Annotated in this window: 54 protein-coding genes, 1 rRNA gene and 2 riboswitches (1 of these 57 running past the window's edge); of the genes, 48 read left to right on the forward strand and 7 right to left on the reverse strand. The window is 50.9% G+C overall.

Translation table 11 applies throughout. The annotated features are described in order from the left end of the window. The 29 genes from rrf to ACTL32_RS17115 all read left to right on the forward strand — a co-directional run. A 5S ribosomal RNA gene (gene rrf / locus ACTL32_RS16975) occupies positions 1–86 on the forward strand; the annotation flags it as partial. A 293-nt stretch (positions 87–379) separates the two neighbouring features. Next, positions 380–961 (forward strand): DUF2179 domain-containing protein, encoded by a 582-nt coding sequence (locus ACTL32_RS16980; RefSeq protein ID WP_441342579.1) that lies wholly within the window; start codon positions 380–382, stop codon positions 959–961. Continuing rightward, positions 958–1146 carry an NETI motif-containing protein gene (locus ACTL32_RS16985; RefSeq protein WP_441342580.1) on the forward strand — a complete coding sequence of 63 codons (189 nt, stop codon included), beginning with the start codon at positions 958–960 and terminating at the stop codon, positions 1144–1146. Before ACTL32_RS16980 ends, ACTL32_RS16985 begins: the two co-directional genes overlap by 4 nt. Before the next feature lie 85 nt (positions 1147–1231). After that, a riboswitch (purine riboswitch) is annotated at positions 1232–1331 on the forward strand. 137 nt (positions 1332–1468) lie between these two features. Next, on the forward strand, positions 1469–1957 hold the full coding sequence (purE, locus tag ACTL32_RS16990) for a 5-(carboxyamino)imidazole ribonucleotide mutase (RefSeq protein ID WP_441342581.1): 489 nt from the start codon (positions 1469–1471) through the stop codon (positions 1955–1957). Beyond that, positions 1954–3078: a 5-(carboxyamino)imidazole ribonucleotide synthase gene (gene purK / locus ACTL32_RS16995; protein WP_441342582.1), complete on the forward strand. Its 1125-nt coding sequence runs from the start codon at positions 1954–1956 to the stop codon at positions 3076–3078. Before purE ends, purK begins: the two co-directional genes overlap by 4 nt. 16 nt (positions 3079–3094) lie before the next feature. Then, on the forward strand, positions 3095–4390 hold the full coding sequence (gene purB, locus ACTL32_RS17000) for an adenylosuccinate lyase (RefSeq protein WP_441342583.1): 1296 nt from the start codon (positions 3095–3097) through the stop codon (positions 4388–4390). A 15-nt stretch (positions 4391–4405) separates the two neighbouring features. After that, on the forward strand, positions 4406–5122 hold the full coding sequence (gene purC / locus ACTL32_RS17005; protein ID WP_441342584.1) for a phosphoribosylaminoimidazolesuccinocarboxamide synthase: 717 nt from the start codon (positions 4406–4408) through the stop codon (positions 5120–5122). Next, positions 5119–5373, forward strand: coding sequence for a phosphoribosylformylglycinamidine synthase subunit PurS (gene purS / locus ACTL32_RS17010; RefSeq protein ID WP_441342585.1), 255 nt, complete (start codon positions 5119–5121; stop codon positions 5371–5373). The genes purC and purS overlap by 4 nt, the downstream gene beginning before the upstream one ends. Then, the gene (gene purQ / locus ACTL32_RS17015) at positions 5370–6053 is read left to right on the forward strand and encodes a phosphoribosylformylglycinamidine synthase subunit PurQ (RefSeq protein ID WP_441342586.1); all 684 of its coding nucleotides are present in this window, start codon (positions 5370–5372) and stop codon (positions 6051–6053) included. Before purS ends, purQ begins: the two co-directional genes overlap by 4 nt. Beyond that, the gene (gene purL / locus ACTL32_RS17020) at positions 6037–8265 is read left to right on the forward strand and encodes a phosphoribosylformylglycinamidine synthase subunit PurL (RefSeq protein WP_441342587.1); all 2229 of its coding nucleotides are present in this window, start codon (positions 6037–6039) and stop codon (positions 8263–8265) included. Before purQ ends, purL begins: the two co-directional genes overlap by 17 nt. Continuing rightward, positions 8241–9662 carry an amidophosphoribosyltransferase gene (purF, locus tag ACTL32_RS17025; protein WP_441342588.1) on the forward strand — a complete coding sequence of 474 codons (1422 nt, stop codon included), beginning with the start codon at positions 8241–8243 and terminating at the stop codon, positions 9660–9662. Before purL ends, purF begins: the two co-directional genes overlap by 25 nt. Before the next feature lie 12 nt (positions 9663–9674). After that, complete coding sequence (purM, locus tag ACTL32_RS17030; protein ID WP_441342589.1) at positions 9675–10736, forward strand: phosphoribosylformylglycinamidine cyclo-ligase; 1062 nt, start codon at positions 9675–9677, stop codon at positions 10734–10736. Further along, positions 10726–11298, forward strand: a complete 573-nt coding sequence (purN, locus tag ACTL32_RS17035) for a phosphoribosylglycinamide formyltransferase (protein ID WP_441342590.1) — start codon at positions 10726–10728, stop codon at positions 11296–11298. Before purM ends, purN begins: the two co-directional genes overlap by 11 nt. A gap of 32 nt (positions 11299–11330) precedes the next feature. Then, a complete protein-coding gene (gene purH, locus ACTL32_RS17040; RefSeq protein ID WP_441342591.1) occupies positions 11331–12866 on the forward strand; it encodes a bifunctional phosphoribosylaminoimidazolecarboxamide formyltransferase/IMP cyclohydrolase in 1536 nt (511 codons plus the stop codon). A 15-nt stretch (positions 12867–12881) separates the two neighbouring features. Beyond that, positions 12882–14138, forward strand: coding sequence for a phosphoribosylamine--glycine ligase (gene purD / locus ACTL32_RS17045; RefSeq protein ID WP_441342592.1), 1257 nt, complete (start codon positions 12882–12884; stop codon positions 14136–14138). Between the two features lie 203 nt (positions 14139–14341). Beyond that, the gene (locus ACTL32_RS17050; protein WP_441342593.1) at positions 14342–14932 is read left to right on the forward strand and encodes a GNAT family N-acetyltransferase; all 591 of its coding nucleotides are present in this window, start codon (positions 14342–14344) and stop codon (positions 14930–14932) included. A gap of 141 nt (positions 14933–15073) precedes the next feature. Next, on the forward strand, positions 15074–16807 hold the full coding sequence (locus ACTL32_RS17055; protein ID WP_441342594.1) for an adenine deaminase C-terminal domain-containing protein: 1734 nt from the start codon (positions 15074–15076) through the stop codon (positions 16805–16807). Positions 16808–16809: 2 nt separating this feature from the next. Then, positions 16810–17832, forward strand: a complete 1023-nt coding sequence (locus ACTL32_RS17060; RefSeq protein ID WP_441342595.1) for a DUF3048 domain-containing protein — start codon at positions 16810–16812, stop codon at positions 17830–17832. A gap of 34 nt (positions 17833–17866) precedes the next feature. Next, entirely contained in the window at positions 17867–18187 is a 321-nt protein-coding gene (locus ACTL32_RS17065) for a YerC/YecD family TrpR-related protein (protein ID WP_204893635.1), read from the forward strand. A gap of 75 nt (positions 18188–18262) precedes the next feature. After that, positions 18263–18964, forward strand: coding sequence for a heptaprenylglyceryl phosphate synthase (locus tag ACTL32_RS17070; protein WP_441342596.1), 702 nt, complete (start codon positions 18263–18265; stop codon positions 18962–18964). Between the two features lie 31 nt (positions 18965–18995). Further along, positions 18996–21209 (forward strand): DNA helicase PcrA, encoded by a 2214-nt coding sequence (gene pcrA / locus ACTL32_RS17075; RefSeq protein ID WP_441342597.1) that lies wholly within the window; start codon positions 18996–18998, stop codon positions 21207–21209. A 15-nt stretch (positions 21210–21224) separates the two neighbouring features. Beyond that, positions 21225–23231 (forward strand): NAD-dependent DNA ligase LigA, encoded by a 2007-nt coding sequence (ligA, locus tag ACTL32_RS17080; protein ID WP_441342598.1) that lies wholly within the window; start codon positions 21225–21227, stop codon positions 23229–23231. A gap of 11 nt (positions 23232–23242) precedes the next feature. After that, the gene (locus ACTL32_RS17085; RefSeq protein WP_441342599.1) at positions 23243–24373 is read left to right on the forward strand and encodes a CamS family sex pheromone protein; all 1131 of its coding nucleotides are present in this window, start codon (positions 23243–23245) and stop codon (positions 24371–24373) included. Between the two features lie 101 nt (positions 24374–24474). Beyond that, on the forward strand, positions 24475–24765 hold the full coding sequence (gene gatC, locus ACTL32_RS17090; protein ID WP_441342600.1) for an Asp-tRNA(Asn)/Glu-tRNA(Gln) amidotransferase subunit GatC: 291 nt from the start codon (positions 24475–24477) through the stop codon (positions 24763–24765). An 18-nt stretch (positions 24766–24783) separates the two neighbouring features. Then, positions 24784–26253, forward strand: a complete 1470-nt coding sequence (gatA, locus tag ACTL32_RS17095; protein WP_441342601.1) for an Asp-tRNA(Asn)/Glu-tRNA(Gln) amidotransferase subunit GatA — start codon at positions 24784–24786, stop codon at positions 26251–26253. Next, on the forward strand, positions 26250–27680 hold the full coding sequence (gatB, locus tag ACTL32_RS17100) for an Asp-tRNA(Asn)/Glu-tRNA(Gln) amidotransferase subunit GatB (RefSeq protein WP_441342603.1): 1431 nt from the start codon (positions 26250–26252) through the stop codon (positions 27678–27680). The genes gatA and gatB overlap by 4 nt, the downstream gene beginning before the upstream one ends. 446 nt (positions 27681–28126) lie before the next feature. Continuing rightward, positions 28127–28687, forward strand: a complete 561-nt coding sequence (locus tag ACTL32_RS17105) for a thioredoxin family protein (RefSeq protein ID WP_441342650.1) — start codon at positions 28127–28129, stop codon at positions 28685–28687. Between the two features lie 101 nt (positions 28688–28788). Further along, complete coding sequence (locus ACTL32_RS17110; RefSeq protein WP_204893643.1) at positions 28789–29700, forward strand: diacylglycerol kinase; 912 nt, start codon at positions 28789–28791, stop codon at positions 29698–29700. 88 nt (positions 29701–29788) lie between these two features. Then, complete coding sequence (locus ACTL32_RS17115; protein WP_441342604.1) at positions 29789–30436, forward strand: metallophosphoesterase family protein; 648 nt, start codon at positions 29789–29791, stop codon at positions 30434–30436. A gap of 327 nt (positions 30437–30763) precedes the next feature. On the opposite strand, the gene ACTL32_RS17120 is transcribed toward ACTL32_RS17115, so the two are convergent. After that, entirely contained in the window at positions 30764–31195 is a 432-nt protein-coding gene (locus ACTL32_RS17120) for an NUDIX hydrolase (RefSeq protein ID WP_204893645.1), read from the reverse strand. Between the two features lie 216 nt (positions 31196–31411). On the opposite strand from ACTL32_RS17120, the gene ACTL32_RS17125 reads away from it, so the two are divergent. The 8 genes from ACTL32_RS17125 (at position 31412) to ACTL32_RS17160 (ending at position 39490) form a co-directional block, all read left to right on the forward strand. Beyond that, on the forward strand, positions 31412–32758 hold the full coding sequence (locus ACTL32_RS17125; protein WP_441342605.1) for a cytochrome ubiquinol oxidase subunit I: 1347 nt from the start codon (positions 31412–31414) through the stop codon (positions 32756–32758). After that, positions 32755–33783 carry a cytochrome d ubiquinol oxidase subunit II gene (locus ACTL32_RS17130; protein WP_441342606.1) on the forward strand — a complete coding sequence of 343 codons (1029 nt, stop codon included), beginning with the start codon at positions 32755–32757 and terminating at the stop codon, positions 33781–33783. Before ACTL32_RS17125 ends, ACTL32_RS17130 begins: the two co-directional genes overlap by 4 nt. A 14-nt stretch (positions 33784–33797) precedes the next feature. After that, positions 33798–33908, forward strand: coding sequence for a cytochrome bd oxidase small subunit CydS (cydS, locus tag ACTL32_RS17135; RefSeq protein ID WP_377340689.1), 111 nt, complete (start codon positions 33798–33800; stop codon positions 33906–33908). A gap of 74 nt (positions 33909–33982) precedes the next feature. Continuing rightward, positions 33983–35347 carry a 23S rRNA (uracil(1939)-C(5))-methyltransferase RlmD gene (rlmD, locus tag ACTL32_RS17140; RefSeq protein WP_441342607.1) on the forward strand — a complete coding sequence of 455 codons (1365 nt, stop codon included), beginning with the start codon at positions 33983–33985 and terminating at the stop codon, positions 35345–35347. A gap of 471 nt (positions 35348–35818) precedes the next feature. After that, complete coding sequence (locus tag ACTL32_RS17145; protein WP_441342608.1) at positions 35819–36787, forward strand: tRNA dihydrouridine synthase; 969 nt, start codon at positions 35819–35821, stop codon at positions 36785–36787. A 160-nt stretch (positions 36788–36947) separates the two neighbouring features. Beyond that, positions 36948–37709, forward strand: coding sequence for a potassium channel family protein (locus ACTL32_RS17150; RefSeq protein WP_204893651.1), 762 nt, complete (start codon positions 36948–36950; stop codon positions 37707–37709). A gap of 112 nt (positions 37710–37821) precedes the next feature. Further along, the gene (locus ACTL32_RS17155) at positions 37822–37971 is read left to right on the forward strand and encodes a Fur-regulated basic protein FbpA (protein WP_204893652.1); all 150 of its coding nucleotides are present in this window, start codon (positions 37822–37824) and stop codon (positions 37969–37971) included. 67 nt (positions 37972–38038) lie between these two features. Continuing rightward, a complete protein-coding gene (locus tag ACTL32_RS17160) occupies positions 38039–39490 on the forward strand; it encodes an amidase family protein (protein ID WP_441342609.1) in 1452 nt (483 codons plus the stop codon). A 49-nt stretch (positions 39491–39539) separates the two neighbouring features. Here ACTL32_RS17160 and ACTL32_RS17165 read toward each other — a convergent pair whose 3' ends face one another. Then, the gene (locus tag ACTL32_RS17165; protein ID WP_441342610.1) at positions 39540–40400 is read right to left on the reverse strand and encodes a TetR/AcrR family transcriptional regulator; all 861 of its coding nucleotides are present in this window, start codon (positions 40398–40400) and stop codon (positions 39540–39542) included. 175 nt (positions 40401–40575) lie between these two features. On the opposite strand from ACTL32_RS17165, the gene ACTL32_RS17170 reads away from it, so the two are divergent. The 5 genes from ACTL32_RS17170 (at position 40576) to ACTL32_RS17190 (ending at position 46109) form a co-directional block, all read left to right on the forward strand. Further along, positions 40576–42051: an MDR family MFS transporter gene (locus ACTL32_RS17170; RefSeq protein WP_441342611.1), complete on the forward strand. Its 1476-nt coding sequence runs from the start codon at positions 40576–40578 to the stop codon at positions 42049–42051. A 244-nt stretch (positions 42052–42295) separates the two neighbouring features. Then, on the forward strand, positions 42296–43456 hold the full coding sequence (locus ACTL32_RS17175) for a DEAD/DEAH box helicase (RefSeq protein ID WP_441342612.1): 1161 nt from the start codon (positions 42296–42298) through the stop codon (positions 43454–43456). Then, positions 43453–44682, forward strand: coding sequence for an aminopeptidase (locus ACTL32_RS17180; protein ID WP_441342613.1), 1230 nt, complete (start codon positions 43453–43455; stop codon positions 44680–44682). Before ACTL32_RS17175 ends, ACTL32_RS17180 begins: the two co-directional genes overlap by 4 nt. 3 nt (positions 44683–44685) lie before the next feature. Next, positions 44686–45597 carry an SGNH/GDSL hydrolase family protein gene (locus ACTL32_RS17185; RefSeq protein ID WP_441342614.1) on the forward strand — a complete coding sequence of 304 codons (912 nt, stop codon included), beginning with the start codon at positions 44686–44688 and terminating at the stop codon, positions 45595–45597. A 200-nt stretch (positions 45598–45797) separates the two neighbouring features. Continuing rightward, positions 45798–46109: a hypothetical protein gene (locus ACTL32_RS17190; protein ID WP_441342615.1), complete on the forward strand. Its 312-nt coding sequence runs from the start codon at positions 45798–45800 to the stop codon at positions 46107–46109. A 3-nt stretch (positions 46110–46112) separates the two neighbouring features. Here ACTL32_RS17190 and ACTL32_RS17195 read toward each other — a convergent pair whose 3' ends face one another. Then, on the reverse strand, positions 46113–47189 hold the full coding sequence (locus ACTL32_RS17195) for a M20 family metallopeptidase (protein WP_441342616.1): 1077 nt from the start codon (positions 47187–47189) through the stop codon (positions 46113–46115). A 142-nt stretch (positions 47190–47331) separates the two neighbouring features. Next, a riboswitch (TPP riboswitch) is annotated at positions 47332–47431 on the forward strand. Positions 47432–47529: 98 nt separating this feature from the next. On the opposite strand from ACTL32_RS17195, the gene thiT reads away from it, so the two are divergent. Both thiT and map read left to right on the forward strand, forming a co-directional pair. Beyond that, positions 47530–48105 (forward strand): energy-coupled thiamine transporter ThiT, encoded by a 576-nt coding sequence (thiT, locus tag ACTL32_RS17200; RefSeq protein WP_441342617.1) that lies wholly within the window; start codon positions 47530–47532, stop codon positions 48103–48105. A gap of 80 nt (positions 48106–48185) precedes the next feature. Further along, positions 48186–48938, forward strand: a complete 753-nt coding sequence (gene map, locus ACTL32_RS17205) for a type I methionyl aminopeptidase (RefSeq protein WP_441342618.1) — start codon at positions 48186–48188, stop codon at positions 48936–48938. Positions 48939–49441: 503 nt separating this feature from the next. On the opposite strand, the gene ACTL32_RS17210 is transcribed toward map, so the two are convergent. Then, entirely contained in the window at positions 49442–50161 is a 720-nt protein-coding gene (locus ACTL32_RS17210) for a tryptophan-rich sensory protein (RefSeq protein ID WP_441342619.1), read from the reverse strand. Positions 50162–50381: 220 nt separating this feature from the next. On the opposite strand from ACTL32_RS17210, the gene ACTL32_RS17215 reads away from it, so the two are divergent. From ACTL32_RS17215 to ACTL32_RS17225, 3 genes are all read left to right on the forward strand, one after another. After that, positions 50382–52181, forward strand: a complete 1800-nt coding sequence (locus ACTL32_RS17215; protein WP_441342620.1) for a M3 family oligoendopeptidase — start codon at positions 50382–50384, stop codon at positions 52179–52181. Between the two features lies 1 nt (position 52182). After that, positions 52183–52731: a GNAT family N-acetyltransferase gene (locus ACTL32_RS17220; RefSeq protein WP_204893664.1), complete on the forward strand. Its 549-nt coding sequence runs from the start codon at positions 52183–52185 to the stop codon at positions 52729–52731. 84 nt (positions 52732–52815) lie between these two features. After that, positions 52816–53298, forward strand: a complete 483-nt coding sequence (locus ACTL32_RS17225; protein WP_441342621.1) for a DinB family protein — start codon at positions 52816–52818, stop codon at positions 53296–53298. An 8-nt stretch (positions 53299–53306) separates the two neighbouring features. On the opposite strand, the gene ACTL32_RS17230 is transcribed toward ACTL32_RS17225, so the two are convergent. The 3 genes from ACTL32_RS17230 to ACTL32_RS17240 all read right to left on the reverse strand — a co-directional run bounded on the left by ACTL32_RS17230 (position 53307) and on the right by ACTL32_RS17240 (position 56697). Next, entirely contained in the window at positions 53307–53873 is a 567-nt protein-coding gene (locus ACTL32_RS17230; RefSeq protein WP_441342622.1) for a beta-class carbonic anhydrase, read from the reverse strand. Positions 53874–53984: 111 nt separating this feature from the next. Beyond that, positions 53985–54992 (reverse strand): rod-share determining protein MreBH, encoded by a 1008-nt coding sequence (gene mreBH / locus ACTL32_RS17235; protein ID WP_204893667.1) that lies wholly within the window; start codon positions 54990–54992, stop codon positions 53985–53987. A gap of 472 nt (positions 54993–55464) precedes the next feature. Beyond that, positions 55465–56697: an aminopeptidase gene (locus ACTL32_RS17240; RefSeq protein WP_441342623.1), complete on the reverse strand. Its 1233-nt coding sequence runs from the start codon at positions 56695–56697 to the stop codon at positions 55465–55467. A gap of 143 nt (positions 56698–56840) precedes the next feature. Here ACTL32_RS17240 and ACTL32_RS17245 point away from each other — a divergent pair, with 143 nt between their 5' ends. Then, positions 56841–57671: the 5' portion of a carbohydrate kinase gene (locus ACTL32_RS17245; RefSeq protein WP_441342624.1), read on the forward strand. It continues 264 nt past the right edge of the window; the window shows 831 of its 1095 coding nt (coding positions 1–831); its start codon is at positions 56841–56843; its stop codon lies beyond the right edge, outside the window.

Below are 57671 nucleotides of genomic sequence, written 5' to 3' on the forward strand. Positions count from 1 at the left end.
GTTCCCATCCCGAACACGGAAGTTAAGCTCTTTTGCGCCGATGGTAGTTGGGGGTTTCCCCCTGTGAGAGTAGGACGCCGCTGGGCACATCGAAGGCCGTTACCTGAAAAGGTAGCGGCTTTTTTGTGCTTAATCATAAAAGTGGAAAATTGAGGGCATTAACCTCCTCAGAACGAAAGCTGTATTTATTGGCGAATGGCTGCCATAGGTTAAAGGAACTGTATGTCTGATGGACCGATGGTACGATTGTTTTATCGGTTTATATAGTTTTTCAGTGGAATACGGCAAGCATTCCTCAGTGCAAAAAGCCTGTATCATAAGGCCTTAATGCTAAGCGGCAACGCTCTTCTCCTTGCATTCGCCTCTAAATTCAACTAGTATGAAATTTGAAACTCACAGGCAAGAAAGGGTGCAAAAATTGGATATTAATCCGTGGTTGATGGTTTTAATAATATTTACGATCAACATCGTCTATGTATCGTTCCTCACTATCCGGATGATTATGACGTTGAAAGGCTATCGCTATGTTGCTGCAATCATAAGCATGGTGGAAACGGTTATTTATATAGTAGGTTTGGGACTGGTTTTGGACAACTTGGACCAGATTCAGAATCTGATCGCTTATGCTATTGGTTTTGGTTCAGGAGTCATTGTGGGATCCAAAATTGAAGAAAAAATGGCCTTAGGCTATATCACGGTAAACGTCATAACTAGTGACGAGGACCCGACACTTCCGAAGAAACTGCGGGAAAAAGGGTATGGGGTAACCGATTGGATAGCCAATGGGATGGAAGGCGGAAGGCAGTCGATGCAAATTCTGACGCCGCGCAAAATGGAACTTCAATTGTATACAACAATAAAGGAATTAGACCCGAAGGCTTTTATCATCGCTTACGAACCGAAAACGATTCATGGCGGATTCTGGGTGAAACAAGTCAAGAAAGGGAAATTATTTAAATGAGCAAGAATACAGTATGGTTTGAAGTAGGAGAAAATGAATCGATTACTGAATGCTTGGAACGAATGAAGGCAGAGGGATACGCCCCTGTCGGCCGGAAGGAAGAGCCGCTCTTTGAAGAGATAAACGGTGAACCAGTACCGGTCAGGCAAATCGTGAGGTTTAAAGGAAACAAATTAGAGAATTAAATCCATATTCTTGGAAAAGGCGAACGATTAGACCTGAAGGCTTTTCATCGTTCGACTTTATCATTGACTCGCCTTTCATATCTTGTTATGATTATTGAGGATACCCCATATATGCAGAGGAATTGGCCTCTGCGTTTCTACCAGGACACCGGAATGTCTGGACTATGCGGGAAAGCAACTTATGGAGACTTGGCGAAGGATGTGCTTCCATGCCATCATTTTTAAATTCGTTCATACAAACAAGCCCTTAAGTAAACTGCTTTTCACGTTAAGTGAGCAGTTTATTTGAGGGCTTTTATTCGTTTAAAGGAGAGATTGGTCTATGGATCCGCGAATCGGCGTAATAATGGGAAGTTCAAGCGATTGGGAAACGATGAAACATGCATGTGATGTGCTCGACGAGCTGGGGATTGCTTATGAGAAAAAAGTGGTTTCTGCTCACCGTACACCGGACTTGATGTTCAGTTATGCAGCGGAAGCACGGGCGCGCGGATTGCATGTCATCATTGCAGGCGCGGGCGGAGCAGCCCATTTGCCGGGGATGGTTGCTGCTAAAACAACCTTGCCGGTTATCGGCGTACCGGTTCAATCAAAAGCGTTGAACGGGCTGGACTCGCTATTATCAATCGTTCAAATGCCAGGAGGCGTTCCCGTTGCGACGGTAGCGATCGGGAAAGCAGGAGCAGTGAATGCAGGTTTGCTCGCTGCGCAGATTCTCGGGACCGTGGATGCCGATGCAGCGAATGCTCTTGAAGAAAGAAGAAGACGGACACATGATGAAGTACTGAAAAGCACAGGTGATTTGATATGACAAAGACCATTTTGCCAGGACAGACAATCGGCATCATCGGCGGCGGACAATTGGGCCGGATGATGGCGTTGGCTGCAAAAGAAGCAGGATTCAAAATTGCGGTGCTGGACCCCGGCATGGATTCACCGACCGGGCAAGTGGCCGATATTGAGATCATTGCACCTTACGATGATGCTCAGGCACTTGAAGAGCTGGCGGAAGTCAGCGACGTCATCACTTATGAATTTGAGAATATTGACGCTGCCGGGCTTGAAAAACTGATGGAACTTGCCTATGTGCCACAAGGCGCAGAGTTGATCCGGACTACGCAAAACCGCATTTTTGAAAAGCAGGCGATAGCGGATGCCGGGGTTCCGATTGCCGATTATATTGCAGCGAAAACGTTTGAAGAACTGAAAGAAAAGAGCAGCCAGCTGGAATATCCTTTTGTTGTGAAAACAGCAAAAGGCGGATATGACGGAAAAGGACAGCAGCTGGTTTCGACAGAAGCGGAACTGGAACTGGCTGAACCGCTTTTCGGAAATGGTGCTTGTGTGGCGGAAGCTTTCATTGAGTTCGATAAGGAAATCTCAGTGATTATCCAGCGCAACGTCCACGGTGAAGCGGCTATTCTGCCGATTGGGGAGAATATCCACAAAGATCACATTCTCCATGAAACAATCGTGCCGGCACGTGTTGCGGAATCTACGATTGAACAGGCCAAAGCAGCAGCAGGAAAGATTGCAGACCGTCTGGAGATGGTTGGAACATTGGCAGTTGAAATGTTCGTGTTGAAAGATGGCGGGATCCTGGTGAATGAACTGGCCCCACGCCCTCATAATTCCGGGCATTATTCAATAGAAGGAACCAACATCTCGCAATTCCATCAGCACATCCGGGCTATTTGCGGCTGGCCGCTTAGAAAGCCGAAGCTGTGGGCGGATACGGTGATGGTCAATGTACTGGGCGAGCATGTCGCGCCGCTGGCATCCAAGATTTCCCGCTATCCCGACTGGTCGATTCATTTATACGGAAAAGATGAAGCAAAGCATAAACGCAAAATGGGGCATGTCACCATTTTGACGGATGATATCGAGAAAACATTGAACGAAATAGACGAATCCGGCATTTGGCCGGAATAATTGGAGGAACTGGATTATGATCGCACGTTATACACGACCTGAAATGGGTGCCATTTGGACAGAAGAAAACCGCTACAACGCTTGGCTGGAAGTTGAGATTTTGGCATGTGAAGCTTGGGCGGAAATCGGCGATATCCCGAAAGAAGATGTCGCAAAGATCCGGCAAAACGCCTCGTTTTCAGTAGACCGGATTTTGGAGATTGAAGAAGAGACCCGCCATGATGTGGTCGCTTTTACCCGGGCGGTATCAGAGACGCTTGGCGAAGAACGCAAATGGGTGCATTACGGGCTGACTTCAACGGATGTCGTGGATACGGCGCTTTCCTACTTGATCAAGCAAGCGAACGAAATTATCCGAAAAGATTTGAACAACTTTATCGAAATTCTGGCGAACAAAGCCAAAGAACATAAAATGACGGTCATGATGGGCCGTACGCATGGCGTCCATGCTGAACCGACAACGTTCGGCTTGAAACTGGCGCTATGGCACGAAGAAATGAAGCGCAATTTGGAGCGCTTTGAAGCGGCTGCTAAGTCGATTGAGACCGGTAAAATGTCCGGAGCTGTAGGCACGTACGCCAACATTGATCCGTTTGTTGAAGAGTACGTCTGCAAACAGCTGGGACTTGCTGCTTCGCCAATTTCCACACAAACTTTGCAGCGCGACCGTCATGCACAGTACATGAGCACGCTGGCACTCATCGCTACATCAATCGAGAAATTCGCGACAGAAATCCGCGGCCTGCAAAAATCGGAAACGCGCGAAGTGGAAGAGTTTTTCGCCAAAGGGCAAAAGGGATCATCGGCAATGCCGCATAAACGCAATCCGATCGGTTCGGAGAACATGACCGGCCTTGCACGTTTGATCCGCGGCTACATGGTCACTTCTTACGAAAACGTCTCGCTTTGGCACGAACGCGATATTTCGCATTCATCAGCGGAACGCGTCATTTTGCCGGATGCGACGATTGCCTTGAACTATATGCTGAACCGCTTCTCGAATATCGTGAAGAACTTGACGGTGTTCCCGGAAAACATGAAGCGCAATATGGACTCAACGCTCGGCTTGATTTATTCGCAGCGTGTATTGCTTGCCTTGATCGACAAAGGGATGGCCCGCGAAGCGGCGTATGATACGGTCCAGCCTTGTGCGATGGAAGCGTGGGAAAACCAGACGCATTTCCGTAAAATCGTGGAAGCGAACGACACCATCACTTCCCAATTGTCCAAAGAAGAACTGGATGATTGCTTCGACTACAACCATCACTTGCAGCAGGTGGACATGATTTTCAACCGACTTGGATTAAACTAAACGGGGGCTTTGAACATGGAAAAAGGTCAGCTATTGTACGAAGGCAAAGCGAAACGCTTGTATGCAACAGACGAACAAGGCATTTTATGGGTGGAATACAAAGACTCAGCGACAGCTTTCAACGGCGAAAAGAAAGCGGACATTGCAGGAAAAGGCACGCTGAACAATAAAATTACATCATTGCTCTTTGAAAAATTGAAGGAAGCGGGAATCGAGTCCCATTTCGTCAAACAATTGTCTGACCAGGAACAGCTTGTCCGTGAAGTGTCGATCATCCCGATTGAAGTGGTGGTGCGCAACATCGTGGCAGGCAGCATGGCAAAGCGCCTAGGAATAGAAGAAGGCACGCAGCTCGAACGGCCGGTTGTGGAGTTCTATTATAAAGACGACGCACTGGGCGATCCGATTATTACGGAAGACCACATCCAATTGCTGGGTCTTGCGGCTCCGGAAGAAGTGCAGGAGCTGCGCGAAAAAGCCTTGAAAGTGAACGAAGTGCTGATCGGCTTTTTCAAGGAAGTGGGCGTCGATTTGGTCGATTTCAAGATCGAGTTCGGCCGCGATAAGGACGGCAGCATTCTGCTGGCTGATGAAATCTCGCCGGATACATGCCGGCTTTGGGATTCGGAAACGAAACAGAAACTCGATAAAGATGTATTCCGCCGGGACCTCGGCAATTTAACAGATGCGTACGGACTCATTTTAGCTAAATTAGGAGGACAACATTCATGAAAAAAGTAAAAATCTACGTTACCTTGCGTGAAAGTGTATTGGATCCACAGGGCTCAGCAGTGATGGGATCTCTCCATAAAATGGGCTACAGCCAAGTCGAAGATGTGCGCATCGGAAAGTACTTGGAATTGATGATTGCGGACGAGGAAAAGAATGTTGATGCATTGGTCAATGAAATGTGCCATAGGTTATTGACGAACACGGTGATCGAGGATTACCGTTTCGAAATCGAGGAGGCTGTCTCACAATGAAATTCGCAGTAATCGTATTCCCTGGCTCTAATTGCGATTTGGACATGTACCACGCCATCAAAGATGAACTAGGCGAAGAAGTGGACTATGTTTGGCATGATTCAACTGATTTGAGCAAGTACGACGGCATTTTGGTGCCGGGCGGTTTTTCTTACGGCGACTACTTGCGCTGCGGCGCAATCGCCCAGACTTCTGCCATTATGGCGGAAGTGAAAAAAGCGGCAGAAGCCGGCAAACCGGTTCTGGGCGTCTGCAACGGTTTTCAGATCCTGACCGAAGCAGGCCTTCTGCCGGGCGTTCTCCTGCGCAACAAGAACCTGAAATTCATGTGCCACACGGTCGGCCTGAAAGTTGAGAATGCCGACACGATCTTTACGAACCAGTACACAGCAGGCCAGGAAATCCGGATTCCGATCGCACATGGCGAAGGGAATTATTACTGTGACGATGAGACATACGAAAAAATGAAAGCGAACAACCAGATCGTCTTCACCTACGAAGGCGACTTTAACGGCAGCCGCAACAATATTGCGGGCATCATCAATGAACGCGGCAATGTGCTTGGCATGATGCCGCATCCGGAGCGTGCGGTTTCCGATCTGATCGGCGGCAGCGACGGCTTGTTGTTATTTAAATCAATCGTTAAACAGTGGAGGGAATCACATGTCACTCATGCTTGAGCCGAATATCGAACAGATCAAAGACCAGAAAATCTACCGCCAAATGGGCTTGTCCGACGCAGAATTCGAAATGGTGGAAAACATCTTGGGCAGAACACCGAATTACACGGAAACGGGTTTGTTTTCGGTTATGTGGTCTGAGCATTGTTCATATAAAAACTCAAAACCGGTGCTGGCAAAATTTCCGACCAAAGCCCCGCGTGTGCTGCAAGGGCCTGGCGAAGGCGCCGGCATCGTCGATATCGGCGACGGCCAAGCGGTCGTCTTCAAAATGGAATCGCATAACCACCCATCCGCCATCGAGCCTTACCAGGGCGCAGCCACAGGCGTCGGCGGCATCATCCGTGACGTCTTCTCGATGGGTGCCCGCCCGATTGCGATGCTGAATTCACTCCGCTTTGGCGAATTGCAGACCCCCCGCGTCAAATATCTTTTTGAGGAAGTAGTGGCCGGAATTGCGGGCTACGGCAATTGCATCGGCATTCCGACAGTAGGCGGCGAAGTGCAATTCGACGCTTGCTACGACGGCAATCCATTGGTCAACGCCATGTGCGTCGGCCTGATCGACCATAAAGACATCCAAAAAGGCGTCGCTTCCGGCGTCGGCAACCCGGTCATGTACGTCGGCGCAAAAACCGGCCGCGACGGCATTCACGGAGCGACGTTCGCTTCCGAGGAATTGACGGATGCATCTGAAGAGAAACGCCCGGCTGTCCAAGTGGGAGATCCGTTCATGGAAAAGCTCTTGCTAGAAGCTTGCCTGGAACTGGTCAAATCCGATGCACTTGTCGGGATCCAGGACATGGGTGCAGCCGGCCTTACATCATCGTCAGCAGAAATGGCTTCAAAAGCCGGCTCCGGCATCGAAATGGATTTGGATCACGTCCCGCAGCGCGAGCGCGATATGACAGCGTATGAAATGATGCTGTCGGAATCACAGGAACGCATGCTGATCGTCGTGAAAAAAGGCCGCGAACCGGAAATTGTCGAGCTGTTCGAGAAGTACGGCCTGGATGCGGTAACGGTCGGAACAGTAACAGATGATTCGACACTGCGTTTATTGCATAAAGGAGAAGTCGTGGCGGAAGTGCCGGTCGATGCGCTTGCAGAAGACGCGCCGGTTTACCATAAACCATCAAGCGTGCCTGCTTATTTCACGGAATACCAGCAGCTCGAAAACGTGGAGCCGAAAGTCACCGATTACAATGAAACCTTATTGAGTTTATTGCAACAGCCGACGATCGCTTCGAAAGAATGGGTCTACGATCAATACGACCACCAAGTGCGCACGAGCACCGTGGTGAGCCCGGGATCGGATGCGGCAGTCATCCGCGTGCGCGGCACGAACAAAGGCCTTGCAATGACGACTGACTGCAACTCGCGCTATATCTATCTGGATCCGGAAACCGGCGGCAAGATCGCGGTTGCGGAAGCGGCGCGCAACGTTGTTGTATCTGGTGCAAAACCGCTAGCAATCACGGATTGCTTGAACTTCGGAAATCCCGAGAAGCCGGAAATCTTCTGGCAGTTGGAAAAAGCGGCGGACGGCATGTCGGAAGCCTGCACGATTCTTGATGCGCCGGTAATCGGCGGAAACGTCTCTTTATACAATGAAACAAACGGCACAGCGGTTTACCCGACGCCGACCATCGGTTTGGTCGGGCTCGTGGAAGATCTCTCGCATGTCACGACGCAGGACGCGAAAAAAGCGGGCGATCTAGTTTATATGATCGGCGAAAGCTTCACAGAATTCGGCGGCAGCGAACTGCAGAAGATGGTTGAAGGACGCATCTTCGGCAAAGCGCCGAGCATCGATTTGGACGTGGAAGCGCAGCGCCAGGCGCAGATTCTCTCAGCAATCCAGCAGGGCCTTGTCGCTTCGGCGCACGATGTAGCCGAAGGCGGCGTGGCTGTAGCGCTTGCCGAGAAAGCGTTCGGCAAAGGGCTTGGGATCGATGTTACACTTTCTGGTTCTGCAACGACAGCTTTATTCAGCGAATCACAATCCCGTTTCATCCTTACTGTTTCTCCTGGCAATGCACAAGCGTTTGAGGGAATTGTCACGGACGCCAAGAAAATCGGAACGGTCACTGAAGGCAATCAATTAGTGATCAAAGGCGAAGACGGTACGGCATGGATCAACGGTTCAGTCGATACGCTTCGCGCAGCCTGGAAAGGAGCAATCCCATGCTTGCTGAAATCAGAAGCTTAAATGAAGAATGCGGCATTTTCGGAATTTGGGGAAATGCGAATGCGACCCAGCTGACCTATTACGGGCTGCATGCATTGCAGCACCGCGGCCAAGAAGGCGCCGGAATTGTTTCGACAGACGGCAACAACCTGCTTCCCTTGAAAGGGGAAGGCATGGTCAGCGAAGTGTTTACACCTGAAAAACTCGTGAAAATCGCTGGCCAGGCGGCAATCGGCCATGTCCGCTATGCGACGGCGGGCGGCAGCGGCATCGAAAACGTCCAGCCGCTGCTCTTCAACTCGACAACCGGCAGCCTGGCAATTTCGCATAACGGCAACCTGGTCAACGCAAACCATTTGAAGGGCCACCTGGAACGCCAAGGAAGCATTTTTCAGACAACGTCCGACACGGAAGTGCTGGCGCATCTGATCAAAAGAAGCGGCTATGAATCGTTTGAAGAAAAAGCGAAAAATGCCTTGTCGCTCTTGAAAGGCGCTTTCGCCTTTTTGATCCTGTCAGAAGAAGCGATGTATGTCGCGCTCGATCCGAACGGCCTTCGTCCGCTTTCCCTTGGGAAACTCGGCGATTCATGGGTAGTGGCGTCTGAAACGTGCGCATTCGATATTGTCGGAGCGGAGTTTGTCCGTTCTGTCGAGCCGGGTGAGTTTTTGATCATCAATGATGACGGCATGCGCGCTGAACGTTTCGCTTATCCGGATGAACGCGCAATCTGTACGATGGAATATGTTTATTTCTCCCGCCCGGATTCAGACATCGATGGCATCAATGTCCACGCTGCCCGCAAACGCCTCGGCAAGCAGTTGGCGAAAGAGATCCAGATTGATGCGGATGTGGTCACCGGGGTGCCGGACTCGAGCATTTCTGCGGCGATCGGCTATTCGGAAGCAAGCGGAATTCCTTACGAACTCGGCTTGATCAAGAACCGTTATGTGGGACGCACGTTCATCCAGCCTTCGCAGGATTTGCGCGAACAAGGCGTCAAGATGAAATTGTCTCCGGTCCGCCAAGTTGTGGAAGGGAAGCGCGTCATCATGGTCGATGATTCGATCGTGCGCGGCACCACTTCCCGCCGGATCGTGAATTTATTGAAAGAGGCCGGGGCGACGGAAGTGCATGTTGTCATCTCTTCGCCGCCGATCAAGAACCCGTGTTTTTATGGCATCGACATCTCGACGGCCGGCGAATTGATCGCTGCGAACAATACAGTTGAAGAAATGCGCGAAATCATCGGCGCCGATTCACTGACATTCTTGTCGGTGGAAGGTATGGTCCAAAATATCGGCCGCACCGACCCGGGTTCGAAATGCGGGCATTGCCTAGGGTGTTTCACAGGCGAATATCCGACGAACATCTATCCGGATACGGTATTGCCGCACGAAAAAGAAAAAGTGAAATAAGGGGGAACCGGTGTGTCAAAAGCATATGAAAAAGCAGGCGTCAATATTGAAGCAGGCTATGAAGCGGTCAACCGAATGAAATCGCATGTCGAGCGCACAGCGCGAAAAGGCATGATGGGTGCGTTCGGAGGCTTCGGGGGCATGTTCGATTTATCGGCGCTAAATTTGAAGGAACCGGTCCTTGTTTCCGGAACAGACGGCGTCGGGACGAAATTGAAACTGGCATTCATGGCCGACAAGCATGACACGATCGGCATCGATGCAGTGGCCATGTGCGTCAATGACATTGTCGCCCAAGGCGCTGAACCTCTGTTTTTCCTGGATTATATTGCAGTAGGCAAGGCGGTTCCTGAGAAGATCGAACAGATCGTCAAGGGCGTCGCTGATGGCTGTGTCCAGTCCGGCGCAGCACTGATCGGCGGGGAAACTGCAGAAATGCCGGGACTGTATGAAGCGGATGAATACGACATTGCCGGTTTTGCAGTAGGGGCCGCCGAGAAGTCGGCCATCGTCACAGGCGAAAACATCCGTCAGGGCGACGTGTTGATCGGCCTTGCGTCCAGCGGCATCCATTCGAACGGCTATTCGCTGGTCCGCCACATCATGTTTGAAGAACACCATTACCAGCTCGAAGGGATTGTCGAAGGCTTTGAAGACCTTGGGCCGATCGGCAATGAGCTGTTGAACCCGACCAAGATCTATGCAAAAACCGTCGCTTCAATTCTGGCTGCCAGCAGCGTCAATGGCATGGCTCATGTGACCGGCGGCGGATTCATCGAGAACTTGCCGCGCATGATGCCGGAAGGGCTGGGCGCTGAAATCGGGCTCGGCACGTGGCCGGTGCTCCGTATCTTCGAATTGCTTCAGGAAAAAGGGAAGCTTTCGCACCGCGACTTGTATTCGGTCTTTAATATGGGCATCGGCTTTGTGCTGGCGGTTTCGCCGGAACGGGCGGAAGAAGTGCTCCAGGCAGCGGAAGCGTGCGGCGACCGGGCATACCAAATCGGCACCGTTTCCGGAAAAGCAGGGGTCCAATTCGTCGGTGAACAGGATGGGACGCTGGATGGCCAATAAAACCAAAATTGCCGTTTTCGCTTCTGGAAACGGCTCTAATTTTCAAGCGATAGCAGAAGCAGCGCAAAGCGGCGCGCTGGATGCAGAAGTCGTGCTAGCCGTCTCGGACCGACCACAGGCATTTGTTGTGGAGCGGGCAAAGGAAATGGGTATCGAGACGCTTGTGTTCACCGCTTCACAATACGGCTCGAAAGCGATGTATGAAGAAATGCTCAAAGGCAAACTACTTGGACTTGGTGTGGAATGGATCGTTCTCGCAGGATATATGCGCCTGATCGGCCCTGTGCTCCTTTCCGCATTCGAGAACCGCATCGTTAATATCCATCCGTCTGCCTTGCCGGACTTTCCCGGCAAGGATGCAATCGGACAGACCATATCTGCCGGTGCGGAAACAGCAGGAGTGACGGTGCATTTCGTGGATGACGGCATGGACACCGGGAAAATCATCGCCCAGGAATGTTTTCCGGTAAACGGACGCACCAGGGATGAAGTAGAAGCGGAGATCCATGAAATCGAGCATCGGCTTTATCCGGCAACTTTACAGCAATTATTCAGCCGGTGAATTCACCGGCTCTATTTTTAGGAGGACATACTTTGAAAAAGAGAGCATTATTGAGCGTATCAGACAAATCCGGCATATTGGAGTTTGCGCAGGAACTTGAGAAAATGGGTTATGAAATCTTATCGACTGGCGGCACGAAGCGTTTCTTGGAAGAGAATGGCGTGGGCATCATGGCTGTTGATGAAGTGACCGGATTTCCTGAAATTCTTGAAGGCCGTGTAAAGACGCTTCACCCGCTGATCCACGGCGGGCTGCTCGGCAAACCGGACGATGCAGAACATCAGCGGCAGATGGCCGAAAACGGTATTTCGCCGATTGACATTGTCTGCGTCAATCTCTATCCATTCCGCGAGACGATCTCCAAACCGGACGTATCGGTCGAAGACGCCATCGAAAACATCGATATCGGCGGCCCGACAATGCTGCGGTCTGCTGCAAAAAACCATGCTTATGTGACGGTCATCGTGGACGCATCGGATTACGCCATCGTCATTGAGGAATTGCGGGCGGGCAGCAAAACGACAGCAGAAACCCGCCGCCGCCTCGCGGCTAAAGTGTTCCGCCATACCGCAGCCTATGACTCCTATATCTCCAATTACTTGACGGAATTGACAGGCGAAGATTTCCCGGAATCGCTGACGCTTACATATGAATTGGCGCAGCCGCTCCGCTACGGCGAGAACCCGCACCAGAAAGCGGCTTTTTACCGCAGCGCACTCGGTTCCGATTTCTCGATTGCGAATGCAGCGCAATTGCACGGCAAGGAATTATCGTATAACAATATCCAGGACGCCAACGCAGCTTTGCAGATCATCAAAGAGTTCTCGATGCCTGCAGCTGTTGCGGTGAAGCACATGAATCCATGCGGCGTCGGGACTGGCCAAGGGATTGCGGAAGCTTTTGCAAAAGCGTATGAAGCGGATTCCACATCGATTTTCGGCGGCATCGTAGCGCTGAACCGTGAAGTGGATGCTGAAACGGCCCAGCAGTTGAGCACGATTTTCCTTGAAATCATCATTGCACCTTCTTATTCACCAGAGGCATTGGAACTGCTGACCCAGAAGAAGAACATCCGCTTGCTGACGATACCGTTCGAACGGGTCCGCCAGGATAAATGGAACACGGTCACCGTGGAAGGCGGCCTGCTGCTCCAGGAACCGGATGCCTTCGGCTATAAGGATGCCGACATCCAAGTCGCGACAAAGCGCCAGCCGACAGAAGCGGAGCTCGAAGCGCTGAAGCTCGGCTGGAGCGTCGTCAAACATGTGAAATCGAATGCCATTGTCGTCTGTGATTCCAATATGACGCTGGGCATCGGAGCGGGGCAAATGAACCGCGTCGGGGCTGCGAAAATCGCGTTGGAACAGGCAGGAGAGCGTGCAGAAGGCGCAGTGATGGCTTCAGATGCATTTTTCCCGATGTCCGATACCGTAGAAGCGGCAGCACGTGCAGGCATCAAAGCGATTATCCAGCCGGGCGGTTCGAAAAAGGACCAGGACTCGATCGACAAAGCCGATGAATACGGCATCGCCATGGTATTTACCGGCGTCCGCCATTTCAAACATTAAGCAAGGGGGCACACCATGAAGGTCTTAGTGATCGGAAAAGGCGGGCGTGAACATGCCATCGCCCGCCAATTTTCAACATCCGCTTCTGTGTCGAAAGTATACGCGGCACCGGGCAATGATGGAATGGCAGAAGATGCTGAACTCATCGGCATTGATGAACTGGATTTTAATGCATTGAGCGATTTTGCCGTACAAAACGGCATCGATTTTACCTTTGTGGGGCCCGAACAGCCGCTGGCTGCGGGCATCACTGATTTTTTTGAAGAACGGGGCCAACGAATTTTCGGGCCAACAAAAGCAGCAGCCCAAATTGAAGGCAGCAAAGCGTTCGCCAAAGAATTGATGAAGAAATACGGCATCCCGACGGCAGCTTATGAAACCTTTACGGAAGCTGCACCGGCAGTGGAGTTCATTCGGAGCCACGGAGCGCCGATTGTCATCAAAGCAGATGGCTTGGCAGCCGGAAAAGGCGTCGTAGTTGCAGGGAGCGAAGAAGAAGCGATTGCGGCTGTGAACGATATGCTCGAAGGGCAGAAGTTCGGCGAATCAGGTTCGCGTGTGGTCATTGAAGAATTCCTCGACGGGGAAGAGTTTTCGTTCATGTCGTTTGTAAAAGGGGGGCGCATCTATCCGATGCCGATCTCCCAGGACCATAAACGGGCATATGACGGGGACCGGGGACCGAATACCGGCGGCATGGGGGCTTATTCACCAGTGCCGCAAATTTCGGAAGAGGTTGTTGATGAAACCTATGCCCGGATTGTCAAACCTGCGGTCGAAGCGATGCAGGCAGAGGGCACGCCGTTTGATGGCATCCTTTATGCCGGGATCATCTTGACGGCACAAGGTCCGAAAGTGATCGAGTTCAATGCCCGTTTCGGCGATCCCGAAACGCAAGTTGTCCTGCCGCGCATGGAATCGGATTTTGGCCTATTCATGAATGCGCTGCTGGACGGCGAAGAATTCGACCTGAAATGGGGCCGTGCTGCGGTGCTGGGCGTCGTAGTGGCAGCAGAAGGCTATCCGGAAAGCGTCCAAAAAGGCGCACTGCTTCCGGACACCGAGCTGCTGGAAGGCGTACAAGTGACGCATGCAGGCACCAAAAAAGGCCCTTCAGGCTTTGAAGCCAACGGAGGCCGGGTGATTTTTGCTTCGGCAAGCGCCGGAACGCTGGAAGAAGCGCAGGCTGCAGTGTACCGGGAACTCGGGAAGCTCAAATGGGACGGTTTCTTCTACCGGTCCGATATCGGCTGGCGTGCAATGAAAAACTGAATATGTTATACTATTAAATGACACAAATTCGTTAAGGAAATGTGTCATTTTTTATTTGATAAGCCGCCCTTGGCCTATCAAATCCGAGTTGAGGATTTTCAACAGCCCACTTTTACCTCTAATTACACTTCAGAACGAAACGGCAGCAACCGACTCCAACAACAAAATCAGCAGGGCACCACAAGTCGAAAGGAGCACAAACTATGAATTGGTATGAAAAATTGAATCAGTATTTCCCGGTAGAAGAAATGAAATCAAAAGAGCATATGGACACATTGCTGAAAGAAAAAGGAAGTGTCTACTTCAAAGATGAGGGACCGTACCACGTCTTGATGTATGCAGAATTCCCGAGCTTCACATTTGTCGACTACTTGTTCGTTTCAAAGGAATCCCGCGGCATGGGGCTCGGCAAAAAAGCGCTTCAATTCTTGAAAGACAAGAACAAGCCGATCATCCTGGAAGTGGAGCCGGTCGACTATGAAGACACCGACTCCGAGAAGCGCCTGCGTTTCTACGCTCGCGAAGGATTCGAGCATGCGTCTTCCATCGGCTATTGCCGCCGTTCGCTTGCGACAGGCGAGGAGAATTCCATGGAAATCCTTTACTGGGCGCCAAACAACGAATCAGAAGAAGAGATTTTCGAATCGATGAAAAAGATGTACGGCGAGATCCACACTTACAAAGACGAGCATTTCTACGGCGAGTCGTACGATCCGGTTTCCAAGGTACTGACTTTCGAAGAAGAAAGCAAAACAGACGTTTTAGAGCCGTTCAACAACCCCGTATCGAAATAAACGGAATCCACGCGGAATGCGTGGATTTTTTGTGTCCCTTTAGAATCAGAATCTTCTAATATTATGGCATCTTCTCTGTATTTCTATGCATTGTTATGCTACGATATTATGTATGGAAATAGAAGAGAGAAGGTGCCGGCTATGGTGAATCCATTATGGAGAAACAAGGAAATACGGGAACAATTGAAAATAATAACTAAAGAGGCCTCGCCGGATCTTGTGCTGATAAATGCTACATACTTGCATGGCATTTTCAAAAAATGGGTGACGGGCAATATCTGGATCGACGGGGACCGGATCGTCTACGCAGGGCAGGAAATGCCGAAAGTCGGGCCGAACACGGAAGTGGCGGACATGGAAGGCAAGTGGCTGGTGCCGGGCTATATCGAACCGCACGTCCATCCTTTCCAGCTGTACAATCCGCAGACCTTTGCCGATTATGCAGCACAAGGCGGGACGACAACATTCCTTTCGGACAATTTGAACTTGTTTTTATCTTTGGAAAATGAGAAAGCGTTTTCATTGTTGGACCAACTGGCGGAGCTGCCGTTCAATTTCTACTGGTGGACGCGGTTTGATTCGCAGACCGAGCTTTTGAATGAAGACAGCCTGTTCACTTCCAAGGCGGTCGGGGAATGGCTCGATCGCCCCGACGTCCTTTTGGGCGGCGAACTGACGGGCTGGCCGAAATTGATGGCCGGCGACGACCAGATGCTTTACTGGATTCAGAAAGCGAAAATGGGGCTGAAGAAAATCGAAGGCCATTTTCCAGGAGCTTCCGAGAAGACCTTGGCGAAAATGCGGCTGCTCGGTGCAGACGGTGACCATGAAGCCATGACCGCCGATGAAGTGGAGATGCGCTTGTTCCACGGCTATGGCGTCACTTTGCGCCATTCATCCATCCGGCCGGATCTGCCGCATCTTCTGAAGGACATCGTTGCGCGCGACTTGAACGTCTTCGATAAATTGATGATGACGACTGACGGCTCGACGCCCGCATTCCATCTGGATGGCGTGATGGACTTGTGCATCAAGATCGCTCTCGAGGCACGCGTTCCGCCGATTGATGCGTATATGATGGCTTCCTATAACGTGGCCCGCTATTATAATGTGACCAGTTTGCACGGTTTGATTGCGACTGGCCGCTATGCCAATATCAACATCCTGGAATCGCTCGACAATCCTATTCCGTCCGGCGTCATTTCCAAAGGCGTCTGGCTGAAGAAAGACGGAGAAAAAGTGGTTGCACTCCCTGAAATCGATTGGTCCGTATTGCCAGACCTCGAAATGGACTTCGATTTGTCGGAAGATGACTTCCAGTTCTCGATGCCATTCGGCATTGAGATGGTGAACGATGTCATCACCAAACCCTATAAGGTCAGTGTGGACACACACGAAGGGCACCTTTCGAAAAACCACGATGAAAGCTTTTTAATGCTTTTGGATAAACACGGAAAATGGCGCGTCAATACGCTGATCAAAGGGTTCGCTAATGGCGTCAGCGGATTTGCGTCCTCCTATTCGAATACCGGCGACATCATCCTGATCGGCAAGGACAGGAACGATATGAAAGCGGCTTTTGAGGAACTGAAGCGCATAAAGGGCGGGATCGTCCTTGTGGAAGACGGCGAAGCGGTCTGTACATTGCCGCTGCCGATCGGCGGCTTCTTGAGCGACCAGCCGATGGAACTGTTGATCCCGCAGGAGCAGAAGCTGAAAAAAGCGCTGAAAGAACGCGGGTATAAGCACGGCGATGCGGTCTATACCTTGCTGTTCTTGCAGGCGACGCATCTTCCGTACGTACGGGTCACCCAAAAAGGAATTTATGATGTCATGAATAAAAAAATCCTCTTCCCTGCATTTATGAGGCAGTAGCGATGAAACGATGGCTCCTTGTCCTGCTCGCTGCAGCCTTGATCGGCGGAATCATTCTATATTTTATAAATAAGGGAAATGGCGATGAACCTGCTGAACGGCCTTCGGAAGAAACTCCGGAACTGACCACTTCTCCTTATTCGGGAGAGGCGGGCGGGCCGTTCGATCAGCGGACGGTGATGGCGGTCATCAACAACCATCCGGACGCCCGTCCGCAGACCGGTTTGGCCGAAGCGGATATGGTGTTCGAATTTATCGCCGAATACAACATCACGCGTTTTCTGGCACTTTACCAAAGCGGATACCCGGAAGAAGTCGGCCCGATCCGGAGCGCCCGCGAGTATTTCGTGAAACTGGCCGAGGCGCATGATGCGTTTTTTGTCGCGCATGGCTACAGCCCGGAAGCATATCAGCTGCTCGAACCGGGTATAGTGGACCATGTGAACGGCATGGACCACGACGGCACCCTTTTCCGGCGGTCGAGCGACCGGGTGGCGCCGCATAATTCCTATATCACATTCGACAATATTCTGGCAGCCATGGAAAGCACCGGAGCATCCGCCGCATACAGCGGCACAAGCCCTTATGCCTTCTACGATTCCGTTGAAAGTGCTAAACTGGTGGAACAAGCTTCTTCCATAGAGGTGCAGTACGGAACGGATCCAGACTTCCTGAACACCTATGCCTACGATGCCGAAACCGGGCTTTACAGCCGGGCATCGGGAGGGGTCCAAACGGCCGAGAAGGAAACTGGGGAAGCCGTGGAGCTGGCAAATATCTTAGTGTTTGAAGCGGCTCACAAAACGATTGATGCCAAAGGGCGCCAAGCGATCGATATCTCAAACGGCGGTAAAGCGCTGCTTTTCCAAGGCGGAGGAGTCCAGGGAATAGAATGGAGTTCGAAAGGCGGGATGCTTGTCCCGACAATTGACGGCGAATCCGTCCCTTTGGCTCCGGGGAAATCGTGGATCCATATTGTGCCGGCTGAACCCGGCATGGGAAGTTCAGTCCGCTATACCCCTTAACGGATCCATAGAAATGAAAGGACGGTTATGCCGAATGCAGGTAGATAAAATCCGAGGGCCGCAAACTGATCAATTGATCCAAGCGGTATTGGCGCTGAAAGATGAAGAGGAAGCGTACCGCTTTTTCGATGATCTGTGCACCATCAGTGAAATCCAGTCGCTGTCGCAGCGCCTGGAAGTCGCGCGCATGCTGCGGATGAAAAAAACGTACGAAAAGATAAAGAATGAAACGGGAGCCAGCACAGCGACCATTTCCCGGGTGCGCCGCTGCCTGAACTACGGTAACGACGGCTATGATGAAATGCTCGCAAGGCTGTATCCGGACGAAAAGCCCTTCCAGCTGCCAAAAGACTGACAGAGAACCGACTCTGTTCAGTCTTTTTTGTTATAATGGAGCAATGAATACTGAAATAGGGTTAGGTGGATGATTGTGGACTTTCAGACATGGCGCCATGTATTTAAATTAGATCCGGCAAAGATGATTCCGGATGGACAGTTGGAACGAATTTGCGAATCTGGGACCGATGCCATCTTGATTGGCGGCAGCGATAATGTCACACTCGACAATGTCTTGGATTTAATGTCGCGCGTCCGGCGCTATACGGTGCCGGTGGTGCTAGAAGTTTCGGCCATCGATTCCGTGACGCCGGGATTCGATTATTATTTCATCCCCACGGTGCTCAACAGCAGCGACCCGCGGTGGATAAAAGGCCTTCACCATGAGGCGATCCGGGAATACGGCGATCTCATGGATTGGGAGGAACTGGTCCCGGAAGGCTATTGCATCTTGAACCCTGCCTGCAAGGCGGCGGAATTGACGAAAGCAGATACAGCGTTATCGACAGAGGACGTCCTTGCGTATGCGAGGATGGCGGAGCATTTTTTCCGGCTGCCGATTTTTTATTTGGAATATAGCGGTACATACGGCGACCCGGCATTGGTCCGGGAAGTCAAAAACGTATTGCAGGAGACACGGTTGTTTTACGGGGGCGGTGTGGATTCGGCTGAGAAGGCGCAGGAGATGGCGCAGCTCGCCGATACGATCGTTGTCGGAAACATCATTTATGAAGATTTGGAAGCGGCGCTTGCGACCGTCAAGGCGGTTGCGGAAACCGGGAAACAATCGTTATAATAAAAAGAACAGACGTTCGAGGTGGTGCACAATGGAAATGATATCAAACAGTTTACTCAACGGGATGAACCCCGAACAGGCGGAAGCCGTAAAAACGACAGAAGGCCCTTTGCTGATCATGGCAGGTGCGGGGTCGGGCAAGACGCGGGTGCTGACGCATCGGATCGCTTATTTGGTGCTGGAAAAACAGGTGTATCCGTCGAACATTCTGGCGATCACGTTCACCAACAAAGCGGCACGCGAAATGCGGAACCGGATTGACGGACTGCTCGGACACGGGACAGGAGAACGCATGTGGGTTTCGACGTTCCACTCGATGTGCGTGCGGATTCTCCGCCGGGACATCGACCGCATGGGCATGTCCAAGAACTTTTCGATCCTGGACACGACTGACCAGTTGACGGTCATCAAGAATGTCCTGAAACAATTGAACCTGGATCCGAAAAAATACGAGCCGCGCACGATTCTGAATGCCATTTCGTCCTCGAAGAACGAATGCATCAGCGCAACGGAATTCGCAGCCAACATGAATCCGCATAATCCGTACGAAAAAACAGTGGCGGAAGTGTATGAAGCGTACGAAAAACGTCTGAAAAAGAACCAGTCGCTCGATTTCGACGATTTGATCATGACGACGCTCAATTTGTTCAATACGGTCCCGGAAGTGCTCGAGTTCTACCAGAATAAATTCCATTATATCCATGTGGATGAGTATCAGGATACGAACAACGCCCAATACCAATTGGTGCAGAAGCTGGCGAGTAAATTCAAGAACATCTGCGTGGTCGGCGATTCGGACCAGTCGATCTACCGCTGGCGCGGCGCGGATATCACGAACATCCTGTCGTTCGAGAAAGATTACCCGAACGCAAAAGTCATCATGCTCGAGCAGAACTACCGCTCGACGAAACGGATCCTTCAGGCGGCAAACGACGTAATCAAAAAGAACACGAGCCGCTACCCGAAGGAATTGCGCACGGACAACGCGGAAGGGCCGGCCATCACACTGCATAAAGCGGGCGATGAACGCCAGGAAGCGCAATACGTAGTGCAGGAAATTCAGAAGCTCATGCAGGAAGACGGCTACAAGACATCGGATTTTGCCATCCTGTACCGAACAAATGCCCAGTCGCGGGTGCTCGAGGAAATGTTCGTGAAATCGAATATGTCCTATACGATCGTCGGCGGCACCAAGTTCTATGACCGCAAAGAGATCAAGGATCTGCTGGCTTATTTGCGCCTGATCGCCAATAATGATGACGATTTGTCGCTTGCGCGCATCATCAATGAGCCGAAGCGCGGCATCGGCGCCACTTCGTTCGAGAAAATGGCGCGTTTTGCGATCGACCAGGACCGCACCATCATGGATGCCTTGCAGGAAGCCGATTTTATGGGGCTTACGCCGAAGACGGCACAGACAGCGCTCGAATTCCGCTCGATGATTGCCGGATTTACGCAAATGCAGGAATACCTGTCAGTGACGGAATTGGTGGAGGAAGTGCTGGACAAATCCGGCTACCGCCATATGCTGCAGATCGACAAGACAATCGAAGGCGAAAGCCGCCTGGAAAACTTGAACGAGTTCCTGTCGGTAACGCAGGCGTTCGAAAAGCAGAGCGACGACAAATCGCTTGTGGCTTTTTTGACAGACCTTGCCTTGATTTCCGATATCGATTCGCTTGACGATGAAGAAGATGCCGACGGCCCGATCATTCTGATGACGATGCACGCCGCAAAGGGACTGGAATTCCCCGTCGTCTTCATCATCGGCCTGGAAGAAAACGTCTTCCCGCATTCGCGTTCGAACAACGACAACGACGAACTGGAAGAAGAGCGCCGCTTGGCATATGTCGGCATCACGCGGGCTGAAAAGCGGCTGTATTTGACGCATGCCACTTCCCGCACCCTTTTCGGCAAGAGCAATTACAATATGCCGTCCCGCTTCATCGCCGAAATCTCGGAGGATTTAATCCAACCGACATTCGCGAACCACCGCGCAGGAGCGGCGACGAGCTACCGGCAAGCGCCGAAGCGTCCGGCGGTGACGCGCCCCGCCTACGAATCATCCGGCGGCGACAAGCTGGGCTGGCGCCCGGGCGACCGCGCGAAACACAAAAAATGGGGGACCGGTACGGTCGTCAGCGTCAAAGGCGAAGGCGAACAGACGGAACTCGACATCGCATTCCCGAGCCCGGTCGGCATCAAGCGGCTGTTGGCGAAATTCGCACCGATCGAAAAAGAATAAGCAGGAGGATATCCAATGGACCGAATACAAGCAGAACAACGAGTGATTGAGTTGAATGAAACACTGAGGGCTTATGGCCACGCGTATTACGTGCTGGACAAGCCGGAAGTTCCCGATGCGGTATATGACCAATTGCTGAACGAATTGATCGAACTTGAAAACTTGTATCCCGATTTGATCTTTCCGGATTCTCCTACCCAGCGCGTCGGGGGGACGCCGATTTCGAATTTTGAAAAGGTGACCCATTCAAGCCCGATGCTCAGCTTATCGAACGTATTCAATGAAGAGGATATCCGCGAGTTCGACAAGCGCGTCCGGAACGGGGCAGGCGACAACATCGAGTATGTCTGCGAGCTGAAAATCGACGGCCTTGCCGTTGCACTCCATTACGAAAACGGCCGCTTTGTCCAAGGGGCGACGCGCGGGGACGGCCGTGTCGGGGAAGATATCACCGTCAACCTCCGGACCGTGCGGACGATTCCGTTGAAGCTGAAGAAACCTGTCGCAATTGAAGTGCGGGGCGAAGTGTTCATGCCGAAGAAATCGTTCCATGATCTGAACGCGGAACGCGGCGAACGCGGCGAAGAATTGTTCGCCAATCCGCGGAACGCGGCAGCCGGCTCCCTGCGCCAGCTCGATCCGAAAATCGCTGCGAGCCGCAACTTGGATGTGTTTATTTACGGCATCGGCAGCGAAGGGGAATCCTACGGGTTGAGCGAGCACGAGGAATCGCTGAAGTTCGTTGAAAAGATCGGCTTTAAAACCAATAATGAGCGCCGCGTCTGCAAAAGTGTCGAAGAAGTGCTGGCGTTCATCGCCCACTGGCAAGAGCAGCGATCGGAACTGCCGTATGAAATCGATGGCATCGTCATCAAAGTGAACCGATATCTGCATCAGCAGGATCTCGGCTTTACGGCGAAGAGCCCGAAATGGGCGACCGCTTATAAATTCCCAGCTGAGGAAGTGCTGACCACTGTGCGTGATATCGAGCTCAGCGTCGGGCGGACGGGTGTTGTCACGCCTACCGCGATACTCGACCCGGTCTCTGTCGCAGGCACCACTGTCCAGCGGGCATCATTGCATAACGAAGACCTGATCAAAGAAAAGGATATCCGCATCGGCGATAAAGTCATCATCCGCAAAGCGGGCGATATCATTCCTGAAGTGGTGGCGGCATTGGCCGACCAGCGCACCGGAAGCGAGGAGCCTTTCGAGATGCCGACCCAATGCCCGGCATGCGACAGCGAACTTGTCCGCATCGAAGGCGAAGTGGCGCTGCGCTGCGTCAACCCGCAATGCCCGGCGCAGATTACGGAAGGCTTGATCCATTTCGTTTCGCGCAATGCGATGAACATCGAAGGGCTGGGCGAAAAGGTCATCGAGCAATTGTACCGGGAAGGGCTGATTGCCGACATTGCCGATCTTTACAAACTGACGAAAGAGCAATTGATGGGCTTGGAGCGGATGGGCGAAAAATCAGCTTCCAACCTCATTGCGGCAATCGATGCATCCCGCAGCAATTCCATGGAGCGGCTCCTGTTCGGCTTGGGCATCCGCCACGTCGGCGAACGCGGTGCACGCATTCTGTCCGAGCATTTCGGTTCAATGGAGAAGCTGATGGCGGCAAGCAAGGAAAAGCTGGTCGAGATCCATGAAATCGGTGAAAAAATGGCCGATTCGATCGTAGCGTATTTTGATACGGAAGAAGTGCGGCAATTGATGGAACGTTTAGCGGAAGCAAACGTCAATTTAACTTATACGGGAACGCGCGTATTCGTTGAAGCCGGCGCCAATGCGTTTGCCGGCAAGAAGATTGTCCTCACCGGAAAACTGTCCCAGCTGACGCGCGGAGAAGCGCAGGAGCGCATCGAGTCGCTGGGGGGCAAAGTGTCCGGAAGCGTCAGCAAGAAGACCGATTTGGTCATCGCCGGCGAAGAGGCAGGCTCGAAGCTCGAAAAAGCATTAGAGCTGAAAGTGGATGTATGGGACGAAGAGCGCCTTATCGAAGAATTGAGCAAATAAGGAGATTTAAAATGAAACGCATATGGTGGATCCCGCTCAGCGTATTGCTGCTCTCGGGATGTGTGCCTTCCGTGTCGGACGAAGCGGAAGTGCTGAATACAGAAGAACAAGCAGCGGAAACGGCAATCATACCGAGCATGCAATTGGATGACCGGTACTACCGTACTCTGCTGCCTTATAAACAAAGCGCAACTCGCGGAGCGATCGTCAACCGGCTGAACTCGCGGTATGATATCCAGGAGGCGGAAAGCGGACTCCTGCGTTTGTCTCAGCGCCAGTTTTCTCCTGACGATTATTATTTCCAGGAAGGCCAGAAAATCACCAGTGAAGACGCCAGTGCCTGGCTCAGCCGCAGCAGCAAGGAAAATCCGCTCGGCCTGAATCCGGCAGATCCGCGAAACGACAAACAGAAAGCGGACGGCGACCGTCCTCCTGCTGAGATTCTTGCGCATATCGTCGAGCAGAACTACCTGGTGAAGACCGACAAGGAAACGATTCGCCTTGGCGGCGTATCCATCGGGCTGGCATTGAATTCGATTTATTACAACTCGATCGACGAAGTCTCTTATGAAGAGACGATTCCGCATGCACAGGTAGAAAAGGAAGGCAAACGGCTGGCGGGTGAAATCGTCAAGCGCCTCCGTGAAAAAGAAGGCATGAAAGATGTTCCAATTGCCGTCGGCCTGTTCAAACAGAACAGCCGCGGAGCAATTGCACCGGGCACATATTTCGCGTACGGCGTAGCGCCGGGCGACGAAGCGGCTGTTGCGAATTGGACGCCGGTGAAAGAGGAGTACATCATCTTCCCGACATCCGGCACGGGAGATAAATACCGCGATGTCGATACATCTTTCCGCAACTTCAAAATGGATGTGGAAGAGTACTTTTCGAATTTCACCAGTGTCATCGGCACCGGTTTTTACCAGGATGACCAATTGCGCAAATTGGAAATCGACATCCCGATCCAGTTTTACGGCTCCGCTGAACTGATCGGCTTCACTCAATACTTGACGGGGTTGGTGCTAGAGCACTTCCCGGAAAATATTGAAGTGGAAGTGAGCGTGACCTCGACGAACGGCCCGGAAGCGCTTGTGCTCCGAAAAGTAGGGCAGACCGAACCGATTGTTCACATTTATGATTAATTTGCACAGGAACGGAGACAGCCATGCGGCTGTCTCTATTCATTTTCTTATAAAAATGATATGATATAGCGTATGTTTACTGAATCCGGAGGTGTAGAAAAATGGCGAAAATGACAAAAGAAGAAGTAATCGAAGTAGCGCATTTGGCGCGATTGGCCATTACTGATGAAGAAGCGGAACATTTTGCAGAGCAATTGGAAGCGATCACGAATGCAATGGAACTGCTGAATGAATTGGATACAGAAAATGTCGAACCGATGACCCACGTACTTCCAATGGTCAATGTGCTTCGCGAAGACAAAGCGGTACCGGGGCTGGACCGGGAACTGGTGCTGAAGAACGTAAAAGAGCACGAAGCCGGACAAATCAAAGTTCCAACCATTCTGGACTGATAAGGAGGAGAGCAAAAAATGGGATTAGCGGATAAAACTGCAGCAGAACTGCAGGAATTGATACATACAAAGGAAATGACCATTTCTGAAATGGCCGAGCAGGCGTTCAGCCGCATCGAAGAGCTTGATTCAAAAGTTGATGCCTTCTTGGCACTTGATAAAGAAGGGGCACTGAAGCAGGCGGCTCAATTGGAAGAAACGCCTCTTGATGAGCGCGGTCCGTTGTTCGGGCTGCCGATCGGCGTAAAAGACAATATCGTCACTGAAGGCATTGAAACCACAGCTTCAAGCCGGATCCTCGAAGGGTTCAACCCGATCTACAATGCAACCGTTGTGGAAAAAATCAAAGCTGCAGGCATGGTCATCGTCGGCAAATTGAACATGGATGAATTTGCGATGGGATCTTCCAATGAGAACTCATACTACAAAAACACGAAAAACCCCTGGAATCTTGAAACCGTGCCGGGCGGATCTTCAGGCGGATCTGCAGCAGCTGTAGCTGCTGGAGAAGTACCGTTTACGCTTGGATCAGATACCGGTGGATCTATTCGCCAGCCGGCTGCATTCTGCGGCGTGGTGGGCATGAAGCCGACATACGGACGGGTTTCCCGCTTTGGTTTGATTGCTTATGCGTCATCATTGGACCAGATCGGACCGATCACGCGGACAGTTAAAGACAACGCGCTGCTGCTGAATGCGATTGCAGGCCATGACGACAAGGATTCAACTTCAGCGAACGTAGAAGTGCCGGATTTCGCAGCCGCGTTGACGGGCGATATCAAAGGCCTTCGCATCGGCGTTCCGAAGGAATACTTCGCGGAAGGCGTCGGCGAAGCTGCCAAACAGGCAGTCCGCGACGCATTAAAAGTGCTTGAAGAAAAAGGCGCGACATGGGAAGAGATTTCCCTGCCGCATTCGAAATATGCACTATCGACGTATTACTTGATCGCATCTTCTGAAGCTTCATCAAACTTGTCGCGTTTTGATGGCATCCGCTATGGCTACCGCACCCAAAAAGCCGGCAATTTGCTGGAGTTTTATATGAATACCCGTTCCGAAGGTTTCGGCGATGAAGTGAAGCGCCGCATCATGCTTGGAACGTATGCACTCAGCTCAGGCTACTACGATGCCTATTACAAGAAAGCACAAAAAGTGCGCACATTGATCAAACAGGATTTCGATAAAGCGTTTGAACAATACGATGTCATCATCGGGCCAACAACGCCGACGCCGGCATTTAAAATCGGCGAAAAAATCGACGATCCACTGACGATGTATGCAAATGATATTTTAACGATTCCTGTCAACTTGGCAGGGGTTCCGGCGATTTCAGTTCCTTGCGGTTTTGACAATGGTTTGCCGCTTGGCTTGCAAATCATCGGGAAATATTTTGATGAAGAAACGGTTTACCGCGTTGCTGACGTTTTCGAGCAGGCAACCGATTTCCATAAAAAAACTCCTCAAGTTTGGGAGGGAGCTGCACAATGAATTTTGAAACAATCATCGGCCTCGAAGTACACGTCGAGCTAAAAACAGAATCCAAAATGTTCTCTCCTGCACCGGCCCATTTCGGTGCAGAGCCGAACACCAATACAAACGTGATCGATCTTGGCTACCCGGGCGTTTTGCCGGTCGTCAACAAAACTGCCGTGGACTGGGCGATGAAAGCAGCATTAGCGTTAAACTGCCAAATCAACCGCCACACGAAATTCGACCGCAAAAACTATTTTTATCCGGATAACCCGAAAGCTTACCAGATTTCCCAGTTTGATGAGCCGATCGGCGAACACGGCTGGATTGAAATCGAAGTAAAAGGCGAGAAAAAACGCATCGGCATCACGCGCCTCCACATGGAAGAAGATGCCGGGAAGCTGACGCATACGGGCAATGGCCACTCTTTGGTCGACCTTAACCGCCAAGGCACACCGCTGATTGAAATCGTGTCAGAACCGGACATCCGTACGCCGGAAGAAGCTTATGCCTACTTGGAAAAAATCAAAGCGATCATCCAGTACACAGGTGTTTCTGATGTGCGTATGGAAGAAGGCTCGCTCCGCTGCGACGCCAACATTTCATTGCGTCCATATGGCCAGGAACAATTCGGCACAAAAACTGAATTGAAGAACTTGAACTCATTCAACTTTGTGCGCAAAGGAATTGAGCACGAACAAGTCCGTCAGGAGCAAGTGTTGCTTTCAGGCGGCATCATCGAACAGGAAACCCGCCGCTACGATGAATCCACGGGTAAAACCCTTTTGATGCGCGTGAAAGAAGGGTCGGACGATTACCGTTACTTCCCGGAACCGGATCTTGTCGACATCATCATTGATGACGCTTGGCTGGAACGCGTCCGTTCTGAAATCCCGGAACTTCCGGATGCCCGCAAAGCGCGCTATGTTTCTGAACTAGGCTTGTCATCGTATGATGCGATGGTCTTGACGCTGGCGAAACCGATTTCGGACTTTTTCGAAGCGACAGTTGCGACCGGCGCGGATGCAAAACTTGCATCCAACTGGCTGATGGGCGAAGTTTCCGCTTACTTGAATGCCGAGCAAAAGGAATTGAGCGAGACCCAATTGACTCCTGAAGGCTTGGCTGGCATGATCAAGCTGATTTCGGACGGCACGATTTCCTCGAAAATCGCTAAGAAGGTCTTCAAGGAATTGATTGAAAAAGGCGGAGACGCGAACGATATCGTCAAAGCAAAAGGCCTTGTCCAAATTTCGGACGAAGGCACATTGCGTGAGTTTGTTACTGCTTCTTTGGATAACAACCCGCAATCGATCGAAGACTTCAAAAACGGTAAAGACCGTGCAATCGGCTTCTTGGTAGGCCAAATCATGAAGCAGACAAAAGGGCAGGCAAACCCGCCATTGCTCAATAAAATCCTGCTTGAAGAAATCGCAAAACGATAAAGGAACGGCCCGCTTTGCGGGCCGTTTGTGCTTCTAGGCAAAAGGTGTTTTTTATCGTTTTGAATGATCTTATACTTCGTAGAAGCTATTCCGGACCCTCCACTACAGGCGGACGCTTTCCGTGGGCTCGCGCCGAACTAACTCGGACTGGCGTCCGAGTGGATTTTGGCACTTCGCTATCCCACAGGAGTCGCCGCCTTCCGTTTCGGATCCTGAAGCCAGAGGATTGTACCCAGCAGGTCAAAGCACGATTAGTATTCTAACCTCATCTTTTAGATACAGGTGGCCAGTCCAGTCGGGCTTATGCATTCTTTATTCATTCACATTAGACTTTGTCTACAGTTTGGAACGGCCTGCTTTGCGGGCCGTTTTTCTCTGCCTGCAGTATATGAGTTGAAGCTTCCCAGCCGGACAAGTAAACTAAGATAAAGGAGAAGTGATTGATGATGACGACAGAACAGCAGTATTTTGAAGATGCAATAACATTGGAAAGCTATATGGCTCAGATGGAGTCGAATCAAGACAAGTCCTATTCGATTTATGAGAAATTCGAACTGCCGGAAGATCCGGAATTCATTTCTCTCTTGAAAGAAAAACAGCCGCATGTGCTGGTGATTACGGAAGACTGGTGCGGAGACGCCATGATGAACAATTCCATTCTACGCAAGCTGGCTGAAGCAGCCGGGCTCAAGGTCCGCTGTGTTTACCGCGACCAGAATCCCGAATTGATGGAGCGCTACTTGACCAACGGCGGCCGTTCAATTCCGAAATACATCATTCTTTCCCAGGATGGGGAAGTGCTGGGGGATTGGGGACCGCGTACACCCAAAGTCCAGGAATTTGTCGATGAGAAAAAATCGGTGCTGCCTGAAAAAGACGATCCGCAATATGATCTTCATCTGAAGACGGTCATCGGGGAAATCTCGGACGGTTTCACTTGGAACAAAGATTTCTGGCTGGCTGTGTATGAAGATCTTCGCAAGACATTCAAGGAAAGCCTGAAATAAGGGATGCCGGCAATATGTCGGTTTTTTTCCTGTATGGAACTTTTCCGCAAGCAAGCGGTCCTATTTTTGTATAAAGAACGTGGAGAAAGGCTGAGTCTCGTATGAAACGTGCACGAATCATTTATAACCCGACTTCCGGCCGGGAATTGTTCCGCAAACATCTGCCGGAAGTACTCGAAAAGATGGAACAGGCGGGATATGAAACATCTTGCCACGCAACAACTGGCGAAGGCGATGCGACCGTCGCAGCGGCGGCTGCCGTAGAAAGAAAATTCGACTTGATTGTTGCGGTAGGCGGCGATGGTACATTGAACGAAGTGGTTTCGGGGGTTTCCGGTTTTCCGGAGCGCCCCAAAATCGGACTGATTCCGATGGGGACGACAAATGATTTTGCCCGGGCTGTCCATATTCCGCGCGATATCAATAAAGCCGTCGACATCATCATCCAGGGCGAATCGATTCCGGTGGACGTCGGGTTGATGAACGATCGCCATTTCATCAATATTGCCGGTGGCGGCAGGCTCACCGAACTGACGTACGAAGTGCCCAGTAAGTTGAAAACGATGCTAGGGCAGATGGCGTATTACTTAAAAGGCATCGAGATGCTGCCATCGATCCGTTCCTCGAAAGTCCGCATCGAATATGACGGGGAAGTTTTCGATGATCATGCCATGATGTTCTTGATCGGCCTGACCAACTCGGTCGGCGGCTTTGAGAAATTGGCGCCGGACGCCAGCATCAACGATGGCAAGTTCACTTTGCTCATTCTGAAGGAATTGAACATGGCGGAATTTATCCGGGTGGCATCGTTGGCCCTCCGCGGCGAACATTTATCCGATCCGCATGTCATCTATGCAAAAGCCAGTAAGATTTCGGTCACTTCCGATGAGCGCGTGCTTTTGAATTTGGATGGGGAATACGGGGGCTTGCTGCCGGCGACGTTTGAAAATCTGGGCCGCCATATTGAAGTGCTCGTCCCGCTTTCATCCATCCAGGACAAGGACCGGAAATAAGAACAAGTTTGAATGAAACAGAAAAGCCGGATCGGTATGCGATTCGGCTTTTTTTGCACCTTGATTTTATGGGAAGGGGATGCCATACATGCAGTTTTTGATAATCGGCGATGTCCACGGCTGCTTTCATACGTTCCGGACGATGGCAGAGAAAAACTGGGACAAGGAAACTGAAACGCTGATCCAGCTGGGCGACTTGATCGACCGGGGGAAAAATTCACCGCAAATGGTTTCATGGGCCAGAGAGTTGAGCGCGGAATATCCAAACCGGGTGCACTTCTTGAAAGGGAACCATGAACATGAAATGCAGCAGCACTTCTTTCATGGACCGAATCCCAATTGGCTTCGGCAAGGAGGGGCAGAAACCATCCGGCAGTATGAGAATGAAAAACGGGATTGCCGGGACGATGCGGCCTGGCTCAGCCGACTGCCCTTGTTCTTTGAAAGCAGCCATCTGTATGTAAGCCATGCAGGGATATCGGAATTGGCACAGGATCCAATGATAGAAGGCAGCGAAGTCGGCATCCTTTGGAACCGCAGCCGCTTGAAAAATATCGGGAAACTGCAGGTCATCGGCCATACTCCAGGGGAACGGCCAATCTATGATGCAGAGGCAAATGCCTGGAACATTGACACCGGCGCTGCCTATGGCAGGTATTTGACGGGTGTGAGAATCAGCGGCAGCGGGGAAGTGCTGGAGTTTTTAAAAGTGGAGACGGATGAGCGGGACCTCTAGAGGACATTCCACATAAAAAAAGGGGCTGTCCATTGCGGCGGACGCTTTCCGCGGGCTCGCGTCGAACTAACTCGGACTAGCGTCCGAGTGGATTTCGGCACTTCGCTATCCCGCTGGTAAAACCGGTGCTCCTGCATCGCTTCGCTGCTTCGTCGCAAACAAGTTGGCCGAAATGCCTTCGGCCAACTTGTTCGCCGCCTCCATTCCCAGCAGCCATTTATAGCAAATAGAAAAGACCGAAGGAGAAAAAGCATTGCTTTTTCTCCTTCGGTCTTTAGTTTGGAGCTTTTTAGAGAGCTCCTTTTTGAATTGGTAAGAGTGCAATTTTTATTCCATCAGCTCGAGGGCTGCGTCTTGTCCGGCTGCCAGTTTCGGGCAGTTCTCGACCGGCTCCCAATGGAACTGGAACGTTCGGCCGTTGTCCCGGCCATCGCTGACAATTTTGTGTTCCCAATAATCCACCTTTTCTCCGGTATACTCGAAATGGAAGATGTTGCGTTCGTATACTTTATCCTGGTGTTCGGGATAATAATTGTATTTGTGGATCTTGCCGACGAATTCCAGGACGGCGCGCGGCAATCCGGTTTCTTCCTGCACTTCGCGGTAAAGCGCATCAATCAGCATTTCTCCATCTTCAATCGTCCCTCCGGGAACCTGCAATCCGGCTTCCGGCTCTCCCTGGTGCTCGAAAACAAGCAGTTCTTTCTGCTCTTCGGGCCCTCTCGTAATATAAGCGAATACTTTTCGTCTTGTTCTCATGATGCATCATCCTTTTTTATTGTTCTAATCAGAATACTAAATATTTAGAAATATTTCAATAGATTTGTTTTAGGGGATGTCACAAGTTATTCAAAGGTGCCCGGAAAAATGGCAATCGGCAAGGTTTAGAAAGAGAGCGGGAAGGAGAGATAATGTACAATGGGAATGTAAGCAACAGAACGGAAATTTTTTGGGTCTGAAAGGAGAAATACTGAAATGGGATTTGAAGATACAGCTTTATTGAGCCGTATTCTGACTCTAATGACGCTTTCATTCCATATTTTATATGCGACGATCGGCGTCGGCGTGCCGCTCATGATCATGATTGCGCAATGGGTGGGCATCAAGAAGAACGATGAGCATTACATCCTGCTCGCTCGGCGTTGGGCACGCGGCTTCGTCATCACTGTGGCGGTCGGCGTAGTTACGGGCACCGCCATCGGGCTTCAGCTATCGCTGCTGTGGCCGAATTTCATGCAGCTTGCCGGCAACGTCATCGCATTGCCGCTGTTCATGGAAGTATTCGCCTTTTTCTTTGAAGCGATTTTCCTCGGCATCTATCTGTATACATGGGACCGCTTCGAGGACCAGCGCAAGCATTTATTATTGCTGATTCCTGTAGCGCTTGGCGCTGCCGCTTCATCTGTATTCATCACAATCGTCAATGCGTTCATGAACTCGCCGCAAGGCTTTGAAATCCTGAACGGCGAACTGGTGAACGTGTCGCCGCTGCTCGCCATCTTCAATCCGGCGGTGCCGACCAAAGTGGCGCACGTTGTCGCAACAGCTTTCATGACATCTGCTTTCGTGCTGGCCTCCATTGCAGCGCTGCGGCTGATCCGCGGGTCGGACCATGTCTACCATAAAAAAGCGCTGTTCCTGACGATGAAACTCGGATTGGTCTTTTCAATCGCGACCGCCATCATCGGCGACTTTTCCGGGAAGTACCTGGCAGAATACCAGCCGGAAAAATTGGCTGCAGCTGAATGGCATTTCGAAACGGAAGGCAATGCGGATTTAGTGCTGTTCGGAGTATTGGATGGCGAGGAACCCAAATACGCAATCCGGATTCCATACGCATTAAGCATCCTTGCACACGGTATGCCGGGAGCTGAAGTGACCGGGCTGAATGAATTCCCGGAAGATGAACGGCCGCCGCTGTGGATCCATTACTTGTTCGATTTGATGGTCAGCATCGGCATGTGGCTTGCGTTCTTCTCCTTTGTCTACGTGGTCGGCGCTTGGCGCGGCTGGGCGATTGTCCGCGCGAAATGGTTCCGCTGGCTGACGCTCTTGACCGGCCCGCTGGCGCTCATCGCGATCGAAGCCGGCTGGTGGTTCACGGAAGTCGGACGCCAACCGTGGATTCTCCGCGGCTACATGAGAACAAGTGAAGCCGCAACCACAAGCGGACAAGTCGATTTGATGATCATCTTGTTTGCCGGTCTTTACTTTGTTCTCGGTGTCGGTACAATCGTTGTATTATCTCGCATGTATAAACGGAATCCGGTGGAAAAAGAATTGGCTGACCGGGAAGCGCAAAAAGGCGGTGGGCACGGATGACACTCGAAATAATCGGAATATCGGTGCTTTGGCTGTTTTTGTTCCTTTACGTCATCGTCGCTTCGATCGACTTCGGGGCCGGATTCTTCAATGCCTACAGCGCCTTCACCAACAAACAGCATATTTTGACAGGAATCATCCAGCGCTATCTGTCGCCGGTATGGGAAGTGACAAACGTCTTTTTCGTCTTCTTCTTCGTCGGCATCATCGGGTTCTTCCCGCAGACAGCCTTCTATTACGGAACGACGCTGCTCATCCCGGCAAGCATCGCATTGGTGCTCTTGTCGATCCGCGGCTCGTATTACGCTTTCGCGACGTACGGGGCGAAAATCAATCACCGGGGCTATATCTATATGTACGGCCTTTCCGGCTTGCTGCTGCCGGCATCATTATCGCCGGTGCTGGCCATGTCTGAAGGCGGGTTCATCAAATTGGACGGCGCTGAGCCCTATCTGGATTATTGGGCACTGTTCACGAGTCCGCTAATGTGGAGCATCGTCGTCCTCAGTTTGGCGGCGGTCCTTTATATCTCCGCTGTATTCCTGACATGGTATGCGAATAAAGCCGGTGATGCGAAGGCGACAGATCTGATGCGCAAATATGCGCTTGTCTGGGCCGGGCCCGCCATTATCACGGCAACCGGCATCATCTTCGAATTGCGCGGCCATAATTTCATGCATTATGAACGCTTGCTTGATTTGTGGTGGGTTTTCGGAATTTCGTTCCTTCTCTTCCTGGGAACGGTCTACCTGATCTGGAAACGCCGCAGCTACGGACTTGCCTTCATCTTGCTTGTGGGGCAATTCTTCACTGCATTCTTTGCATACGGCGTATCGCATTTCCCGTATTTGCTGTATCCGTACCTGACCATCTATGACAGCTTCACGAATGATACGATGGCGATCGCGTTGATCATTGCGTTTATCGCAGGGCTCGGTTTGCTGCTGCCGTCGCTGTATCTTTTATTCCGGCTGTTCTTGTTCGACAAGGATTATGTCAAAGGCAAATCGGATTACCACGCTTAAAGGAGGCATTTTAGATGCAGGACTTTCTCATATTTTATGCACCGTTTCTCGTCTTGTTCGCTGCCATTGGCTTCGGGTTCTGGATATCCTTGAAGGATGGAATCGTATCAAAAGAAAAGAAATAAGGGACGCGCGCAGGCCTTTTGCCTGCCGCGTTTTTTTGTTGTATGATAGAGCAATGCGAAACGGAGTGAACGAATTGAAACCAGTACAAAAAAATGACCGTTTGTCCGTCTATGTGGAAGATTTGACGCATGACGGAGCAGGCGTTGCGAAAGTCGACGGCTATCCGCTTTTCATCCAAGGCGCCTTGCCGGGTGAAGATGTGAAGGTCCATGTCCTGAAAACCTTGAAATCCTATGGCTTTGCCAAATTGATCGAAATCGAAAAAGAATCGCCGTTCCGGGTGAAAGCGCCGTGCCCGGTATTTGATACGTGCGGGGGCTGCCAGATTCAGCATTTGTCCTACGAAGGGCAGCTGGCCTTTAAAGGGAACATGGTCCGTAATGCGATTACCCGCATCGGGAAATTGCCGGATGTTCCGGTGCATCCTGTAAAAGGCATGGACAATCCATGGCGCTACCGCAATAAATCACAGATACCGTTCGGCACCGAGAACGGCCGCGTAGTGGCAGGCTTCTATGAAAGCCGCTCCCACAATATTGCCGATACAGATATCTGCCTAATCCAGACGATGGAAGCGGATGCCATCATGTCCGGCTTAAAGCAGAGCCTGCATGAAATGGGCATCGAACCTTATGAAGAAGAAACGCATCGCGGCCAGCTGCGCCACGTCGTGGTACGGAAAGGCCGGGCAACCGGCGAAATCATGGTGACGCTGGTCACGAAAAAGAAGAAATTCCCGCAAAGCGAACGCGCAGTTGAATTGATCCGCTCGTTTGTACCGGAAGTTACGTCAATCATCCAGAACGTCAACCCGGAAAAGACCAATGTCATTTTCGGCGATGAGACGCTGACGCTTTGGGGCAAAGCTGTGATCGAAGACCGGATCGGCGATGTGCGTTTCGAGATATCGGCACGGTCGTTCTACCAGATCAACCCTGAACAGACCGAAGTGCTTTACGGGCAAGCGTTGGAATATGCCCAATTGACAGGCGACGAAACGGTGATCGACGCTTATTGCGGCATCGGGACCATCTCGTTGTTCCTGGCACAAAAAGCGAAATTCGTCATGGGCGTGGAAATCGTTCCGCAGGCGATCGAAGACGCCAAGCGAAACGCGGAGCTGAACGGCTTCTCGAATACATTATTTGAAGCAGGACCGGCGGAACAAGTGATTCCGCGCTGGTATAAAGAAGGCAAGACAGCAGACGTTCTGGTTGTCGACCCGCCGCGCAAAGGATGCGACGAGCAATTATTGCAAACGATCCTGAAGCAACGCCCGAGGCGCGTCGTCTACGTTTCCTGCAACCCTGCGACACTTGCACGCGATCTGCGGATCCTCGAAGACGGCGGCTACCGGACAAAAGAAGTCCAGCCGGTCGACATGTTCCCACAGACCACACATTGCGAAGCGGTCGCGTGGCTGGAACTGGCTGATTGATTCAAACAAAGCGTATTTTGCGTGTTAAGTATTTAGGTAGTATCGGGAGACGGTGAATTAATAAAGAGAAGACTAATATGCCGCTTCGGCGCTTTGGGCATGGCTCCCGCAATGAGCCGAGAAGACCACTCGTCTCATTGCTTCACCTAGCCCGTGGGCGCGCCGGCGCTGGTATCGTTCACTGGCAAAAGACAACTCTATTTGTTTTAGCAGTACTATCAAAGATATGGAGCAAAACAGCGGAGACGCCCGCGGGAAAGCGAGACAGCCGAGACCCCGCAAGCCGCAACGCGGCTGAGGAGGCTTGGCGCTCGCCCGCAGGCAAGCGCCGCTGTTTTGCGGAATATCGGTTATTACAAATTACTACTTCACTGTATATCGAAACACTGTATTAAGACATATAAATATAAAAAGCGGGCAGTACGGACTGCCTAACCGCTTTTGTTTTCAAATGAAAGGATTTGTATGGGAATGAAAGAAAATTTTTGGCAGGAGTTGCCGAAACCGTTTTTTGTACTCGCGCCAATGGAAGATGTGACGGATGTCGTATTTCGCCATGTCATTAGCCAAGCCGGCCGGCCGGACGTATTTTTCACGGAGTTCACGAACACGGAAAGCTATTGCCATCCGGAAGGTATCAAAAGTGTGCGCGGGCGTTTGCTGTTTACGGAAGATGAACAGCCGATGGTCGCCCATATCTGGGGCGATAAGCCTGAATACTTCCGCCAGATGAGCATCGGTATGGCGGAGATGGGCTTCAAAGGCATCGATATCAACATGGGCTGCCCTGTGCCGAACGTGGCAACGCGGGGCAAAGGCAGCGGCCTGATCCTGCGTCCGGATGCGGCTGCAGAAATTATTGAAGCAGCAAAAGCAGGCGGCCTTCCCGTCAGCGTGAAGACTCGGCTGGGTTATTCGGAAATTGACGAATGGAAGGAATGGTTGGCACACATCCTCCGCCAGGATATTGCCAATCTTTCGATCCATTTGCGGACCAGAAAAGAAATGAGCCAAGGAGAGGCGCATTGGGAGCTGATTCCGGAAATCAAGGAATTGCGCGACCGCATCGCGCCTCAAACGCTGCTTACCATCAACGGAGATATCCTTGACCGCCAAATGGGCTTGGAACTTGTAGAAAAGTACGGAGTCGATGGAGTGATGATCGGCCGAGGCGTTTTCAAAAATCCGTTCGCTTTTGAAAAAGAGCCGAGAGAGCACAGCAGCAAGGAATACCTGGATCTTTTAAGGCTGCAGCTTGATCTCCACGATCAATATATGGAAGAATTGCCGCGCCCAGTCACAGGGCTCCATCGCTTCTTTAAAATATACGTCAAGGGCTTCCGGGGTGCAGGTGAATTGAGAAATCAATTGATGAACACAAAAACGACCGCGGAAGTGAGCGCTTTGCTGGAAAGTTTTGAAATGGAACTTGTGGAGTGAATGAAACGGTTGCTGCAAAAAGCAGCCTCCGATAGACCATAATTTGAATGGGATAAACCAAAACGGAAAGCCTGGAAGTCGGCATCGACTCCCGGGCTTTTCTCATTTATGATGAAGTTACGCTAAAACAAGATTGATGCAATAAAAGGGAGGATTCGCTTTGATCATCCGGAGAGTGTTCTATAAATTGACCAGTCTGTCGTGGCTTATCCTGACATGGTCCACGATCCTGCTTATCGTATTTACCACAATCCTATTGCCGGTTATCGAGCCTGAGACATTCACGAATTACCTCGATTCATTCTGGTTCACCATGACAACGATTCTGACTGTCGGCTATGGGGATATTTCGCCTGCCACCAGTGCGGGCAAAATCTACACCATCCTCTTTTTATATGTGCTTGGCATCGGGCTGTTTGCAACATTTATCGGGAAAGCGTTCGATAGTTTCGGATTGCTGAGAAAACGCAGGGAAGGCGGGGATTTGATGTTTGAAGAGAAAAACCATATCGTCATCATTGATTGGTCGCATAAAGCGGAAATTGCCATAAAGGAAATACTGGCGCGCGATCCGAAGAGGATGATTGTCGTCATCGATAAATTGGAGAAGGCGAAAGAGCTGCACGACCGCATCCATTATGTGCGGGGGAATGCGACAGAATCGGAGACGCTGAACAAAGCGAATATCCGCCATGCAAAAGCAGTGTTGATTTTTGCGGATGACAACATCGGCGACCAGATGCTGACGGACGGCAAGTCGCTGATGATCGCTTGTGCGGTCGAAAGAATTGCTCCGGGTGTACATACGACCGTTGAAGTGGAAAGGGAAGAACATGTCGAGAACTTTTCGCATGTAAAAATCGACAAGTTTATCCTGGCGAATGGAACGATCGCAAAAGCGGCTGTCGATTCGATTTTCTAGAGAGCATAGAATTGTCCGGTAAAAAATGATGCTTTTTTCCAAAAGAGGTTTTATTCATTCCAGCAGCAGGGTAAAGAGAATGGAAGACTTCTACAAGGAGAGAAAGAGCAAAATGGAACAAATACCAGAATCGAAATTCGAAGATAAACGATCCATCATCATTGACCAATTGGTAGAGCAGAACGTCTTTAAGATCGACGGCAGGCAGCTGTATGAATTGTCACTATATGAATTGATGAAAACTTATACAGAAGATCTATAAGCCGGCCCCCCTCCGGCTTTTTTCAATGGGCAGAATGCGGAAGAATCATCGGAATGGAGGAAACGCGATGCATCATAAAAAATTGGAAGACTACCGGCGGGACCGGCTGGATGAAATGTCCATCAAAGAACTCCAACAGGAAATGGCGGAAGGGAGCCTGACAGCGGAGGAGCTTGTGCTGATGTATAAAGAAAATATTTCCTTGCGCGACCAGAATACCAATGCGGTCCTTGAAATCAATCCGGACGCGCTGCAAATCGCCCAGGCGCGTGATTTCGAGCGGAGCCAAGGGCGCGTGCGCTCGCCGCTCCATGGCATTCCGATTTTGGTGAAGGATAATATGGACACGAACGACAAGATGCACACTAGTGCAGGGTCGCTTGCTTTGAAAGACCATTATGCACTGCAGGATGCGCATGTCGTGAAAAAGCTGCGCGATGCGGGGGCAGTCATCCTCGGCAAAACGAATATCACGGAATGGGCGAATTTCATGTCGGACAAAATGACCAACGGCTACAGCTCAAGGGGCGGGCAAGTGAAAAACCCCTACGGCGCATTCGATGTCGGCGGATCCAGTTCAGGATCGGCTGCAGCGGTAGCTTCCAATCTAGCGGTTGCCGCGCTCGGCACAGAAACCTCCGGATCCATTATCAATCCGGCTTCACAGAACAGCTTGGTGGGCATCAAGCCGACCATGGGGCTCGCCAGCCGGAGCGGAATCATTCCGCTGTCGCACACTCAGGACATTCCAGGGCCGTTAGCCCGGACAGTCGAAGATGCCGTAGCGGTTTTTGCGGCCATCATCGGCCATGACCCGGAGGATGAAATCACAGGTTATGCAGAGCCTTTTGAAGATTATGCATGGGAACAGCATTTCAACAAAGACGGCCTCAATGGCATCCGGTTCGGAGTGCCGCGGAATTTATTCGATGAAAAGATTTCAGCGGAAGAACGGGAAGCTTTTGAAGAGGCGCTCGAAAAGTTGCGGGAGTGCGGAGCGGAGATCGTCGACAATATCGATCTTGGCGCTGATCAGGAAGACCTCGGCTTTGCGGTGCTGCTGCATGAATTCAAAGCCGACCTGAATGACTATTTGGCGCGCTCGAATCCGAAAAATTCGATCCGTTCACTGGATGACGTCATTGCATTCAACAACGAACATTCCGAAAGGATGCTGAAGTTCGGCCAGAACCTGCTCGAACAAACGAACAACATGACAGGGAAATTGACCGAGCGGGAATACGTCGAAGCACTCGAACGCAACCGGTTCCTCGCTGCTGAGCAAGGGATTCGGGCGACGCTGAAAGAAGCCGGTGCGGATGCCCTGCTTTTGCCAAAGGACTATGGCTGCAATATCGCTGCTGCCGCAGGTTTCCCGTCGGTCACCGTACCGTTCGGCTTGACGGAAACGCAGGAACCATTCAGCATCACTTTCACCGGCAAGGCGTTCAGCGAACCCGTCTTGATTGAATACGCCTATGCTTTTGAACAGGCAGTGCAAGGGCGCAGAAAACCATAATGGAATAAAGCTAAAAAAAGGCAGAGCCCAAATCAGGCTCTGCCTTTTTCTATTCAAACTTCGCTACTTTTTTCCAGACTTGCTCAAGCAAAATCAGGATTTCCGCTTCATGCGGCACATTGGTCGCCAGTGTGCCCAGGACGCTTTGTACCACCGCTTTACGCGGCTTCTCCAAGTGCAGTTCTTCTGCAAGGAACGAGATGAGCTGCTGGGTTTCTTCATCTTCCTCAAGCAATCGGCTGTAGCTGTCCAATTGTGTCCCCAATTCTTCGAGCGTCAAGTTCTCGCCCATCTTTTCAGGGGATAGTTCCATTGCTTGGATAAAGCGCTCGCCTGATGCGATTTGGGACGCGATAGAAACTTCCAGCCGCCGTACGACGAATGCCGCCAATCTGTCCGTCGGCAGGTCTTCGTTCGAGGTCAGCTTCCAGATATGGACCAGCTGCTGGATGGATCCGTGGAGGACAGCTGCATTGTCGAGGGCGTAAGGTTCCGCTTCTTTCCCGAAGATATCGATGATCCGGGAAGTGAGCCAATCCAGCTCTTTCAGGTAAGTTCCTTTGGAAAACTCCTTCAGCTCCTTGTCCTGGGAGTAGAAAATGCTTTCATACAAGGAAAATAAATTCTTTTCCTGGTTCAGCTGGATGCGGATGCTCAGCTGGTCGGCGAGCACTTGAGGATCATTTATCGGTTTATCAGCCGCGGCTGCCATGCGCTTCTGGCGGATTTCGCTGCCAATGGAGTCCATGATGGCCATCAGGCATTCGGTCTTGGAAGTAAAGTATTTATAGAACGTCCCTTTCGAAACGCCGGCTTCATCAAGGATGTCCTGGATCGAAGAAGCGTTATAGCCTTTATTGATGAAGAGGGAATAGGCGGCATTGATGATGTTCTGTTTTTTTGAGTTCATTTGCTCCACCTTTATACTCATAGTCTAGTGTCATCATACCGCGAAAACCCTTTCATATCAATTATTTTATACTGTCGGTATATTTTTCTTGATTAAAATAGACTAACGGTATAGAATGATGCAATGGAGTTAGAGCATTATGAAAAACACAAGGATAGATGGAGGAAAAAATAGAATGAAAGAACAGAAAAAACCGCCTTACGGCATTATCGCCATACTCTTTACCGGAGCTTTTGTGGCCATCTTCAACCAAACCCTGCTGAATATCGCGTTGCCTTCGATTATGCTGGACTTTGGCATTGAACCCTCGACAGCCCAATGGCTGGTGACTGCCTATATGCTCGTCAACGGAATCCTGATTCCTGCGAGCGCCTACCTGATCCAGCGCTATTCAAACCGGTCGATTTTCATTGCGGCCATGTCACTTTTCGCTTTGGGGACGCTTTTGGCTGCTGTAGCGCCAGCCTTCAGCATTCTTCTTGCCGGTCGCATGGTACAGGCTGCGGGTGCCGCTTTGATGATGCCGCTATTGATGAATGTCATGCTGGCCGCTTTTCCGATTGAAAAACGCGGTTCCGCAATGGGCATCTTCGGTTTGGTCATGGTCGTTGCTCCTGCGATCGGCCCGACATTGTCAGGATTCATTATTGAACATTATTCGTGGCGCGTCCTGTTCTGGATGGTGCTGCCGATTGCGCTGGTGCCGCTGGCGCTCGGTATCTTCAAATTGAAGAACCTGACTTTCCAGAACCGGGAGCTGTCGCTGGACCAAGCTTCCTTGGTTCTTTCGAGTTTGGGCTTCGGCGGCATCCTGTACGGATTCAGTTCTGCCGGTACAGCCGGCTGGACCGATCCGGTGGTCATGGGGACCATCGCCGTCGGGATCGTCTCGCTAATCCTATTCATCTTCCGGCAGTTGAAGCTGGATGAACCGCTTTTGCAAATCCGGATCTACAAATATCCGATGTTTGCCTTGTCGTCCGCCATTTCGGTCGTGGTTTCGATGTCCATGTTCTCGGCTATGATTCTGATGCCGATTTACATCCAGACCATCAAAGGCATTTCGCCGATCGATTCAGGCCTGCTAATGCTGCCGGGGGCGCTCGTCATGGGAGCGATGTCACCGATCAATGGGCGGCTATTCGATAAGTACGGCGCAAAAGTCCTCGCCATCCCGGGGCTAGCCATCGTTGTGGCAACGACTTATATGTTCAGCCAATTAAGCCTGGATTCCAGTTTCGTCAGCATTATGCTGATTTATACGCTCCGCATGTTCGGCATTTCACTGGTCATGATGCCGGTCATGACAAATGGCCTCAATACGCTGCCGGTGAAATCCTATCCGCACGGAACGGCCATCAACAACACGCTTCAGCAAGTGGCAGGGGCTGTCGGTTCTGCGTTCCTAATTTCCATCATGAACGCCCGCACCGAATCAGCCGCGAAAGAATTGGCGGCGAACGGCACTAACCCTGCAGACATTGTCAATTTGGCGATGCTTGAAGGCATCAACTTTTCATTCTTCGTCTCTACGTTCATAGCGCTTGTGGCATTTGGCCTCGCTTTGTTCATCAAAAAGCCTGCCAGACCCGATGCGGAAATGGAGAAGGAAAAAGAAATCGTTTATGCGCGAAAAGAAGTAACCGAATAAGAACTCAAGAGCTGATCCGGAAACGGGTCAGCTTTTTCTGTCGGCAAATCGGGCTTCAGCGCGCCCTGAACGGGAGGCATGCGCTGGCTGCCGAAGGGTGGCTCAAGCAAACCTTGTTCTGGCTTATCCGGACAAATCGGGATCCCGGAGCCCGTACAGAAGTGCATGTCCATTTTTGTTAAAAAAAGCGGTGAAACGCCAAATATGGTACACTATTAGCATCGAAAAGAAGGTGGAATTAGACATGAATTTTATTAAAGAGTTAAATCCGATTTGGCAGGAAAAATGGGAAAAGGCCGGTTTTGAACATGCGATGCCGATCCAGGAGCAGATGATTCCGGAAATGCTTGCAGGGAACGATATCGTGGCGGAATCGCCGACCGGCTCCGGCAAGACGCTTGCCTATTTATTGCCGATCCTGCAGCGCGTGAATCCGGCCAAACCGGCGATCCAGGCGATGATCATTGCACCGTCGCAGGAATTGTCCATGCAGATCGTCAATGTTGTAAGAGAGTGGACTGAAGGCACTGACGTAACCGTCGCCCAATTGATCGGCGGCGCCAATGTCCAGCGCCAATTGGAAAAGCTGAAGAAAAAACCGACGATTGTCGTCGGGACTCCCGGGCGTCTGAACGAGCTCGTGAAAAGCAAAAAGCTGAAAATGCATGAAATCCGGATCTTGGTCCTCGATGAAGGCGACCAGTTGATGGCGCGCGAACACCGCAATGTCATGAAGGATCTGATCGAGAAAACCCAGCATGAGCGCCAGCTTGTCCTGGTATCCGCGACAATCACTGATGAAGTGGAATTGGTGGCTGACCGCTTGATGAAGCATCCGACGCGGCTCCAAGTGGCGGCGTCGGATTTGCCGATGCAGGGCAAAGTCGTCCATTCATTCATCAAAGTGGATGAGCGGGACAAAACCGAAGCGCTTCGGAAAATCTCAAATATTGAAGGCGTAAAAGCACTGGCGTTTGTCAATAATCTGGACCAGCTGCTGATGAAGGAAAACAAATTGAAATTCCGTGATGCAAAAATCGTCGCCCTCCATTCCGAGATGAAGAAAGAGGAGCGCAAAAAAGCACTCGAAGGATTCCGTAAGGGCGAAGTGGCAATGCTGATCGCGACAGAAGTGGCAGCCCGCGGATTGGATATCGATGCCGTGACCCACGTCATCCACGTCGATGTCCCGCAGACCATCGAGCAATACCAGCACCGCTCCGGCCGGACAGGCAGAGCAGGGGCGGATGGTGAAGTATTGACGCTCTTGGCTTATGCCGATGAACGCCATTACAAGAAGTTCACCAAGGAGCTTCCGTCAAAACCGGTCCAGAAAATCCTCCACGGCGGCCAGCTGGTGGAAGGCAATAGCAAAACCATTTCCGAAAAGGGGAATAAAAGATGAGTTTCCACGAAAAACTGGAGCAGTACGCGGAACTGGCTGTCCAGGTCGGACTGAATGTCCAAAAAGGTCAGATCATCATGATCAATACGACGGTCGATACGCTTGAGTTTACGCGCCTTGTCGTGAAGAAGGCATACGAAGCAGGGGCGAAGCGCGTCCATGTCAATTACACGGATCCGGTACAGACCCGCATGCATTTTGAAATGGCGCCGGATGAAGCATTCCATGAATATCCGGCATGGTCGGTCGCCCAACGCGATGAAATCATCGATACTGGGGGATCGTTTTTGTGGATCGATGCAGAGGATCCGGATCTTTTGACCGGCATCCCGGCCAAGCGCCTCTCGGATTCGCAGAAGTCCGCCGGCCGTGCGTTGGAGCGTTACCGGCAAGCCGTCGGCACCGACAAGATTGCCTGGTCGATCATCGCGATCCCGTCCAAGGAATGGGCGGAAAAAGTATTCCCGGATCTGGAAGCTGCTGAAGGGATGGATGCCCTATGGAACGCCATCTTCAAAACTGTCCGCATCGGTGAAGGCGACGCCATCGAACAGTGGAAGCAGCATATCGAGCTGCTGGAAGCACGCGCAGGACAGCTCAACAGCAAAAGATTCAGCAAGCTGCATTATACGGCACCCGGCACCGATTTGACGATCGAACTTCCGGACAAGCATATCTGGATGAGCGGCGCTTCCAAAACACCGCAGAACAATGCGTTCATTGCCAATATGCCGACCGAGGAAGTTTATACTGTCCCGTTGAAATACGGCGTCAACGGAACTGTCCGCAATACGAAACCGCTCGTCTACCAAGGAAACATCATCGACGGGTTCACCCTGGAATTCGAAGAGGGGAAAATCGTCAATGCGAAGGCTGAAACGGGCCAGGAATTGCTTGATGAAATGCTCCAGGCGGATAAAGGCTCCGCGTATTTGGGGGAAGTGGCATTGGTGCCGCACCATTCGCCGATATCGGATTCCAACATTCTGTTTTTCAACACGCTGTTCGATGAAAATGCATCGAATCATTTAGCGATCGGCGATTCCTACCCGACCTGCTTTGAAGGCGGCCGGGAACTGGAGCGGAAGCAGCTGGAATCAATCGGATTGAATACATCGATTGTCCATGAAGACTTTATGATCGGCAGCGCCGAAATGAATATTGACGGCATCCACAAGGACGGCATACGAGAACCGGTTTTCCGGAACGGGAACTGGGCATTTTAAGAGGTGAGCAGCTTGAAAAAATACACGATAGCGTGTTTGACGGTATTGCTGCTGGCTTTCAGCGCTTTGCCTGCAGCGGCAGAAATCCAATTGCCGGCCGCTTATGTAGCGCTGGGCGATTCGCTCGCGGCAGGTCAGACGCCGAATTCAGAGATTGATGCAGGCTATGCCGATCTGATTGCGCAGGAATTGGCACGCCAGCAACCGGTCGCATTCTTTTCCAAAGATTTGGCGTTTCCGGGATTCACAACGGAAGATGTACTAGAGCGGGTCAAATCGGAAGAAGCGAAAGACCTGTTGGCTTCTGCCAACATCATTACGCTTTCAGCCGGCGCAAATGATCTGCTGCGGCTTGTGCAGGCCGATTCTGAACAAGGGTCTTTGGCTTTTCCGCAAATCCAGGCCGACTTTGCATTGAATAATGCGCGGGAGAACCTGGATGAGATCTTAGCGGAATTGAAAAAGCGTGCACCGAACGCGGATGTTTATGTCATGGGCTATTATTTTGCATATCCGCATGCCCGTGAAAGCCAAAAAGCGGGAACTGCAAAACAGCTTGATCTGCTGAATGTCATTTTAAAGCAAAGCGCTGAAAAAGCAGGGGCGGTCTTTGTGCCGGTCCAAGGCGCATTCGGCAACGACGCGGTGGACAAAGTGCCGAATGCGGCGGATGTCCATCCGAATTTCAAAGGCTATCAGGCGATGGCCAATGCTTTTTTGGATAGCTACCAAAAGGGCTGGAAAGTGGAAAACGGGGAATTGCCGAAGGCCGCGCCTTTATCTTTTGAGGAAATCACGGCCCAGCAGGAATCGGACCGTGAAAGTGCCATATCCGGCAGCCCGGCTGCAAGCCGTCCTTCTGAAGGGCTCGAAGAGGAATATTACGCTTTGCGTGAAGCATTGCCGTATGCCTAGATAAATCATGCAAAAGCCTCTTTAAATAAGTTAATAAAAAAACGAACTTTTCACCTCGCTTCGGCCGCTTTGGGCATGGCTTTCGCCATGAGCCGAGAAGTACACTCGTCTCATAGCTTCGCCCAGCCCGTAGACGCGCCGGCGCTGGTTTAGCTCTTTAAAGCTGATAACTTTATCCATTTAGTAGGGCTATCTGAGATATGAAGCAAAACGGCGGAGACGCCTGCGGAATATCGATTAAGAACCAAGTATTATATATCTTTCTCGACAATGCAAAAACCCGCTCCGGATTTTCCGGAGCGGGTTTTTGTGTTTTATATCAACGCTTTGGCTTAGGCGTTCTGCGCGTAGAGGTAGTTCCTGCTTTTTGTTTGTTCATCGCTTTTTTAATGATTGGATACGCGATCGGCGCAAACTTGATGGCTGTTTTTACAATTCTTCCGATTCCCATGTTTATCACTCCTGACGTGGATAGAGTATGTTTTATTGTTCCCGGTTTTTCTGCTTGTTAAACCTTAAAGCGGAGCAGCGGCAAGCTGCTTTAGAATGTCTTTGTATTGATGGATGCTTGAGATATCCGCGTATTCGGCGTTTCCGTGCCAGTCATCGCCTGAAGGGCCGAATTCGATCGCACCTTCGCCGCCGTTGACGGCTGCGTAATAGCGGGTATCAGCAGCACCATGCTGACCGAACAGGACAGGTTCGGTTTCCGCTGTTTCGCGGATCGCTTTTTGCAGCGATTGAATGTAGGGATTTTCTTTGGTCGTCGTCAAGGCGGGCGTGGAACCGCTCGCTTTGTATTCCATGTCCAGGTTCAAGTTATCAGCGAGGTCCGCCATCTGCCGGACAATTTCGTCTTTGTCCTGGCCCGGCATAAAGCGGATGTCATAGGACATTTCGCAGATTTCCGGAACAACGTTATAGCGGTCTCCCGCTTTGATGATCGGCAAATTGACCGACGGCTGCTCGTAGTATTCGGTCGATTCCTTGCGGAAAGGCAGATCAGCCATTCCCATATGAAACTTCATCGCTGACTCGATGGCGTTGATGCCCTCCCATGGGCGGCTGCCATGCGCGGGTTTGCCTTTGAAGGTCAAATCCATGCGGAGAATCCCTTTCGACTGCAAGCCGATTTTCAGGCCGGTCGGCTCGCCGCATATGACAAAATCGCCGGTGTAGCCTTGCTCGACCAGCCATTTCGAGGTGTTGCGGCCGCCGATTTCTTCATCGGTGACAATGTGCAGCTGGACGTTGCGGTTGAGCTCGGATCCATCCAGTTCGATGAAAGCTTGCATCATCGCCGCAACTCCGGCTTTCATGTCAGCGGACCCCCGCCCGTAAATGCGCCCCATTTCTTCCATCGGCACAAACTGTTCGGGATGTCCAGGAACGACATCGACATGCCCATTCCACACGATGGTGTCCTGTCCTTGGCCCTTTGCGGCAGTCAGCATCAAATATCCGTTATTGTCATGGACCTTGGCGTCCTGCCCTTTCTCCTTCAGCCATTCGGCACAAAAAAGAAGAGCATCGTTCGCTCCTTGTTTGGTGTCGCTTTGGATTTTAATCAACTCTTTCAATAACTCGATCATACTCAGCAGCGCCTGGTTCCGCTGCCTTCACCACCTTTCGACTATTTGCTTCATACTTACCTGTTACCCTCTGGGGCTAGCTTGAAACTGCGTTGCTTAAAGTCGGGCGTTTGTGTACAATAGGGGTGAAAGAAAAATATGTATGCACCACAAGGGGAGCTATATGCTGAGAGTGAACACATTGTTCTTACCCTTTGAACCTGTAAGTTAACACTTGCGCAGGGATGTGGATGGAAACCGGCCCTTACGCGGCGCCAGGCTCTGTCCTGGCGCCGCTTTTATATGGTTTTTTATTCGCGCGGCCCTTCTGGTGATGTGCACAACACATAAGGAGGAAGTTATGAGAAATAAACGGGTTATTTTAATGGTGGAGATTGCGATTTTCGGCGCCCTCGGATTTATCCTCGACTTTGTGGCATTCAAAATGCCGCAAGGGGGATCTGTCAGTCTGGTCATGATTCCGATTGTCCTGATGGCATTCAGAAGAGGCGTCGCTGCCGGCGTCTTGACCGGGCTGTTGGTAGGGCTCCTGCAAATCGTCACAGGCACCATATCGGTGACGCCGCTGTCGTTCGGCTATGTCGTGCTGCAAGTCATTCTGGATTATTTGCTGGCTTACGGAGTAGTAGGCTTTGCGGGAATCATGCGGGGCCGTTATCTGCAGGCTGCTGAAGAAAGGCGCACAGGGAAGATGATTACAGCGATCGTACTGGGCGTTTTGGTCGGTTCGGTTCTGCGGTATATCACCCACGTGATCACCGGCATTCTGTTCTTCGGGATGTTTGCAGAAGGGAATGTACTGATCTATTCCGCTGCCTACAACGCAACCTATATGATTCCGGTATTTCTCTTGGCGGCTTTCGTCTGCTCGGCGCTCTTTGCCGCAGCCCCGAAACTCGTCGACGCAAAAGCATAAGTGGAAGGGGACTATCATTAGGATAGTCCTCTTTTTATATGGTATAATTTCTCTTAGACAATTTGAAAGAAGGGTATTTAATGATTGCGACGACTGAAAAAGATATAGAAATGCTAAAAAAAGCCGGACAGATGGTAGCGAAGATCCGTGAAGAAATGAAAGCGGCGACCAAGCCGGGTGTTACGACAAAGGAAATCGATGAATTGGGCGGCAAGCTGTTTGCGGAACTTGGCGGCGTATCCGGACCGAAATCGGAATATGATTTTCCGGGCTATACGTGCATCAGCGTAAACGAAGAAGTGGCGCATGGCATTCCCGGCAAACGCGTCATTGAAGAAGGCGACATGGTCAATATTGATGTATCGGGTTCTTATGAAGGCTATTTTGCGGACACGGGGATTTCCTTTGTGGTCGGTGAAGGCCATCCGGAAAAAGAGAAGCTTTGTGAAGTGGCAGCATCCGCTTTCGATTTCGCTATGACGAAAGTGAAAGCCGGCGCGAAGCTGAACCAGATCGGGAAAGCGGTGGAGCGCGAAGCGAAGCAGCAGGGCCTTTTTGTCATCAAGAACCTGACCGGGCACGGCATCGGGAAATCACTCCATGAAGCCCCGCAGCATATTTTGAATTATTACGATGCATGGGAGAAGACCATCCTGAAAGAAGGCATGGTGCTGGCTGTGGAGCCGTTTATCTCACAGAAAGCAGAGCACATCATCGAATCAGGCGACGGCTGGACATTCATCACGCCGGACCAGTCGCTGGTGGCGCAGATTGAACATACAGTCCTGGTTACAAAAGGCGAACCGGTCCTATTGACGAAACTGGATAATTAAAAAGCTTTTCAGGCTGCAGGCATCCTCATAACGAGGCCGTTTGCAGCCTTTTCTTTTTGGTGAAAGTTTGTCGCAATAAAAAAAGACCCTTTAAGGTCTTTTAATTTGTAGACAGAAGAAAATTTATTCCTCTTAAACAATGAATATTCATATGAGCGGAGCTATCTCGAATCCTCCACTTTAGGCGGACGTTTCCGCGGGCTCGAGCCGAACTAACTCGGACTGGCGTCCGAGTGGATTTCGGCACTTCGCTATCCCGCAGGAAAGTTAATGGCCGAAGGCAGTTCGGCCATTAGCTTTGCGACGAAGTGCGAAGCACTGCAGGAGCACAATGTTTGCACTTGGCGCCTTCCGTTCCGGATCATAAAGCAAACGGCTTGTAATTAGTTACACAAAGCAGAATAAGCGTCCTACTCCTTTTTTGAATACAGGTGGCCCACCCTGTCGGGCTTATACATCTTTATTCATCACAATTGAACTTTTTCTACAGTCTAAAAGACCCTTCAAGGTCTTTTTTTGATAAGCAGAACACCGGTCACAATAACGCCGCTTAAAAACAGGGAAGCGGTTGTGACGAGCAATTCGCTTGTGCCGTGTTTAACGGCGATGCCGATGAATGCCCAGACGAAGACTAAGGCAAATGGAATGTCGGAATGGTGGAATCGGACATGGAGTGCGAGCGCGGTTCCGACAGTCAGCATGATGACCGTCCAGAGCTGGTCGCTCAAGCCCCAGCCGCCCCAATTGAAATAAGTCAGTATGTAAGCAACATTTGTGATGGTCGCCACACTGATCCAGCCCATATTGACTGAAACCGGCAGCCGCTCGGTCACTTTCTGATCGCTATTATTGTACTGCAGATATAGGGCGATCAAGGAAAGCAGATAGCCGACCATGGCGACGAGCGTCCAGAGGAAGAATTCATAATGCCACAATAAAATCCAAGCGATGTTGAATCCGGCACTTAATAAGAAAAATAATGCAATTTTAGATGAGGGAGTTTCTCCTTTTTTCAAACGAATCCAGAAGCCGGCGATCCAAAGGGCCAACAGGATATATATGAGAGACCAGATCGAAAACACATAGCCGGCCGGTGTGATCATCACGGGCAACCGGTTTGAAATTTCCCCAGTCGTTTGGCCATTCAGCGGCAGGATAGTGGCCAACGCATTTATAGCGACAACGGCTCCGAAAGCGAGCGTCATCAACAATACCCGAATCATAGCAGATCCCTCCTTTCAATTTAGTATACCTGTCATCGATTGGTTCAACAAATAGCTTCTTCCAAAAAAAGCAATAAAGGAGCGAGTTTGTGAAAGTTTCGTCACTTTTTCCAGTTCAAACAAAAGGAAGGCGGCGCGGCCCATTATTCCTCCCGTTCAATAAAAATGGTATACTTATAAGTGTTTTTAGAAAATTTCGTTTACCACAGGAGGAAACAGAATGACAGTTAAATTTCCGGAAGTCTGGGACTTGGATAGCCTTTTCCCAGGCGGAAGCGATTCAGCGGAATTGCGCGTACATATGGACCAGGCAGCGCCGCGCTTGGAAGAATTCGAAAAAGCGGCCCAAAGTTTCCAGGTGCCGGCATCAGCTGAAGACGCGCCGCGCATTGCCGGCCTTTTGGAGGAAATCAAAGGGCTGATGCAGCATCTAAGCCAGTCTGGTGCTTATATTGGCTGCCTGATGGCGCAAAATACAGAAGACAAAAAAGCGGGGATTCTGCAAAGCGAATCGGCGGCTCTGTCATCCCGTTTCCAGTCCGCACTGCAGAAAATCCAAAAAGACCTGACAGGGACAGAAGATGCTGTATGGAAGAGCCTGTTGGAAACCGATGAACTGAAAGAGTTCGGTTTTGTGCTGAATGAATGGCGTGAAGAAGCGGAAATGCTGCTTTCTGAAAAAGAGGAAAACCTGATCAATGCATTGAGCATGGACGGCTATCACGGTTGGAGCCAGTTATACGACATGCTGGTGGGGGATATCAAAATCACCGTAACAGTCGACGGCGAAGAGAAAGTGCTGTCCGTCGGGCAGGCGAACAACCTGAGCGCCCACGCCGAACCGGCCGTACGCGAGGAATCTTATACGAAACTCGAAGAGGCATGGACCGGGAAAGAGGAGTTTTTCGCCAAAACCTTGAATTCGATTGCAGGCTTCCGCCTGGAAATCTATAAAAAGCGCGGCTGGGACAATGTCCTGCAGGAGCCGCTTCATATGAACCGCATGAAGCAGGAAACCTTGGATGCAATGTGGGGAGCAATTAGCAATAACAAAGGGCCGTTTGTCGACTATCTGAACCGCAAAGCGGAAATCTTGGGGAAAGACGGCCTGGATTGGTTTGATATAGATGCCCCGGTGACAGCCAGCACCCAAAAATTCTCCTACCAGGAAGGCGCTGACTTTATTCTCGAGCATTTCGGAAAGTTCGGCCCCGAGCTCCGGAAGTTTGCACAGGACGCTTTCGAGAAAGGTTGGATTGAAGCCGAAGACCGTCCGAACAAGCGCCCCGGCGGATTCTGCACGAGCTTGCCGATGTCGGAGGAATCCCGCATCTTCATGACCTACAGCGGATCGATGTCGAACGTGGCGACGCTTGCCCACGAGCTTGGCCATGCATTCCATTCGTACGCGCTTCGGCCGGTGCACCCGCTGAACCGCTCGTATGCGATGAATGTGGCCGAAACCGCTTCGACATTTGCTGAGATGATCGTAGCCGATGCGGCAGTTAAAAACGCACAAAGCGATGAAGAAAAAATTGCACTGCTTGAAGACAAGGTCCAGCGGAGTGTGGCGTTCTTCATGAACATCCATTCCCGCTTCCTGTTTGAAACGCGTTTCTATGAAGAGCGCAAAAAAGGCGTTGTGTCAGCCGGTCGGTTGAACGAATTGATGTCGCAGGCGCAGGAAGAAGGGTTTGCCGGCGGATTGAAATCGCTGCACCCGCATTTCTGGGCTTCGAAGCTGCATTTTTATATTACGTATGTGCCATTCTACAATTTCCCTTACACATTCGGCTACCTGTTCTCCTTGAGTGTATACGCAAAAGCGCTTGAAGAGGGCGCCGGTTTTGAAGAGAAGTACATGGCGCTCCTGCGCGACACAGCGGTCATGACGGCAGAAGACCTGGCGCTCAAGCATCTCGGGGAAGATATCACCCAATCCGCTTTCTGGGAAAAAGGGATCGCGCTTTGCGTGAAGGATGCCAAAGAATTCAATGCGCTGACCGCTGCCGGGAACTGATATGAATCTACGATTCGAGGGGCGCGCCTGTTACATTCGGAATTTGACAGTGGATGATGCAGAGGAAATGGTGCATTTGCTGCTTCGCAACCGTGAATACTGGTCGATTTATGAACCCCGTCATCCGGATAGTTATTTTACGCCGATGGTGCAGCGGGAAAAAATCAGGGAATCGGTCTATCAGGCACGCGAGAACCGTGAATACAGCTTCGGGGTTTTCGAGCCCGGCACTGACCGGATGATTGGCCATATCTCCTTGTACAGCATCAAGCGGCTTCCGTTCCTCAGTGCGCTTGTCGGCTATTCGATCGACAAAGCATCGACAGGCAAGGGCATCGCGACGGAAGCGGTGAAGCTCGTGCTTACATTCGGATTCGAGCAGCTCCGGCTGCATCGGATCGAGGCTTATGTATCGCCCCGGAATGCCGGATCAATCCGGGTGCTTGAGAAGTCGGGCATGCAGCAGGAAGGGCTGCTGCGTGAGTTTTTGTACATCAACGGCGAGTGGGAAGACCATTACCAATATGCGCTGCTCGAGCGCGAATTTTGAAAGGGCAAGGCCGCTTATAAAAAATGGCGGACCGCAATTGTCCGATGGTTTTCAGAATAGAAGCCGAAAAAAGGAGGATGCTCCATGGATCGAAATAAGATGTTTGCCTACCACCAATGGGCGGCAGTGGAAATTCTGAAGCATATCCAGTCGTTTGAGGAAGAACTCTATACCCGGGAAGGTGCGAATTCGTTCTCTTCCATCGAAAAAATGACGGCACATGTCATCGGCGTCGAAAAATTATGGTTGGAGCGGATGATGGGGCAGAGAAGCCCGGTTTTTCAGCACTTTGACGTATCGACGACAGAAAAAGCGATTCAGGCGTTCATGTTGCTGCATGCGGAGATGGAGTTGTATTTTGCGTCGCTCACTGAAGAACAATGGCAGGAGGAAATGGAATTCACCAATTTAAAAGGGGACCATTTCCGGAGTACGAGAGAAGAAATGCATTTTACATTCATCAACCATGCGTCCTACCATAGAGGCCAAGCAACTTCCTTTTTGCGCCAATTCGGCAAAGAAGGCATCCCGCTGGATTATATTTATTTCCAAAAACAAAACCGCTGAGAATTTTCTCAGCGGTTTTCGTTTCCATTGACGATCAAATCAAGTTTTCCGGTTGTCGGATCGATGACAAGGCCATGGACGGGAACTGTATTGTCCATCAGTGGATGGTTTCTGACCATATTGACGCTGTGGCGCACACTTTCTGTCACATCATCAAACCCGCGGAACCATTCTTCGAGGTCGACACCCGAATAGCGCATCATTTCAATGGTCTTTTCATCGATACCGCGCGCTTTCATCTTGCTCAAGATCGACTGGGGATCGATGGCGGACATGCCGCAATCGTAATGGCCGATTATGTATACTTCATCTGCATTCAATTCGTAAACAGCTACGAACAAGCTTCGCATGATGCCGCCAAACGGGTGGTTGATGACCGCACCGGCACTTTTGACGATTTTCACGTCGCCGTTTTTCAAGTTCATCGCTTTCGGCAGCATTTCGAAAAGGCGGGTGTCCATGCATGTAAGGATGACGATTTTTTTGTCAGGGAACTTTGTGGTGATAAATTGCTCGTACTCTTTATTTTCGACAAACTCCGTATTGTAATCCAAGATCTGGTTCAACATTGACATCATATTTCCTCCTTAAAAGCCTTTTTTACTAGTGTAATCCATTTCGGGAAAAAATTCGACTTGCAGCTGAAGCAAAAAAAAACAGCCCGGCTGGTTGCCGGGCTGAAGGGGTTAACGAGGGATTTTCTCTAATTTGCTGAGCATCACCAGAGAACGGCCAGTGCCGATTGCGACAGATTCTAAAGGATTCGGTGCAATATGTACAGGCACGGAAATCTCTTTGGACAGCCATTCCTGCATGCCTTTCAGCAATGCTCCGCCGCCTGTGATGACAACGCCTTGGTCGACGATGTCGCCGGACAATTCAGCCGGGCAGTTTTCTAGCGTTGCGCGGATGCATTCCAGAATCGCAAGCAACGACTCTTTCAGTGTTTCCTGGATTTCTGTAGATGTCAATGTCACGATTTTCGGAAGGCCGGTCATGATATCGCGTCCGCGGATTTCCATTGTTTCGGATTTGTGCGGAACCAGGGCGTAGCCGATTTCTTTCTTGATGTTTTCGGCAGTGCGCTCGCCGATCAATACGTTGTAATGCTTGCGGACATACTGGATGATGTCTTCGTCCATCCGGTCGCCGGCAACTTTCACAGTATTGGCTGAAACGACGCCTCCGAAAGAAATGATTCCAACTTCAGTTGTACCGCCGCCGATATCAACGATGACGCTGGCAATCGGTTCGCTCACCGGAAGGTCAGCGCCGATCGCTGCTGCGACAGGCTCTTCAATCAGATGGACGGACTTTGCACCGCTTTGTTTCACGGCGTCATGGATGGCGCGGCGCTCTACAGAAGTTGCGCCCGAAGGTGTGCAGATCATCACATTCGGCTTGCGGAACGAAGTGCCCATTTGTTTTGCCGCTTTTTGCATAACGATTTTCAATAATTCAGTCGTGACGTCGAAATCTGCGATGACGCCGTCTTTCAACGGGCGCACCACGCGGATTGAACCAGGAGTTTTCCCGATCATCGCTTTGGCGTCTTCGCCGATGGCAATGACCCGTCCTGATTTTGTATCAAGTGCTACCACTGAAGGTTCATTTAAAATAATGCCTTTTGATTTTGTGTATACTAAAATATTTGCTGTTCCTAAGTCAATCCCGATGTCTGTTGAAGAAAACATGCCTAAACTCCTCCTAATAATAAACAAGTACCATTTTGCATTTTACCATGTAAAAAATGATGTAAAAAGAACGAAACAACAAAATGATACATTAGAAAGGTCTTATGTTGGAAATGTAGGGATAATTACATTCCAAAAGGCCCTGATTGTTATTGTTATGTAAAATAAATGATTTGAAACTGTAATAAAAAAGTCGTACAAAAAAAGAAAAAAAGCCCGTTCCCTAAGCGGAAAACGGACTCTTTTTCAATATCTCTTTTTCGGTAGCGGATCTACATGCTCTGCATCATGTGAATGAAGCTCTCTGCCAAGGAAATGCAGAAGCGTAAAGAAGAACAAGAAGATAACAACCATAAAACCAAGAACTACTACGACGCCTTCTAACATAGGAATAACTCCTCCTTCATCTGCCGTTATCATTCCTTAGTATACATGATAACCGGCAAAAAATTAAGTGTCGAATTCGTGAGGCTTAGAACGCCCAGTTTCCATTGCGGAACACCGGCTCGCGCGTGCCGTCTTCAAGCACGCCGTCAATGTCCATTTTCTCAGAACCGACCATGAAGTCGACATGGGTGATGCTCTGGTTCAGGCCGTGCGCAAGCAATTCATCCGAACTCATCGTTTTCCCGCCTTCAAGGCAGAATGCATAAGCGCTGCCGATGGCAAAATGGTTCGAAGCGTTTTCATCGAACAACGTATTGTAGAACAGGATGTTCGAATTGGAAATCGGGGAGTGGTGCGGCACCAATGCTACTTCGCCCAAGTAATGCGACCCTTCATCCGTAGCCACCAATTCCTTCAAGACTTCTTCGCCTTGTGCTGCTGTAACCTCGACAATGCGGCCGTTCTCAAATGTCACTTTGAAATCATCGATGATGTTGCCGCCATAGCTCAAAGGTTTTGTGCTGGACACATAGCCGTTGACGCCAGTCTTATCTGGCACAGTGAATACTTCTTCAGTCGGCATGTTCGCCATGAAGGCATCGCCTTTTTCATTGACTGAACCTGCGCCGCACCAGAGATGGCCTTTCGGCAATGCAACTTCCAGATCCGTATTCGGCGAAGTGTAATGCAATTTCGCGTATTTTTTGCCGTTTAAATAATCCACTTTTGTATGGAGCAATTGATCATGTTTTTTCCATTCTTCCACCGGGTCGGCCAAGTCCGCGCGCACGGCTTTGAAAATGGCTTCCCACAAGGCGTCCATTTGCTGTTCTGCCGGCAGCTCTTCAAACACTTTGGCTGCCCAGTCGGGTGAAGCCGCTGCCAGGACGGTCCAGCTGATTTTGTCGGACTGCACATACTGGCGATATTTATTGAGCGCCGTTCCAGCTGCTTTCTGGAAAGCGGCGATGCGTTTTGATTCGATTCCTTTCAACAGATCCGGGCTTTGGGAAACGATGCTGATAAAAGCAGCTCCGCCTTCAGCCAATTGTTCGCGCTCCTGCACTTTCCACGCAGGGTACTCGCTGAACGAATCTTCCGGCGCAAGTTCAAAGCGCAGGCGCGTCACTTCATCGTCCTGCCAGTCGACATGGACCTGCTTCGCTCCGGCTTCGTATGCTTTTTTAGTGACCAATCGGACAAACGGAGCCGCCTCCAATGAAGCCACGATGTAAATCTGTTGGCCCGGCTGTACGTTGACGCCGACGTTCACCGCAAGTTCCGCATAGCGCGCCAATTTCTCGTTAAATGATGTCAATTAAATCTCCCCTTTCATCTTTTCTATTTTAGCAATGTTCAGAATGACCTGGCAATGTTTTAAAAAAGAAAGAAGAATACCGCTTGCAAAATTAATTATAATTGTTTATGATATAAACAAATGTTTGGGAAGGGGCGGTGGAAATGCTTAAAAAAGAGTTGGAAGTACTGGCGCTTCTGCGCAGGAATCCCTACCTTTCACAGCAGGAAATGGCCGAACAATTGAACCTTTCAAGGCCTTCAGTGGCTAATTTGATATCCGGTTTGATCCGGAAGGGGAAAATAGCGGGCCGTGCTTATGTGCTGCCGGAAGAAGGGGTCGTGGTTTCGATCGGCGGCGCCAACGTCGACCGCAAGTTCCGGCTTAGCCAACCGGTTGAGATGGCGACATCAAATCCTGCTTCTGCCAGTGGAAGCGTCGGAGGGGTAGCCCGCAATGTGGCGGAGAACCTCGGCAGGCTGGGCCATCCGGTCAAATTGCTGTCCATTGCGGGCGACGATCCGGAATGGCGATTGATCGAAGAGCAGTCGGCGCCTTATATGAGCCTCGAACTGACAAAGGCGCTGGACGGGCAGTCGACAGGCACGTATACCGCCGTGCTTCAGCCAGACGGCGAATTGGTCTTGGCGCTGGCCGATATGGCCATCTATGATTCCATGACGCCAGAGTACATCAAGCGCAGCGAAGCGGTGCTTATGGGAGCAGCTTTTCTTGTAGCCGATCTCAATTGTCCGAAAGAGACCATCAGCTATATTCAGGAACTGGCAAAAGCAAGGGATATTCCTCTTGCGGTCATCCCGGTTTCCGAACCGAAAATGGACCGGCTTGGACCGGACCTTTCCGGCATTTCATGGCTGATCCTCAATCGTGGCGAAGCAGCCCGCTTTCTGGGCACTCCTGTTGAAACGCCGGAAGAATGGCGCACCGCCTGTGAAAAACTGCTGGAACACGGTGTACAGAATATCGTGGTCACT

Source organism: Planococcus sp. FY231025 (assembly GCF_052078085.1).
Taxonomy (GTDB): Bacteria; Bacillota; Bacilli; order Bacillales_A; family Planococcaceae; genus Planococcus.

Coding starts and splice junctions, on each gene's coding strand:
- ACTL32_RS16985 (WP_441342580.1), top strand. CDS start 958: ATGAGCAAGAATACAGTATGGTTTGAAGTAGGAGAAAATGAATCGATT.
- ACTL32_RS17220 (WP_204893664.1), top strand. CDS start 52,183: ATGAATCTACGATTCGAGGGGCGCGCCTGTTACATTCGGAATTTGACA.
- purE (WP_441342581.1), top strand. CDS start 1,469: ATGGATCCGCGAATCGGCGTAATAATGGGAAGTTCAAGCGATTGGGAA.
- ACTL32_RS17130 (WP_441342606.1), top strand. CDS start 32,755: ATGACACTCGAAATAATCGGAATATCGGTGCTTTGGCTGTTTTTGTTC.
- ACTL32_RS17175 (WP_441342612.1), top strand. CDS start 42,296: ATGAATTTTATTAAAGAGTTAAATCCGATTTGGCAGGAAAAATGGGAA.
- ACTL32_RS17050 (WP_441342593.1), top strand. CDS start 14,342: ATGAATTGGTATGAAAAATTGAATCAGTATTTCCCGGTAGAAGAAATG.
- ACTL32_RS17105 (WP_441342650.1), top strand. CDS start 28,127: ATGACGACAGAACAGCAGTATTTTGAAGATGCAATAACATTGGAAAGC.
- ACTL32_RS17145 (WP_441342608.1), top strand. CDS start 35,819: ATGAAAGAAAATTTTTGGCAGGAGTTGCCGAAACCGTTTTTTGTACTC.
- purB (WP_441342583.1), top strand. CDS start 3,095: ATGATCGCACGTTATACACGACCTGAAATGGGTGCCATTTGGACAGAA.
- pcrA (WP_441342597.1), top strand. CDS start 18,996: ATGGAAATGATATCAAACAGTTTACTCAACGGGATGAACCCCGAACAG.
- ACTL32_RS17170 (WP_441342611.1), top strand. CDS start 40,576: ATGAAAGAACAGAAAAAACCGCCTTACGGCATTATCGCCATACTCTTT.
- ACTL32_RS17060 (WP_441342595.1), top strand. CDS start 16,810: ATGAAACGATGGCTCCTTGTCCTGCTCGCTGCAGCCTTGATCGGCGGA.
- ACTL32_RS17110 (WP_204893643.1), top strand. CDS start 28,789: ATGAAACGTGCACGAATCATTTATAACCCGACTTCCGGCCGGGAATTG.
- map (WP_441342618.1), top strand. CDS start 48,186: ATGATTGCGACGACTGAAAAAGATATAGAAATGCTAAAAAAAGCCGGA.
- ACTL32_RS17190 (WP_441342615.1), top strand. CDS start 45,798: ATGAAGCAAAACGGCGGAGACGCCTGCGGAATATCGATTAAGAACCAA.
- cydS (WP_377340689.1), top strand. CDS start 33,798: ATGCAGGACTTTCTCATATTTTATGCACCGTTTCTCGTCTTGTTCGCT.
- ACTL32_RS17225 (WP_441342621.1), top strand. CDS start 52,816: ATGGATCGAAATAAGATGTTTGCCTACCACCAATGGGCGGCAGTGGAA.
- ACTL32_RS17065 (WP_204893635.1), top strand. CDS start 17,867: ATGCAGGTAGATAAAATCCGAGGGCCGCAAACTGATCAATTGATCCAA.
- ACTL32_RS17215 (WP_441342620.1), top strand. CDS start 50,382: ATGACAGTTAAATTTCCGGAAGTCTGGGACTTGGATAGCCTTTTCCCA.
- ACTL32_RS17115 (WP_441342604.1), top strand. CDS start 29,789: ATGCAGTTTTTGATAATCGGCGATGTCCACGGCTGCTTTCATACGTTC.
- gatA (WP_441342601.1), top strand. CDS start 24,784: ATGGGATTAGCGGATAAAACTGCAGCAGAACTGCAGGAATTGATACAT.
- ACTL32_RS17085 (WP_441342599.1), top strand. CDS start 23,243: ATGAAACGCATATGGTGGATCCCGCTCAGCGTATTGCTGCTCTCGGGA.
- purS (WP_441342585.1), top strand. CDS start 5,119: ATGAAAAAAGTAAAAATCTACGTTACCTTGCGTGAAAGTGTATTGGAT.
- gatC (WP_441342600.1), top strand. CDS start 24,475: ATGGCGAAAATGACAAAAGAAGAAGTAATCGAAGTAGCGCATTTGGCG.
- purD (WP_441342592.1), top strand. CDS start 12,882: ATGAAGGTCTTAGTGATCGGAAAAGGCGGGCGTGAACATGCCATCGCC.
- ACTL32_RS17195 (WP_441342616.1), bottom strand. CDS start 47,189: ATGATCGAGTTATTGAAAGAGTTGATTAAAATCCAAAGCGACACCAAA.
- ligA (WP_441342598.1), top strand. CDS start 21,225: ATGGACCGAATACAAGCAGAACAACGAGTGATTGAGTTGAATGAAACA.
- purN (WP_441342590.1), top strand. CDS start 10,726: ATGGCCAATAAAACCAAAATTGCCGTTTTCGCTTCTGGAAACGGCTCT.
- ACTL32_RS17165 (WP_441342610.1), bottom strand. CDS start 40,400: ATGAACTCAAAAAAACAGAACATCATCAATGCCGCCTATTCCCTCTTC.
- purQ (WP_441342586.1), top strand. CDS start 5,370: ATGAAATTCGCAGTAATCGTATTCCCTGGCTCTAATTGCGATTTGGAC.
- thiT (WP_441342617.1), top strand. CDS start 47,530: ATGAGAAATAAACGGGTTATTTTAATGGTGGAGATTGCGATTTTCGGC.
- ACTL32_RS17155 (WP_204893652.1), top strand. CDS start 37,822: ATGGAACAAATACCAGAATCGAAATTCGAAGATAAACGATCCATCATC.
- ACTL32_RS17230 (WP_441342622.1), bottom strand. CDS start 53,873: ATGTCAATGTTGAACCAGATCTTGGATTACAATACGGAGTTTGTCGAA.
- ACTL32_RS17160 (WP_441342609.1), top strand. CDS start 38,039: ATGCATCATAAAAAATTGGAAGACTACCGGCGGGACCGGCTGGATGAA.
- ACTL32_RS16980 (WP_441342579.1), top strand. CDS start 380: ATGAAATTTGAAACTCACAGGCAAGAAAGGGTGCAAAAATTGGATATT.
- ACTL32_RS17125 (WP_441342605.1), top strand. CDS start 31,412: ATGGGATTTGAAGATACAGCTTTATTGAGCCGTATTCTGACTCTAATG.
- ACTL32_RS17055 (WP_441342594.1), top strand. CDS start 15,074: ATGGTGAATCCATTATGGAGAAACAAGGAAATACGGGAACAATTGAAA.
- purK (WP_441342582.1), top strand. CDS start 1,954: ATGACAAAGACCATTTTGCCAGGACAGACAATCGGCATCATCGGCGGC.
- mreBH (WP_204893667.1), bottom strand. CDS start 54,992: ATGTTTTCTTCAACAGACATCGGGATTGACTTAGGAACAGCAAATATT.
- purC (WP_441342584.1), top strand. CDS start 4,406: ATGGAAAAAGGTCAGCTATTGTACGAAGGCAAAGCGAAACGCTTGTAT.
- purF (WP_441342588.1), top strand. CDS start 8,241: ATGCTTGCTGAAATCAGAAGCTTAAATGAAGAATGCGGCATTTTCGGA.
- ACTL32_RS17180 (WP_441342613.1), top strand. CDS start 43,453: ATGAGTTTCCACGAAAAACTGGAGCAGTACGCGGAACTGGCTGTCCAG.
- ACTL32_RS17210 (WP_441342619.1), bottom strand. CDS start 50,161: ATGATTCGGGTATTGTTGATGACGCTCGCTTTCGGAGCCGTTGTCGCT.
- purL (WP_441342587.1), top strand. CDS start 6,037: ATGTCACTCATGCTTGAGCCGAATATCGAACAGATCAAAGACCAGAAA.
- gatB (WP_441342603.1), top strand. CDS start 26,250: ATGAATTTTGAAACAATCATCGGCCTCGAAGTACACGTCGAGCTAAAA.
- ACTL32_RS17120 (WP_204893645.1), bottom strand. CDS start 31,195: ATGAGAACAAGACGAAAAGTATTCGCTTATATTACGAGAGGGCCCGAA.